At 65.8% G+C, this 55,925-nt stretch carries 57 protein-coding genes (2 of these 57 only partly in view); 43 read left to right on the plus strand and 14 right to left on the minus strand.

The features are described from left to right. Positions 1–141, plus strand: the end of a protein-coding gene (locus tag NFG58_RS02045; protein ID WP_348827497.1) for a DUF1007 family protein. Its footprint begins 504 nt before the window's first position; 141 of the gene's 645 nt are visible here — the last part of the coding sequence; the start codon falls outside the window, past its left edge; the stop codon is at positions 139–141. Next, a complete protein-coding gene (locus NFG58_RS02050) occupies positions 135–1,169 on the plus strand; it encodes a sodium:proton antiporter (RefSeq protein WP_348827498.1) in 1,035 nt (344 codons plus the stop codon). The genes NFG58_RS02045 and NFG58_RS02050 overlap by 7 nt, the downstream gene beginning before the upstream one ends. Before the next feature lie 108 nt (positions 1,170–1,277). Here the strand turns inward: NFG58_RS02050 and NFG58_RS02055 are convergent, their stop codons facing one another. Beyond that, positions 1,278–1,703 (minus strand): HIT domain-containing protein, encoded by a 426-nt coding sequence (locus NFG58_RS02055; protein ID WP_045991397.1) that lies wholly within the window; start codon positions 1,701–1,703, stop codon positions 1,278–1,280. Positions 1,704–1,794: 91 nt separating this feature from the next. Here NFG58_RS02055 and NFG58_RS02060 point away from each other — a divergent pair, with 91 nt between their 5' ends. The 3 genes from NFG58_RS02060 (at position 1,795) to NFG58_RS02070 (ending at position 3,565) form a co-directional block, all read left to right on the plus strand. Next, on the plus strand, positions 1,795–2,541 hold the full coding sequence (locus NFG58_RS02060; protein WP_045991398.1) for a sulfite exporter TauE/SafE family protein: 747 nt from the start codon (positions 1,795–1,797) through the stop codon (positions 2,539–2,541). 221 nt (positions 2,542–2,762) lie between these two features. Beyond that, a complete protein-coding gene (locus NFG58_RS02065) occupies positions 2,763–2,894 on the plus strand; it encodes an entericidin A/B family lipoprotein (RefSeq protein ID WP_045991399.1) in 132 nt (43 codons plus the stop codon). 356 nt (positions 2,895–3,250) lie between these two features. Then, the gene (locus tag NFG58_RS02070; RefSeq protein ID WP_045991400.1) at positions 3,251–3,565 is read left to right on the plus strand and encodes an I78 family peptidase inhibitor; all 315 of its coding nucleotides are present in this window, start codon (positions 3,251–3,253) and stop codon (positions 3,563–3,565) included. Between the two features lie 107 nt (positions 3,566–3,672). Here NFG58_RS02070 and NFG58_RS02075 read toward each other — a convergent pair whose 3' ends face one another. The 3 genes from NFG58_RS02075 to NFG58_RS02085 form a co-directional block, all read right to left on the minus strand. Next, the gene (locus NFG58_RS02075) at positions 3,673–4,176 is read right to left on the minus strand and encodes an acyl-CoA thioesterase (protein ID WP_045991401.1); all 504 of its coding nucleotides are present in this window, start codon (positions 4,174–4,176) and stop codon (positions 3,673–3,675) included. Positions 4,177–4,347: 171 nt separating this feature from the next. Beyond that, on the minus strand, positions 4,348–5,655 hold the full coding sequence (locus NFG58_RS02080) for a TIGR00366 family protein (protein ID WP_045991402.1): 1,308 nt from the start codon (positions 5,653–5,655) through the stop codon (positions 4,348–4,350). Positions 5,656–5,806: 151 nt separating this feature from the next. Continuing rightward, on the minus strand, positions 5,807–7,150 hold the full coding sequence (locus tag NFG58_RS02085; RefSeq protein WP_231498423.1) for an MATE family efflux transporter: 1,344 nt from the start codon (positions 7,148–7,150) through the stop codon (positions 5,807–5,809). A gap of 439 nt (positions 7,151–7,589) precedes the next feature. Between NFG58_RS02085 and NFG58_RS02090 the strand changes: the two genes are divergently transcribed. From NFG58_RS02090 to NFG58_RS02135, 10 genes are all read left to right on the plus strand, one after another. After that, positions 7,590–7,829, plus strand: a complete 240-nt coding sequence (locus NFG58_RS02090) for a Flp family type IVb pilin (RefSeq protein ID WP_253029308.1) — start codon at positions 7,590–7,592, stop codon at positions 7,827–7,829. Positions 7,830–7,951: 122 nt separating this feature from the next. Then, the gene (cpaB, locus tag NFG58_RS02095) at positions 7,952–8,845 is read left to right on the plus strand and encodes a Flp pilus assembly protein CpaB (protein ID WP_348827499.1); all 894 of its coding nucleotides are present in this window, start codon (positions 7,952–7,954) and stop codon (positions 8,843–8,845) included. A 229-nt stretch (positions 8,846–9,074) separates the two neighbouring features. Next, positions 9,075–10,370: a type II and III secretion system protein family protein gene (locus NFG58_RS02100; RefSeq protein WP_348827500.1), complete on the plus strand. Its 1,296-nt coding sequence runs from the start codon at positions 9,075–9,077 to the stop codon at positions 10,368–10,370. Positions 10,371–10,413: 43 nt separating this feature from the next. Beyond that, positions 10,414–11,694, plus strand: coding sequence for a CpaF family protein (locus NFG58_RS02105; protein ID WP_348827501.1), 1,281 nt, complete (start codon positions 10,414–10,416; stop codon positions 11,692–11,694). Beyond that, positions 11,691–12,569, plus strand: a complete 879-nt coding sequence (locus tag NFG58_RS02110) for a type II secretion system F family protein (protein WP_124804983.1) — start codon at positions 11,691–11,693, stop codon at positions 12,567–12,569. Before NFG58_RS02105 ends, NFG58_RS02110 begins: the two co-directional genes overlap by 4 nt. Positions 12,570–12,613: 44 nt before the next feature. Continuing rightward, complete coding sequence (locus NFG58_RS02115) at positions 12,614–13,492, plus strand: type II secretion system F family protein (protein ID WP_222568320.1); 879 nt, start codon at positions 12,614–12,616, stop codon at positions 13,490–13,492. 22 nt (positions 13,493–13,514) lie between these two features. Continuing rightward, positions 13,515–14,324: a hypothetical protein gene (locus tag NFG58_RS02120; protein WP_348827502.1), complete on the plus strand. Its 810-nt coding sequence runs from the start codon at positions 13,515–13,517 to the stop codon at positions 14,322–14,324. Beyond that, a complete protein-coding gene (locus NFG58_RS02125) occupies positions 14,321–14,746 on the plus strand; it encodes a DUF3613 domain-containing protein (RefSeq protein ID WP_348827503.1) in 426 nt (141 codons plus the stop codon). The genes NFG58_RS02120 and NFG58_RS02125 overlap by 4 nt, the downstream gene beginning before the upstream one ends. Positions 14,747–14,900: 154 nt before the next feature. Then, complete coding sequence (locus NFG58_RS02130) at positions 14,901–16,526, plus strand: pilus assembly protein TadG-related protein (protein WP_348827504.1); 1,626 nt, start codon at positions 14,901–14,903, stop codon at positions 16,524–16,526. Between the two features lie 3 nt (positions 16,527–16,529). Continuing rightward, positions 16,530–16,967 carry a TadE family protein gene (locus NFG58_RS02135; protein ID WP_124804980.1) on the plus strand — a complete coding sequence of 146 codons (438 nt, stop codon included), beginning with the start codon at positions 16,530–16,532 and terminating at the stop codon, positions 16,965–16,967. 137 nt (positions 16,968–17,104) lie between these two features. Here NFG58_RS02135 and NFG58_RS02140 read toward each other — a convergent pair whose 3' ends face one another. The 3 genes from NFG58_RS02140 to NFG58_RS02150 all read right to left on the minus strand — a co-directional run bounded on the left by NFG58_RS02140 (position 17,105) and on the right by NFG58_RS02150 (position 19,951). Then, positions 17,105–17,353, minus strand: a complete 249-nt coding sequence (locus NFG58_RS02140; RefSeq protein ID WP_045991409.1) for a YfhL family 4Fe-4S dicluster ferredoxin — start codon at positions 17,351–17,353, stop codon at positions 17,105–17,107. Positions 17,354–17,540: 187 nt separating this feature from the next. After that, on the minus strand, positions 17,541–18,020 hold the full coding sequence (gene coaD / locus NFG58_RS02145; RefSeq protein ID WP_348827505.1) for a pantetheine-phosphate adenylyltransferase: 480 nt from the start codon (positions 18,018–18,020) through the stop codon (positions 17,541–17,543). Beyond that, positions 18,020–19,951, minus strand: coding sequence for a beta-ketoacyl synthase (locus NFG58_RS02150; protein WP_348828113.1), 1,932 nt, complete (start codon positions 19,949–19,951; stop codon positions 18,020–18,022). The genes coaD and NFG58_RS02150 overlap by 1 nt, the downstream gene beginning before the upstream one ends. A gap of 543 nt (positions 19,952–20,494) precedes the next feature. Here NFG58_RS02150 and NFG58_RS02155 point away from each other — a divergent pair. After that, positions 20,495–21,184, plus strand: a complete 690-nt coding sequence (locus tag NFG58_RS02155) for a class I SAM-dependent methyltransferase (RefSeq protein ID WP_045991412.1) — start codon at positions 20,495–20,497, stop codon at positions 21,182–21,184. A 59-nt stretch (positions 21,185–21,243) separates the two neighbouring features. On the opposite strand, the gene NFG58_RS02160 is transcribed toward NFG58_RS02155, so the two are convergent. Continuing rightward, the gene (locus NFG58_RS02160; protein ID WP_348827506.1) at positions 21,244–22,149 is read right to left on the minus strand and encodes a LysR family transcriptional regulator; all 906 of its coding nucleotides are present in this window, start codon (positions 22,147–22,149) and stop codon (positions 21,244–21,246) included. 113 nt (positions 22,150–22,262) lie between these two features. Here NFG58_RS02160 and NFG58_RS02165 point away from each other — a divergent pair, with 113 nt between their 5' ends. Both NFG58_RS02165 and NFG58_RS02170 read left to right on the plus strand, forming a co-directional pair. Further along, positions 22,263–22,679 (plus strand): PACE efflux transporter, encoded by a 417-nt coding sequence (locus NFG58_RS02165; RefSeq protein ID WP_124804978.1) that lies wholly within the window; start codon positions 22,263–22,265, stop codon positions 22,677–22,679. Next, positions 22,574–23,005: a multidrug efflux SMR transporter gene (locus NFG58_RS02170; protein WP_083970209.1), complete on the plus strand. Its 432-nt coding sequence runs from the start codon at positions 22,574–22,576 to the stop codon at positions 23,003–23,005. Before NFG58_RS02165 ends, NFG58_RS02170 begins: the two co-directional genes overlap by 106 nt. Here the strand turns inward: NFG58_RS02170 and NFG58_RS02175 are convergent. After that, positions 22,999–24,423, minus strand: a complete 1,425-nt coding sequence (locus tag NFG58_RS02175) for a mechanosensitive ion channel family protein (RefSeq protein ID WP_348827507.1) — start codon at positions 24,421–24,423, stop codon at positions 22,999–23,001. The two genes, NFG58_RS02170 and NFG58_RS02175, sit on opposite strands and share 7 nt — an antisense overlap. A 315-nt stretch (positions 24,424–24,738) precedes the next feature. On the opposite strand from NFG58_RS02175, the gene dacB reads away from it, so the two are divergent. The 3 genes from dacB to glnE all read left to right on the plus strand — a co-directional run bounded on the left by dacB (position 24,739) and on the right by glnE (position 29,792). Next, positions 24,739–26,217, plus strand: a complete 1,479-nt coding sequence (gene dacB, locus NFG58_RS02180; RefSeq protein WP_348827508.1) for a D-alanyl-D-alanine carboxypeptidase/D-alanyl-D-alanine-endopeptidase — start codon at positions 24,739–24,741, stop codon at positions 26,215–26,217. A gap of 37 nt (positions 26,218–26,254) precedes the next feature. Continuing rightward, positions 26,255–26,629, plus strand: coding sequence for a diacylglycerol kinase (locus NFG58_RS02185; protein ID WP_045991417.1), 375 nt, complete (start codon positions 26,255–26,257; stop codon positions 26,627–26,629). 187 nt (positions 26,630–26,816) lie between these two features. Next, complete coding sequence (gene glnE / locus NFG58_RS02190; protein WP_348827509.1) at positions 26,817–29,792, plus strand: bifunctional [glutamate--ammonia ligase]-adenylyl-L-tyrosine phosphorylase/[glutamate--ammonia-ligase] adenylyltransferase; 2,976 nt, start codon at positions 26,817–26,819, stop codon at positions 29,790–29,792. A 55-nt stretch (positions 29,793–29,847) separates the two neighbouring features. Here glnE and NFG58_RS02195 read toward each other — a convergent pair whose 3' ends face one another. Beyond that, on the minus strand, positions 29,848–30,066 hold the full coding sequence (locus NFG58_RS02195) for a hypothetical protein (protein WP_348827510.1): 219 nt from the start codon (positions 30,064–30,066) through the stop codon (positions 29,848–29,850). Between NFG58_RS02195 and aroQ the strand changes: the two genes are divergently transcribed. Next, positions 30,053–30,493, plus strand: a complete 441-nt coding sequence (aroQ, locus tag NFG58_RS02200; protein WP_108131164.1) for a type II 3-dehydroquinate dehydratase — start codon at positions 30,053–30,055, stop codon at positions 30,491–30,493. The two genes, NFG58_RS02195 and aroQ, sit on opposite strands and share 14 nt — an antisense overlap. Before the next feature lie 7 nt (positions 30,494–30,500). Here aroQ and NFG58_RS02205 read toward each other — a convergent pair whose 3' ends face one another. The 3 genes from NFG58_RS02205 to NFG58_RS02215 form a co-directional block, all read right to left on the minus strand. Beyond that, on the minus strand, positions 30,501–31,424 hold the full coding sequence (locus tag NFG58_RS02205; protein WP_108448540.1) for a DMT family transporter: 924 nt from the start codon (positions 31,422–31,424) through the stop codon (positions 30,501–30,503). Between the two features lie 163 nt (positions 31,425–31,587). Next, positions 31,588–32,559, minus strand: a complete 972-nt coding sequence (locus NFG58_RS02210) for an AEC family transporter (RefSeq protein WP_348827511.1) — start codon at positions 32,557–32,559, stop codon at positions 31,588–31,590. A gap of 68 nt (positions 32,560–32,627) precedes the next feature. Beyond that, a complete protein-coding gene (locus NFG58_RS02215; RefSeq protein ID WP_108448464.1) occupies positions 32,628–33,419 on the minus strand; it encodes an IclR family transcriptional regulator C-terminal domain-containing protein in 792 nt (263 codons plus the stop codon). A gap of 357 nt (positions 33,420–33,776) precedes the next feature. On the opposite strand from NFG58_RS02215, the gene NFG58_RS02220 reads away from it, so the two are divergent. From NFG58_RS02220 to NFG58_RS02270, 11 genes are all read left to right on the plus strand, one after another. Further along, complete coding sequence (locus NFG58_RS02220) at positions 33,777–35,165, plus strand: adenylosuccinate lyase family protein (RefSeq protein WP_348827512.1); 1,389 nt, start codon at positions 33,777–33,779, stop codon at positions 35,163–35,165. A gap of 183 nt (positions 35,166–35,348) precedes the next feature. Continuing rightward, positions 35,349–36,170: a CoA transferase subunit A gene (locus NFG58_RS02225; protein ID WP_348827513.1), complete on the plus strand. Its 822-nt coding sequence runs from the start codon at positions 35,349–35,351 to the stop codon at positions 36,168–36,170. Positions 36,171–36,178: 8 nt separating this feature from the next. Then, a complete protein-coding gene (locus NFG58_RS02230) occupies positions 36,179–36,946 on the plus strand; it encodes a CoA-transferase subunit beta (RefSeq protein WP_348828114.1) in 768 nt (255 codons plus the stop codon). 72 nt (positions 36,947–37,018) lie between these two features. Then, positions 37,019–38,224 carry a 3-oxoadipyl-CoA thiolase gene (pcaF, locus tag NFG58_RS02235; protein ID WP_348827514.1) on the plus strand — a complete coding sequence of 402 codons (1,206 nt, stop codon included), beginning with the start codon at positions 37,019–37,021 and terminating at the stop codon, positions 38,222–38,224. Positions 38,225–38,242: 18 nt separating this feature from the next. Next, positions 38,243–39,421, plus strand: a complete 1,179-nt coding sequence (locus tag NFG58_RS02240) for an alpha/beta fold hydrolase (RefSeq protein WP_348827515.1) — start codon at positions 38,243–38,245, stop codon at positions 39,419–39,421. Positions 39,422–39,791: 370 nt separating this feature from the next. Beyond that, positions 39,792–40,619, plus strand: coding sequence for a 3-keto-5-aminohexanoate cleavage protein (locus NFG58_RS02245; RefSeq protein WP_348827516.1), 828 nt, complete (start codon positions 39,792–39,794; stop codon positions 40,617–40,619). Positions 40,620–41,075: 456 nt separating this feature from the next. Then, on the plus strand, positions 41,076–41,513 hold the full coding sequence (locus NFG58_RS02250) for a hypothetical protein (protein ID WP_045991427.1): 438 nt from the start codon (positions 41,076–41,078) through the stop codon (positions 41,511–41,513). 28 nt (positions 41,514–41,541) lie between these two features. Next, complete coding sequence (pcaQ, locus tag NFG58_RS02255; protein ID WP_348827517.1) at positions 41,542–42,522, plus strand: pca operon transcription factor PcaQ; 981 nt, start codon at positions 41,542–41,544, stop codon at positions 42,520–42,522. 214 nt (positions 42,523–42,736) lie between these two features. Continuing rightward, a complete protein-coding gene (gene pcaH / locus NFG58_RS02260) occupies positions 42,737–43,474 on the plus strand; it encodes a protocatechuate 3,4-dioxygenase subunit beta (RefSeq protein ID WP_045991428.1) in 738 nt (245 codons plus the stop codon). A 62-nt stretch (positions 43,475–43,536) separates the two neighbouring features. Continuing rightward, a complete protein-coding gene (gene pcaG, locus NFG58_RS02265; RefSeq protein ID WP_083970203.1) occupies positions 43,537–44,175 on the plus strand; it encodes a protocatechuate 3,4-dioxygenase subunit alpha in 639 nt (212 codons plus the stop codon). Between the two features lie 130 nt (positions 44,176–44,305). Beyond that, the gene (locus tag NFG58_RS02270) at positions 44,306–44,668 is read left to right on the plus strand and encodes a RidA family protein (protein WP_108131173.1); all 363 of its coding nucleotides are present in this window, start codon (positions 44,306–44,308) and stop codon (positions 44,666–44,668) included. 61 nt (positions 44,669–44,729) lie between these two features. Here NFG58_RS02270 and NFG58_RS02275 read toward each other — a convergent pair whose 3' ends face one another. After that, the gene (locus tag NFG58_RS02275) at positions 44,730–45,632 is read right to left on the minus strand and encodes a LysR family transcriptional regulator (RefSeq protein ID WP_045991431.1); all 903 of its coding nucleotides are present in this window, start codon (positions 45,630–45,632) and stop codon (positions 44,730–44,732) included. 274 nt (positions 45,633–45,906) lie between these two features. Between NFG58_RS02275 and NFG58_RS02280 the strand changes: the two genes are divergently transcribed. From NFG58_RS02280 to NFG58_RS02325, 10 genes are all read left to right on the plus strand, one after another. Continuing rightward, a complete protein-coding gene (locus NFG58_RS02280) occupies positions 45,907–47,025 on the plus strand; it encodes a muconate/chloromuconate family cycloisomerase (protein ID WP_124804967.1) in 1,119 nt (372 codons plus the stop codon). A gap of 75 nt (positions 47,026–47,100) precedes the next feature. After that, entirely contained in the window at positions 47,101–47,391 is a 291-nt protein-coding gene (catC, locus tag NFG58_RS02285) for a muconolactone Delta-isomerase (protein ID WP_045991433.1), read from the plus strand. 105 nt (positions 47,392–47,496) lie between these two features. Beyond that, the gene (gene catA / locus NFG58_RS02290; protein WP_348827518.1) at positions 47,497–48,456 is read left to right on the plus strand and encodes a catechol 1,2-dioxygenase; all 960 of its coding nucleotides are present in this window, start codon (positions 47,497–47,499) and stop codon (positions 48,454–48,456) included. A gap of 227 nt (positions 48,457–48,683) precedes the next feature. Beyond that, complete coding sequence (locus NFG58_RS02295; protein ID WP_108131176.1) at positions 48,684–50,051, plus strand: Rieske 2Fe-2S domain-containing protein; 1,368 nt, start codon at positions 48,684–48,686, stop codon at positions 50,049–50,051. A 20-nt stretch (positions 50,052–50,071) separates the two neighbouring features. After that, on the plus strand, positions 50,072–50,563 hold the full coding sequence (gene benB / locus NFG58_RS02300) for a benzoate 1,2-dioxygenase small subunit (protein ID WP_348828115.1): 492 nt from the start codon (positions 50,072–50,074) through the stop codon (positions 50,561–50,563). A 20-nt stretch (positions 50,564–50,583) separates the two neighbouring features. After that, positions 50,584–51,603: a benzoate 1,2-dioxygenase electron transfer component BenC gene (gene benC / locus NFG58_RS02305; RefSeq protein WP_348827519.1), complete on the plus strand. Its 1,020-nt coding sequence runs from the start codon at positions 50,584–50,586 to the stop codon at positions 51,601–51,603. 159 nt (positions 51,604–51,762) lie between these two features. Next, positions 51,763–53,052 carry an ABC transporter substrate-binding protein gene (locus NFG58_RS02310; RefSeq protein ID WP_348827520.1) on the plus strand — a complete coding sequence of 430 codons (1,290 nt, stop codon included), beginning with the start codon at positions 51,763–51,765 and terminating at the stop codon, positions 53,050–53,052. 90 nt (positions 53,053–53,142) lie between these two features. Next, entirely contained in the window at positions 53,143–54,003 is an 861-nt protein-coding gene (locus NFG58_RS02315; RefSeq protein WP_045991438.1) for a branched-chain amino acid ABC transporter permease, read from the plus strand. 91 nt (positions 54,004–54,094) lie between these two features. Next, complete coding sequence (locus NFG58_RS02320) at positions 54,095–55,189, plus strand: branched-chain amino acid ABC transporter permease (protein WP_108131179.1); 1,095 nt, start codon at positions 54,095–54,097, stop codon at positions 55,187–55,189. Then, positions 55,186–55,925, plus strand: the 5' portion of a protein-coding gene (locus NFG58_RS02325; RefSeq protein ID WP_348827521.1) for an ABC transporter ATP-binding protein. 82 nt of this gene lie beyond the right edge of the window; only the first 740 of its 822 coding nucleotides appear in the window; its start codon is at positions 55,186–55,188; its stop codon lies off the right edge, out of view. Before NFG58_RS02320 ends, NFG58_RS02325 begins: the two co-directional genes overlap by 4 nt.

The following is a 55,925-nucleotide window of genomic DNA, read 5'->3' on the forward strand; positions in this document are numbered from 1 at the left end:
CCGGATGCCTGTCAGGCGTCGATCATCGTCGCCGACCCCGATCCCGAGAAGGTCATGGCGGCGGCCCAGCTCGATGTCGACGATAGCGCCCCCCAGGGGCTCGGTCGCTTCTTTGCCGAGACGGGGCGGGTGTCATGCTGAGCTGGCAACGACCCTGGCTGCAGCTGGCTCTGGCGCTGGGCGTGGTGGCGGTGCTCATCCTGGCGCTCGAGGCCAGCGGAGCGCTGGACGCCCTCGGACACTGGGTCATCGCCATGCAGGCCGACCTGCACCGCCGCTTGACCCAGGCGGTAACGCTGCTCGACCGGACGCCTTCCTCCGACGCCTGGCTGACCTTGATCGGCCTGAGCCTGTTCTACGGTGTCTTCCATGCCGCCGGGCCAGGCCACGGCAAGGCCGTGATCAGTGCCTACCTGGTCTCCCAGGGCGGAGCCTGGCGGCGGGCCCTGGCGCTGTCGGTGGCGGCCGCCCTGCTGCAGGGTGCGGTGGCCATCGTGCTGATCCTGGCGCTGGTGCAGGGGCTTGGCTGGCTGACCCGGGAGGCCCTGGGCAGCGTGGTCTGGGTTGAGCGACTGAGCTTTGCGCTGGTCGCGCTGCTGGGCCTGTGGCTGAGTGCACGGGCGCTTGGACGACTGCTCAAGATCGCGCGATCCTCCTCGGCGGACCCGGCGCCTTCTCATGATGGCCACCATGGCCCTCATGAACCGCACCGCCACCACCAATACCACGGTCACCACGAACACCACGATTGCTGCTCCGGCCATCATCATGTCTCGCCCCACGGGCCGCGTCGGGAGGCCTGGCTTGCGGTGCTGGCGATCGGCGCAAGACCCTGCTCAGGGGCGGTGCTGCTGATGGGGGTGACCAGCCTGCTCGGCCAGCCCTGGATGGGGGTGGCCGCTGTACTGGCGATGTCGCTGGGTACCGCCTTGACGGTATCGACGCTGGGGCTTGCCAGCGTGTTGGCGCGGGACTGGGTCGCCGCCCGTGCCGCACGGACCTCCGCCGCTCGTGGTCGAGTGATGGCGCGGCTGGGTGCGCTGGTAGCGCTGACCGGGGGGCTGTTGATCGCCGGGCTCGGGATCCTGCTGATGTCTCAGGTCGGCGCCAGCGACCCCAGCCTGCCACTGATGTCCCCCGGAGGGCGACCAGGGGGACTGGGAGCCTGAGCCAGGCCGCTTCGACCTGGCTTTCGCGATAGGACCTGGGCTGTAGTCCGCTATCTGGCGGCCCGGGGCCATGCCCGGGGCACTGCCCCGAGCATCACACCGTCTCGTTCAACCCTTGAAGGACAGCCCGCCTGCCAGCGCCAGGATACGGTCCTTGGTGGCGGCAAGGCTGTCCTTGTCGTAGGGCGTCGCCTGGCCCTGACCCCACACCGGGCCAGGCCAGGCGGGGTCGCCCTGGTGGCGAACGATGACGTGGATGTGCAGTTGCGCGACCATATTGCCGAGGCTGGCGATATTGAGCTTGTCGCCGCTGGCATAGGCCTTCAACGCCTTGCCGATGCGGGTGGCCTCTCGCCATAGCTGCTGCTGGTCCTGTTCGGACAGATCGTACACCTCGCTCACCTCGGCGCGGCGCGGGATCAGCACCAGCCAGGGATAGCGGGCGTCGTCCATCAGCCGCAGCTGACACAGTGGCAGTTCGGTGATGGGGTAGCTGTCCGCGACGAGGCGCGGATCGACGACGAAGTCGCTCATGCAAGGCCTCCAGGATGGTGTCCAGCGCCTAGGGTACATCAGAGCGGGTGGGCAGGGTGACAACGCAGATGATTCGAACAGAGGACGACAGATGACGCCAGTCGAGGGAGTGGCCCTGCTGCTTGCGGGTATCGTGGCAGGTTTTATCAATGTGCTGGCGGCCGGGGGCTCGATGCTGACCCTGCCGCTGTTGATGTTTCTGGGCCTGCCGCCGCAGGTGGCCAACGGTACCAACCGGGTGTCGATCACCCTGCAGAGCGTGTCGGCGGTGGCCAACTTCTTCCGCGCCGGTGCCCGTCATATCCGTCTCAGCCTGCGCCTGTCGGTGCCCGCGGTACTGGGCTCGATGCTGGGGGTGTGGCTGGCGCTCAGGGTCAGCGACGCCCTGTTCGAAACCATCTTGATGGTGGTGATGGTGGCCGCGGCGATCATCATGCTGTTGCCCCAGCCGAAGCTCGACACCCGCCCGCTGACCGTCGAGCGACTGACCCCTGGGGTCTATCTGGCGATGTTTGTCATCGGGCTCTATGGCGGCTTTCTGCAGGTGGGTGTCGGCATCCTGTTCATGATCGTGCTCTATCGCATGCTCAAGATCGATCTTGGCCAGGTCAACGCCTTCAAGGTACTGATCATCCTGGTCTACACCCTGCCGGCGCTGGCCATCTTCCTGTGGCACGACCAGGTGCGCTGGAGCTACGGCCTGGTGCTGGCTGCCGGCAGCATGACCGGGGCCTGGCTGGCGGTGAAGGTCAACATGAGCTCCCGTGGCGCCATGGTGGTCAAGTGGCTGACGGTGGCGGTGATTGGCGTGATCATCCTCAAGCTGGCGCTATCATAAGCGGCCACGCGATGGTCATGTCCCAGGTGGCGCTGTCGTGAGTGGCTTGGCACTGACGTGAAGGGGCTTCGCAGTTGCCGGACGGCGTCTGGCGTTGTGCCGTGTGGCGGATTACCTCGTCCGAGCGTTGGCTGGGAGGCTAGCGATGGGCGGTGATCGTGCTAGATTGTCAGAGGATGATGTATTTCGCTTACCTGCCTGGCTGCAAGGAGATAGGAACCATGAAAAGGATGCTGTCGTTGATTCTGGTATCAGTATTCACCCTGGCGCTGTTGAACGGCTGCAACACCGTTCGTGGGGTGGGCGAGGATATCGAGAAGGGTGGAGAGGCGATCCAGAAAAGCTCCAGCTAGCCAGAAAAGCTCGGTCTAGCCGGAAACCTTCCCGCTAGACCGAGCCAGGAAACACAGGGGCAGCGAGAAGAACCACGGCGGTGAGCCGCCTCGTCGTCGCTGTTCTCCCCATGGGTGCTCTTTGTCGCCGTGCCTCTGCTGACTCGCGCTATCTGTTTCTCCGTCGGAACTTTCCCGCCATTGCTGTCTCCAACAGGTTCCATGTTCGTCGTCCCGACCGCCAGGTCTGTCAGTTGGCAACGAGTTGACCACGGCCTGTCCGTCAGGCGCAGCGCCGTGATAGGTTTTGAGGCGCGCTGCAGCGATACGAGGCTGGCGGGCGCTTGCACAAGGATTTCTGGCACTGGAGGCCATCGATGAAACCACTTCTTCCCCTGCTGCTGGTCGCGGCTCTGGCCGGCTGCTCGTCGTCGTCCGGCGGATCCGGCGAACCGGCACCGCTGCCGCCGGAGCGCGCTCCCATGGCCGAGGCCTGCGACGCCGAGGCGGTGCAGGGCCTGGTCGGCCAGAGCTACGACGCCAGCTTCGATGAACGGCTCAAGGCCGAGAGCGGGGCCAAGACGGTGCGGGTGCTGCGTCCCGGCGGGGTTGCCACCATGGACCTGCGGCTGGATCGCCTCAACGTGCGCCTGGATGATGCCGATGTCATCCGTGAGCTGGCCTGCGGCTGAGCGTCACGCTGCCCGCCCGGCAATCGACAAGGCCGCCCTTCGGGGCGGCCTTGTTGTGTGGACTTGTTGTGTGAAGACCTATCGAGCTGTCGGGGGATGGTACACCTTCAGCGCTCGCCCAGTTCCTGGTTCGTTCGCATCTCTTCCTCTTCGGCCTGCTTGCGCAACTTCTTGCGCAGCGCGGCTTTTTCGTAGCGCAGCTTGCGGATCGGCGTGTCCAGGGTCAGCGGAGGCACCGAGGCCGGGCGGCCGTCGGGGTCCACCGCCACCATGGTCAGGTAGCAGCTGTTGGTGTGGCGAATGACCTTCTGGCGGATGTCCTCCGCCACCACCTTGATGCCGATCTCCATGGAAGAGCGGCCCACATGGTTGACGCTGGCCAGAAAGGTCACCAGCTCGCCCACGTGGATCGGTTGCTTGAAGCGCACCTGGTCCACCGACAGGGTCACCACATAATGGCCCGAGTAGCGACTGGCGCAGGCGTAGGCGACCTCGTCGAGCTTCTTGAGGATGGCGCCACCGTGTACCTTGCCACTGAAATTGGCCATGTCGGGGGTCATCAGTACGGTCATGCTCAATTCGTGCTGACCCGGTAGGCTCTGCTCTGCCATCGAAGTTTCCTCGGAATACGGTGCGCGGGGGGGGGCTGTTGGCGTCTGTCTGGCGCTCCACCACAGCATAACGCCTTGCCCCCCGGCAAGGGGACAAGGCGCTCGTTGAAAGTCAGTTGTCGCCTCGGCTGTACAGGCCGCCAGGCGCCCGGCTGACGCTCCGGGAGGCCTCTACAGCCAGGTCAGGCAGACCGAGATGATGATACCGGTGACGAACAACTGGATCAGGCAGAAGCCCATGATGTCCTTGGCCTTTAGCCCGGCGATGCCGAGTACCGGCAGCGCCCAGAAGGGCTGCAGCAGGTTGGTCCAGGCGTCACCCCAGGCCACGGCCATGGCCGCACGGGGAATATCTACGCCAAGCGCCTGGGCGGCAGGAATGACCACCGGGGCCTGAACCGCCCACTGGCCGCCGCCGGAGGGCACGAACATGTTGACGATGCCGGCGCTGAGGAAGGTCCAGAACGGCAGGCTGGTCTCGGTGGCAAAGGAGATCATCGCCTCGGACATGGTCTCGGCCAGTCCCGACTGGATCATGATGGCCATGATGCCGGCGTAGAAGGGGAACTGGATGACGATGCCAGCGCCACCCTTGATGCCCTCGTGCAGGCTGTTGAGCAGGCTCTGGGGGGTGCGGTGGAGGATGATGGCCAAGAACAGGAACATGAAGTTGACCACGTTCAGGTTCAGACCGCCGCCGCCGACGAAGTAGCTGATCAGATAGATCAGACCCGGTACGCCTACCAGCAGCGCCAGAGTCATGCTGTTCTCGAGGCGCTCGGCCGGGCGGGTGATGCGTACCCGACGGTCCTCGTCATCTCCCAGCAGCGCCGGATCGACGTAGACGCTTTCCTTTTCGCCGGGCAGCATCAGCCGGTTGACCAGCGGCACCGCGATGAAAAGAGCTAGCACGATCAACAGGTTGAAGTAGGAGAAGATCGTCTCGCTGGTGCCGATCACGCCGATCTGCTCCACCGAGAAGTGGCCATCGGTGGCGATGGTCAGCGGCACCGAGCCGGCAAGACCACCGTGCCAGACCACGAAGCCGGAGTAGGCGCTGGCCACCAGCAGGCGATAGTCCACCCGAATGACCCGGGCCAGCTCCTTGGCGAACAGGGCGCCGACCACCAGGCCGAAGCCCCAGTTGATCCAGCTGGCCGCCAGCGACACCAGGGTCACCAGCAGGATGGCAGCGCCGGCATTGTTGGCAAGGCCTGCCAGGCTCTGCAGCAGTCGCTTGACCGGCGGTGAGCTTGCCAGCATGAAGCCGGTGACCAGCACCAGCAGCATCTGCATGGAGAAGCTCAGCAGGTTCCAGAAGCCGTCACCCCAATAGGTGAGCACGGCCATGGGCGACTGGCGTTCGATGGCGATGGCTGCTGCGGCGGCGATGATCGTCAGCAACAGGACGAAGATGTAGGGATCTGGCAGATAGCGTTCCACCAGTTTCACGGCGGGTCGTGACAATGCTCTCAGCATGGCGTGTATCGCTTCTTCTGGTTGTGAAAGAGGGCCTTCCCGGGCCACTGGGAGTCAACGGTGCCGCAGCAGGCGCCCGTGAGTCAAAACCACCTGTAAGGCAGATAACGTCTCGGCACATTCACCATCGGTGATCTTCGGCCGGCGCTCCTCAGGCGGTGTCACGCCAGCGCGTGCTGCGATAGCGAAGATAGTAGGTCACAAGTACCGCCGAGCGCACTGCGGTAAAGGTCGTAAAGGCCAGCCACAGGCCGTGGTTGCCGAGACCCTGGGTCAGCCACCACAGCGGTAGATAGACCGCCAGACCGATGAAGATGGAGTTGCGCATTTCGGCAATCGCGGTGGCGCCGATGAAGACCCCATCGAGCAGGTAGCTCCACACCGCGATCAGCGGCATGGCGACCATCCAGGGCAGAAACTGGGCCGCCGTGGCGCGTACCTCCGGCAGGCCGGTAAGCAGCGCGATCAGGGCATTGCCGCCCAGCGCGAAGGCGAGGCTTGCCAGGGCCGCGGTGGCCAGCGAGCACAGCGCCGCCGCGCGCACCGAGAGAGCGAAGTCATCGAAACGACGGCGACCGATGGCGTGACCGGTAAGGGCCTCGGCGGCGTTGGCGAAGCCGTCCAGGCCGTAGGAGGTCAGCATGATGAACTGCAGCAGCACCGCGTTGGCGGCCAGCACGGTGTCGCCCTGGGACGCCCCCTGGGCGGTAAAGAAGGCCTGGGCGAACAGCAGGCCAAGGGTGCGCACGAACAGGTTGGCGTTGACCGAGAACAGCTCCCGGTAGGCGCCAATGGTCAACAGTCGCGCCCGCTCGAAATGTCCGCCCAGTCGGCCCAGGCGTCGACGGCACAGCCACAGCCCCAGGGCGGCGGTGGTGTAGTCGGCGATTACCGTGGCCCAGGCCACGCCGTCGCTGGTCATGTCGAGGCCCACCACGAACAGCACATCGAGCACGATATTGACGCCGTTGTTGGTCAGCAGCAGCAACAGCGTCACCCGACTGTTCTGCTGGCCGAGGAACCAGCCGAGGATGGCGTAATTGGCCAGCACCGCTGGCGCCGACAGCAGACGAATGGCGGCGTAGCTCTCGGCGAGCCCGGTAGCCTCGGGGCTTCCATCCAGTAGCCACAGCCCCAGCGCGATCAGCGGGTCACCCAGCAGGATCAGCGCAAGTCCGATCCCTCCTGCCAACAGCAACGACTGCCCCAGCAGATGGCGCACCTGATCGTCGCGCTCGCGTCCCAGCGCCTGGGAGGTCAGGCCGGTGGTCCCCATGCGCAGAAAGCCAAACCCCCAGTAGAGGAAGCCGAACAGGGTCGCGCCCAGGGTCACTCCGGCCAGGTAGCGTGAGTCGGGCAGGTGGCCGACCACGGCGGTGTCGACGAGGCCCAGCAGCGGCACCGTGATATTGGACAGGATGATCGGCCAGGCCAGGCCGGCGATGCGCGGCAGGCGTTCGAGGGTGGACGAGAAGGTGCTGGTGGAGGTCGACACGATGAAAGGCCTGTTCGGCTGAAGGCAAGGGCGCAACGGGACGGCGGCGAGGTGGGCAAGTGTCCGGTGATGGGGGAAGTGGGTCAAGGCCATGACCCCAAGGCGACGGCCTCAAGGTAATGCCGTCGCCAGGCATGGCGGTCGCGTTGCGGGAAGTGGTTGCTCAGGGCAGGGCCATGTCTGGAGTTGAAATGTCCGATATATCATTCAAGTGTCATCTCGTGTGATGAAACAATCTGTATCTCCTGTTAATCAATAGATACGTTTGGTTTCATTCTAGAGGATGACAAAAATAGTCAGGATGACTACTAATAAAGAGAGGTCGATATTAATAAAAAAGGATTAATAAAAGGCAGGAGGTATAAGAAGAAAACAGGAATCACTCGCGAAAAGCTGACGATATACAAAGAAAAAAACGATTTTACGCAGGAGTGTCAAAATGAAAGTATTCCAGCGCTTTTCCCGGGGCGAGGCGGCCCCTGTGCGCAATATTTCCACCCTGAATCACCCCCGCTACCGTGGACAGCGCGGTGCTACCGCTATCGAGTATGGCGTTATCGTGGCTCTTATAGCCGCCGCGCTTTTTCTGGTTTTCGGTGGCGGTGAAGCCGGGACACTGACAACACTTCTGGACGGCCTTCTGGATGACGTCAAAAGCGCACTTACTACTGAGGGTTGAGATGGTTTTTTAAATAATGACCTTCTTTTCGATTGGCTTCGGGTAAGTGCGTAAGTGGTGGAGACTAGCTGATGGCAAGTTCCGGCGAAAAAGAAAGCCTTAGTCCACGTGTCTTGAGAGCAATGGCAGCAATCCTGGTGATTGTTGCCCTAGGGCTGGCAATTGTTGGCTGGAACCTAGGTTCCAAAGGGGAACCGTCTAAAGGCGCTAACGTCGCGCCAGAGACCATTTCCCCCGAACCTCTGGGCCATCCGGTTCTGGTAGCGGCCAGAGACCTGGCAGCGGGGGAGCGTCCTGCCGATCTCGAAGACGCGTTGCGCCTGGCCTACTTCCCCGAGCCGCCTGCAAGCACCTTCTCTGCTCTCGATCAGTTGCCCGACACGCGCCTGGCACGTCCTCTGGCGGAAGGCGACGTGCTGCGTGAAAGCGGCTTTGTCGGTGGCAGCGCTCTGGCCGAGGTGGTGCCTCCGGGCTTTCGCGCGGTGGGGGTCGGCATCGATGCGGTGATCGGTGGCGGTGGTTTCCTCGCCCCGGGGGATCGCGTCGACGTGCTCTATTTTGCCGAGGCTCAGGGGGAAGGTGGCGAGCGACACCGCCTGGCGCGACGACTGTTTGCCGACGTGTCGGTGCTGGGGGTCGGCGAGCGACTGGTGGGCGTCGACGGTGACGACGAGAAGGGTGGAGAGCGCACCGCGGTGCTGGCGATGCCCGAGACCGAGACCGCCCGGTTGCTGCTGGCCGAGACCACCGGGCGGCTGCGCCTGGCGGTGGTGGGCAGCGAGGAGGCCGCCGGCTTTGGCGAGGGGATCGATGATCTGCGCATGATGGCAGGCGGCGCCAGCTTCCTGCCGGTATCCCTGGGCCAGAGCCTCAGTGAGCCGGGCCAGACCGTCAGCTTCGAGGAGTTGACCGGTGTCGAGCGACCGGCAGCGAAAAGGGCTCCCGCGCCGCCACAGACCGGCTATCGGGTGGTGCAGCACGTCGGCGCCAGTCGCAGCGTGGTCACCCTGCCGTGACGGCGGTGGAGGAAGCAGGCAGACAACCATAACGAGAGGCCGGTAGTCGCCGAGGGAAAGGCGAGATACCGCGCCCGCGCAGGGAACAGGAAGGACCATGACGCGAGACAATGAGATCGTCCCACGCAGATCGGGGCGCGGGGGGACGTGCGCCGGAACGCCGGTTAGCCGTCTGGGGAACGCGGCCCCCTCGGCACCGTGCCTGATGTTCGGCCTTGGGCGTAGCCTGGTGCTTGGCCTTGTAGTCGGTCTGGCACTTATGCTGGCCGGTGTCACGACAAGCAATGGCCAGGCGCTGGCGCAACAGCCGCCGCTGACCCTGGCGGTCGGCGATCAGGAGTGGCTGGGCCAGCCCGGCCGTATCACCCGCACGGCGGTGGGGCGGGGCGACGTGGTCGAGGCCCAGGTTCTGGACCCGCGTTCGCTGCTGGTCACCGCGGTGGGGCCGGGCAGCACCACCCTCAAGGTGTGGACGGCGGGGGCCAGTCAGCCCCGCGAGACGCTCATTCAGGTACGTCCCGCCGGCGGCGAGGGGCTCGAAGGCGAGTATTCGCTGGCCCCCCATTCTTCCAGCGCCGAGATCCGTGGCGTTACGAGGTCGCTGGAACGCCACGATCAGGCGGTGTCACGCTTCGCTACCCCTCCCATCGATGCCAGCCAGCAGCTAGGCCCTGTTCAGGTGCAGACGGATATCCGCGTCGTCGAGGTCAACCGCAGTCGCATGGCCTCGGCTGGCTTCTTCATCGGTCGCAACCAGGCCGGCTCCACCCGCTTCGCGCTGGGGCGCAGCGACGAGACCCTCGACTTCCTTTCTGGCGGTGCGGTGGCACCCAACGCCGGAGACGGTGGCTTCTCGATCATCCAGGTCAACACCAGCGGGGTGCTGTCGGCGATCAGTGCGCTGAGCGCCAACGGCTTCGCCTACACCCTGGCCGAACCCAGCCTGGTCAGCCTGTCGGGCCAGACCGCCAGCTTCCTGGCCGGTGGCGAGTTTCCCTTCCCGGTGCAAAGCGGCGATGACGAGATCAGCGTCGACTTCAAGGAGTTCGGTATTCGCCTGCAGCTTACGCCGACGGTGCTCGATGAGCGTCGGATCATGCTCAAGGTGGCGCCCGAGGTGTCCGAACTCGACTTCTCCCGGGGCGTGCAGACCGCAGGAGTGGCGGTGCCGGCACTCAACGTGCGCAGGACCGACACCACCGTGCAGCTCGGCAACGGCGAGAGCTTCATCATCAGTGGCCTGGTCAGTCGCAACATCATCCAGAGCGTGGACAAGATTCCGGGGCTTGGCGATATCCCGGTGATCGGCAGCTTCTTTCGCTCCACCCGACTGGATCGCGACGAGAAGGAGCTGGTGATGATCGTGACCCCCCACCTGGTGCGGCCACTGGCTGCCGGCGTCGATCTGGGGCCGATGCCTGGGGAGGCTTTCGAGGACTATGACCCCAATTTTCTCGAGCTGATGTTCGATCCCCGTGATGCCCAGGAGATCCAGCGTGTCTCCGAGGTCGGCTTCAGTCCCTGAAAGTTGGCGTTCGACGGCTGGTGTTCGGCGATCAGGAGGATGCATGCACTTTCGTCAAAAGCGAGTCCAGGAAACTGAGCCCCAGTCCGCCCCGGTGGTGGGGCCTGGGCTGGTCAGCGAGTTGCACCAGCTGGTCATCGAGCGCCTCGAGGATGATTCACGGGGACTGCTGGATGATCCGCTGCAGCTACGCCAGCGGGTGCGGGAGCTGATCGAGGAGACCCTCAGACTCAGGGGCTACGCCCGTTCCGACGAGTGTCTCGAGCGGCTGGTCGAAGGTGTCTGCCGCGAGCTCAACGGCTTTGGGCCGCTGGAACCGCTGCTCGCCGATGACGGTATCTCGGACATCCTGATCAACGGCCATTCCCAGGTGTTTATCGAGCGCGGTGGTCGGCTCGAACCCTGCGCGGTCAACTTCCTCGACGACGACCATGTGCTGAGGGTGGTGCGACGCATGCTGGCCCCCCTGGGTAAACGGCTGGACGAGTCGAGCCCCATGGTCGACGCGCGACTGGCCGACGGCTCCCGGGTCAACGCCATCATCGCGCCGCTGTCGCTCAATGGCCCCAGCGTGTCGATTCGCAAGTTTCGCCGCGAGGCGCTGGGTGCCGATGACCTGGTGGCCATGGGCAGTGTGCCGCCCAACCTCATGACCTTTCTGAGCCGGGCGGTGGAAGAGCGCTGCAATGTGCTGATCAGCGGCGGCACCGGTGCCGGCAAGACCACCCTGCTCAACGTCTTGAGTGGGGCGATACCGGCCAGCCAGCGGGTGGTGACCATCGAGGACAGCGCCGAGCTGCAGCTCGCCAGCCATCACGTGGTACGCCTCGAGACCCGGGCGCCAAACATCGAAGGCGAGGGCGAAGTCGGCGCCAGCGCCCTGGTCAAGAACGCCCTGCGCATGCGTCCTGACCGGGTGCTGCTGGGGGAGAGCCGGGGCGACGAGGTGCTCGACATGCTGCAGGCCATGAATACCGGCCACCAGGGCTCCATGAGCACGGTGCACGCCAACTCCGCCGGCGACGCCGTGGTGCGCCTGGAAATGATGGTACGGATGTCACGCTTTCAGGGCACCGACGCCCTGGTACGCCAGATCATCACCACCGCCCTCGATCTGATCGTCCATGTGGAGCGGGGCAGCGACGGCAAGCGTCGGGTGGCCGAGGTACTGCGAGTCGGTGGTCTCCAGCGCGGCGAAGTCCAGCTGGAGCCCTTGTACCGAGCCGTCGGTGGCGCGGAGCCCTCGCTGCAGCCACCGGGCGACGATGACTCACCGATCGGCTGGCGCCGGCTGCTGAGCTCCCTGCAGGAGCCTTCGCCATGACGGTCTGGGGGATGTTCTCGCTGGTAGCCCTGTGCCTGGGGGGCGCCGCCTGGCTGCTGCTGAAGAGCGCCAGTGCGCTTACAGAACGCGCCGCAGGTGGTACACGCACCGCCCGGCGGCGGCTGATGTCCCAGGATTCGTTGATGGAGTGGCTGGTGGAGCGACTCACCGCAGCGGGGCTGCCGGCCTCGCCGGCCGTCGTGGCGCTGTCGGGAGGCTGCCTGCTGGTGCTGGCGATGCTACTGCTGTCGCGGCTGGGGGCGGTGTGGGGCCCCGCCATGGTGCTGGTCATGGTGCTGGCAGCCAACGCCCTGATTCGCTTCAGAGCGGCGAGGCTGCGACGCCGGGCGAGGCGCCAGCTTGGGCCCTTTCTTGGGCATATCACGCGAGGGCTCAGCGCCGGTCAGGGCCTGGAAACCGCCTTCGAACAGGCCATCAAGCGCTCTCGACCGCCGTTGTCGGATGCCCTTTCCCGGGTAAAGCTGCGTCGCCAGCTGGGCCAGGAGCTGGACGAGGGCCTGGCCCGGGAGGGCCAGATACTCAGGCTCGACGAACTGCGGCTGCTGGCCACCGCGATACGCATCAATCAGCGTCACGGCGGCAGCCTTTCCGAGATGCTCGACGCCTTCGCCTCGGCCCTGCATCAACGCGAGCAAAGCGGCCGAGAACTCGCCGCCATGACCGGCGAGACCCGCGTCAGCGCCTGGGTGCTGGGACTGTCGCCGCTGGCGTTGACGCTGTTTATCCACTTCACCCAGCCGGAATTTCTGGCACCGATGCTCGAAAGCGCCGGCGGACGCCAGGCGTTGATGCTGGCGGTGGCGCTGCAGCTCGGCGGCGGCTGGCTGCTGTGGCGAATGCTCAAGTCGGTGTAAACCCGGGCGCGTCGCGACATGACGATAACGAACAGGAGGCGCGGATGTGGAACCTATGGTGGAGCGGGGCGGTGATGGCGTTGGCGCTGGCGGCGTCACTGCTGTTGATCAGCGCCCGCCGGCCGCTGGGCGCCGAGGGCGAGCGACGCCACGACGAATCCCGGCTGCTGCGCGAGGGGCGCGGCCTGTGGCGTAGTCGGTCCCGTCAGCAGGGCATGGCGGCGCGACTGTCGCTGCGTCTGCGCCAGTGTGGGCATGTCGGTGCCAAGGCGCAGCTTGCGGTGTTGCTGGCCTGGGGCGTGCTCGCTGTCGGTGCGGTGATGCTGGGGGGGCTTCTGGCGCTGGCCGGTGGTAGGCCACCGTTGGCGGTGGTCGCCATGGGAGCCGCCTGGGGAGGCTTCGCGCTCGGGCTCGGCTGGCTCGCCATGGAGCGCAAGCGGCGGCGGCGCATTCGGCGACTCGACGAGGATATCGAGCTGGTGCTGCAGGTGACGCGGATGCTGTGGGACACCGGCATGACCCTGGAGAGCCTGCTCAACCGGCTGATCCAGCAGCTTGGTGCGACCACCCCGGACATGGTGCTGGAGCTACGTGTCGTGGCCAATCGTATCGACAGCGGCCAGGACCGGGAACGGGTGCTGGAAGAGGCGGCCGCGGTGCAGGCCAGCGAAGGGGTCGAGCAGTTCTTTCTGCTGTTCGCCCAGATCGCCCGTACCGGCGGGCGAGCCAGGGACAGTCTGGCGACCCTGGTCGATCGCCTCGGGGCGCAGCGGCGTACCCGGCTGCAACAGAAGGTCAGCCAGCTCTCCGGCACCATGTCGCTGGTCATGATGCTGTGCCTGTTTCCCGCCCTGCTGATCGTCATGGCAGGGCCTGCGCTGGTCAACCTGAGCGGCCTGATGGGGTCGCTCGGTGGACCATGACAACGGATCGCTGGAGGCGCCCATGCGCATGACAACAACGCTGAACAAGCGCTCGCCATCACCGAAGATGCGTGCCCTGTGGCTGGTCACCGGTGTGGTGCTGATGACCGGATGCTCGAGTACACCGGATGGCCCGACGTCGATGGCGGCGCTGGGCGCGCTGTCACCGGACATCTCGCGGGCCGCCCCGGAGCAGAGCGTCGGCCCCTGTGGCCGACGCTACGACGCCGAGATCGGCGTCGAGCTGTCGCTGATCCAGCGCATGCTGGACGACGACAAGCCGCGCTCGGCCGCGGCCCATCTAGAGGCCGGCGACTATGGTCTACCGCTGGCCTGGCGGCTTGAGGGCGAGGCGCTACGCGCCGTCGGCGACACTGTCGCCAGCGACCGGGCCTACGAGGCCCTGCTGGGCACCTGCCTGGCCGCGGACGGCTATCGCGGGTTGGCCCGCAATGCCTTCAGTGAGGGACGGCGTGAGCAGGCGCTGGCGCTGATGCGCGAAGCCCGCCAGACACGGCCGATTGATCCACGCATTCGCAACGACCTGGGCTATCTGCTGATGCTGGCGGGGGACAATCGGGCCGCTGCCGAGGAGTTCCGCACCGCGCTCGAGCTGGACCCGGGGCACGAGCAGGCCGCCGCCAATCTGGTGCTGGCGCTGAGCCGCAGCGGACAGCGGCAGCGTGCCGCCGACGCCGCCCGGCACTTCGGCGTGGATGCACGGCTGGTGGGCGTGCGCGATAGCGCTGCAGCCACAGAGCTCTCTGCATCGGGCTCGGCATCGCGGTCGGTATCACGTCCGGGGGCGCAGGCCGAGAGTGAAGAGTCATGAAGCCTCGTCGATCCATCCATCCGTGCAAGGAGCGCCTGTCCATGCTGTCGAACCTGTTGTCGAAAAAGACCTTGCTCGAGCCGCGAACGCTGGTCACCGTCGCCCTTATCTGCCTGCTGGTCAGTCTGGCGCTGGTGTTCTGGCCCGACAGTGCCAGCGCGCAGCAGACGCAGACAGGAACCGCGCAGACCAGCTCCCAGGCCGTTGCCTCGTCGCAGGTCGTGCGCCTGCCGGCCACCCGGGATCCCTTCGGCGAGCGTACCCGCACGCTACTGGCCGTCCAGCGCGACGGGCGCCTGGCGTCACCCTCGCCCCAGGCGCTTTCGGGCAAGGTGCAAGGTCAGATCTACCAGCGCTATGTGGACAGCTTCGGCCACCCGATTCCTGAGCGCTATATCGAGACGGGCTTTGGCGAGGACTAGACGTGTCATGGCGCCATCGCCGCGGGTTGAGCCCTGGCCGAATCACGTAACCGGAAAGGCCAGAACCGGCTGGCCGGTGGGCGATCGTGCTCAGGCGATTGGGCGAGCGAAGGAGCGCAGGTGTGGCCCAGCCTCCCAGCGTGGTGCCATCGGCGTGATGACCGCCTTCTTGCTGGTGGGACTGGTGGTGGTGGTGACGCTGGCACTGGACGCCGGTCGCCTGTACCTCGAGCAGCGCCGACTTCAGCAGGCTGCCGACCTGGCGGCGGTCTCGACAGCAGCAGGCTGCGACGCGCTGTTTCAGGGCGAGGCGTGCCGCTCGGGAGAGCTGCGCCAGGCCGCCATCGCCGCCGCCGCGGCCAACGGAGTCGTCGTGGGCGCCGATAGCGAACAGGGCGAGGCCACTCTGGCGGTGACCCTGGGGGCGCTGGACGATGAAGGTGCTTTTGATGACGAGGCGGGACTGGCCAACGCCGTCAGGGTGGTCCTGAACCGCCAGGTGCCCAGCAGCCTGCTGGCCAACCTGGGAGAGCTGCTCGGGAACGAGGTGGAAGATCTGGTCATGCTCCAGGCCAGCGGTGTGGCGCGGCGAACCGCGGTGGTGACCCTGAGCGCCGGCACCCGCCTGCTTGCGCTCGATACCAGCGAGTCGACGCTGCTCGATGCGCTGCTCGGAAAGCTGATCGGGGGGAGTCTCGATCTCACCGTGCTGGGTGCAGATGACGGCGTGGGCCTGGACGTCAGCCTGGGCGAGGTGCTGGACGTGGACGCGCTGGACGTCGACCTCGATGAGGGCCTTGCTCAGAACTTGGCCCAGACCTTGAACGAGCCCCTGGATCTGCACACGCTGGGCAGTCGACTGGCATCGGTGTTGGATCTGGCGGGTGGCAACCCGGTGCTTGGCGACGCGCCGGGCGAGAGCTTCACCCTGGGCGAGCTGCTGGCGATCGATACCAGCGGCGAAGTGTCGATGACATCCTTGCTCGAGGCACGCGTTCCGGTACGGGATCTGCTCGAAGGGGCGTTGCTGCTGACGACCAGCAAGCAGCAGGATGGCGTCAGCCTCGGCTTGGCCGATCTCTCTCCGCTTGTTGTCGGCCTGGGGCTAGGCCTTGCCGATATCTCGCTTGAACTCGACGTCATCTCGCCGCCGAGCATCGCCGTGGGCCCTCCGGGGCCCTCAGCGGCAAGCCTCGCGAGCGATTGTGCACCTTCCAGTTGCTATCGCAGCGTGGCACGCAATGCCCAGCTCGGGGTGGCGCTGGATGTCGAGCTGAATGTTCTTGGGCTGATCGGTGTGAAGGCGAGCACGCGAGTGACCGGGGCCAGTGGCAAGGCGGCGATCGGTTCACTGGCCCCAGCGGACGATAGCCTCGCGCTGACGCTCGCCGCCAGGCGCGAACTGCTCGAGGTCACCCAGTCGGTGGAGGGTACTGGATTGCTCGGCATCGGCTCGGTTTCGCAGACCGTGCGCTCCGGCGGGACTGGTGATGCCACGCAGCTCATCCGCTGGCCAGCGCAGAAGGGAGCGGAGTTCGATGACCAGGGGGGGGCTCAACTGACCGGTGTGCTCAGCGGCCTGCTATCAGACCTGGGGCTCTCGGCGCTGTTGTCCGGGACCCTCACGGACGTCAATACGATACTGCTCGAGCCGCTGCTCGAGGGGTTGGGCATCGGTATCAACACCCTGGAGGTGCGGGTGCTGGCGGTGGACGCCGGAGGCGTCGAGTCGTTGACTGCCTGCGAGGCAACCCAGGCCGGCTGTCGAGGAGGAACCTAGACCATGCATAGAGGCAAGGGCACGCGGGCGTGCCGCCAGGGCGGAGCAGTGGCCATCGAGTTTGCCATCGTGCTGCCGATCTTCCTGCTGTTGCTGTACGCCCTGGTCAGCTATTCGGTGGCCATGGTGCAGCAGCACCAGTTGACCCAGGTGACCAGCGAGGCGGCCAGGTCTGCCGCGGTGGTGGCGAGCGCCCCCTGGCTCGCCGACGAGGATATGCTGGCCGAGGCCACCCAGCGAGTGCTGGACAGCATCGAGGCCATGGGCTGGCTCGCCGACGATACCCCTGGCTGCATCGAAGGTGCCAGGGTGGCGATCGAGGACGACACCCTCACGGTGTGTCTTGAGCGCTCGCTTTCGATAAAGACCTTGAGCGTGGCGGGCATCAGCGTCCCCGATCTGCCCGACGCCTTGAGTGGGCGGGCGGTGATCAAGCTCTAGCCGGCGTGCCGCCCCTGGCCTTGAAACGACACGAGCCGCCCCTGTGCGGCTCGTTGAGATTTGCGGGTCGTGGCTTGCGAGAGGTGGTGTGCGGGTCGTGGCTTGCGTCGTCGAGCAGGCTTGGCTCGTTGCCGGACTCAGGCAGCGGTGATGATGTGGTACTTCTCCATCAGCTGATCATGGCTCTCGACCCGCTCCGGGTCCAGCGGAATGCAGTCCACCGGACATACCTGCTGGCACTGGGGCTCGTCATAGTGGCCCACGCATTCGGTGCACAGGTTGGGGTCGATGACGTAGATCTCCTCGCCGGGAGAAATGGCGCCATTGGGGCATTCCGGTTCGCAGACGTCGCAGTTGATGCACTCGTCGGTGATCATCAGTGACATTGGGGGTCCTCGCGCAGAGTCGTGGCCACAGGGCCAAGGCAGCGTGCCGCCGGAATCTCGCCGTCGCGAGGGGGCCGGGCAGGCTGCACGGGGGCTCGGCATGGCCGATAGCCACCCTGGAGTTCGGGATCAATGGGAAGACCACGGCCTGGTCGCAGCGCGCCGAGGTCAATTCCCAGTGTGATGGTCAAGTATTGTAATGGCTACGCAGGGTTTGTGCGACCTTGGGGTGCACATGCTTCGATATGTCGCCGCCCAGCCGAGAGATCTCCCGCACCAGGGTGGAGGAAATGTAGGAGTTCTCCACCTCCGGGGTCAGGAACACGGTCTCCAGGTCCGGCATCTGGGCGCGGTTCATGTTGGCCAATTGCAGCTCGTACTCGAAGTCGGAGACGGCGCGCAGGCCTCTCAGCAGCACCCGGGCGTTCTGCCCTTTCATGAACTCCGTCATCAGGCCGGAAAAGCCCACCACCTCGACGTTGCCAAGGGAGGCAACCACCTCGCGGGTCAGCGCCAGGCGGGTGTCCAGGTCCAGCGTCGGGCCCTTGCCAGGGCTCGAGGCGATGGCCACCACCACCTTGCCGAACAGCCGCGAGGCGCGCTCGATCAGGTCATAGTGGCCATTGGTGATGGGATCGAAGGTGCCAGGATAGATGGCGGTGGTCATCACCTCTTCTCCTGTCTCTCGTCAGCGAGCGGCGTGTCCAGCTCGTCGCCGGCTTCGTCGAGCCGGCCGAAGGGATTGTCCACGCTCAGCGACACGGGCTGCTGGTAGCCGGGGATGTGGATGCTGTCGGCACCGACCTCAAGCTCAGGGCCTTCCAGCACGCCTTCACCGAAACGATAGCGCACGGCGAAGTGTCCCGCATCGGCCTGTTGGTGGTAGACGGCGGCCTGGGCCCGGGTCGCCTCGCGACGCTCGCGCCAGGCGGCCATGGCATCGGCGCCGTGGCGCTTGGCCAGCAGCCGTTCGGTGGCCTCGGGGGAGATCAGCACCCCGGTGGCGTTGTTGCCGCCAAAGCCCTTGGCGTTGATCAGGCTGGCGTCGGCCTTGAACGCCTGGGTGTCCTTGAACAGTCGCAGGCGCTCGGCGTGGACGTCGTCGGCGACCCGGTCGAGGGTACAGATGCCCGGCAGCAGGCCGTAGGCGAAGCTGCCCAGGGCGTTGGTGAGCTGGTCGCCGGCGGCGCTGCCCTGGGAGTGGCCAAGGTAGGCCTTGATCGCCACCACCGGCCAGTCGGTGATGCCGTGGGCCTTGGCCACGGCGTCGAACACATGGGACTCGGTGGTGCGGTTCTTCGGCGTCGAGGTGCCGTGGGCGTGGATATAGCTGCGTTCTCGCAGGCTGGTCTCGCCGAGCATGTCGCGAATCAGCGAGCAGGCCTTGCCCAGGGTCACGTAGTTGCCGATGCCGGGGGCCGAGATCGAACGCTTCCAGCCGTCGGCGTTGACGAACACCTCCGGTGCGGCGGCCAGGATATCGGCACCCACTTCCAGCGCCAGGCTGTCGTCCATCAGCATCACGAACTGGCTGGACTCCCCCATGGTAAAGCCGCAGTTACGGGCGAAGGGACGGCTGGCGCGCTGGTAGTCGGCGTCGGTCAGAAGCTCCAGGGCGTCCAGCGCCTTGAGGCTGTCGTCGTCGGCCAGCGCCCCCATGGTGCGAAAGCCCTCGATGATCTCGGGGGTGATCGGGGCGTCCGAGGTGCCGACCATGACGATGCGGCGGCGGCCGCTTCTGATGTCGTCGATGCCCAGGCGCAGGTTGTAGAGGAAGCTGGCGCAGGCGCCCAGAGCGGCGCCGGTGGCACCGACGCTACCCAGCACATAGGCATTGAGGAAGTCAGCGGGCATCTGGCCGTAGCCCAGCGGCATCTGCTTGGAGGTGGCGCGCTTGCCCGAGACGAAGCTCTTGAGCAGGCCTCCCCAGCCCTCGTCGTCGAGCTGACCGATGGAGTTGCCGGCATAGACGGCGATGGCGTCCGGGTCCAGGCGGTCGCGCAGCGAGTCCCAGTCGAGTCCACTGTCACCGAGGCAGTCGCTGGCGGCGAATACCGCCATGGAAAGCCCGCGCGGGTGGTGCACGCTACGGTAGAGCTGACTCGGGTCGAAGCCGCTGGGCAACTGGCCGGCGGCGCGGACCTGGGCCTGGCGGGTCTCTGGCAGCATCACGTCCATCTGGCCGGCGGGTACCGTGACTTCCAGATGGTGGCGATCGACCTCACGCACCTGCCAGGTGGGCGGCAGGTTGTCCGGTAGCTGCCTGCGGCGCAGGCGAAAGGTCAACGGCGATTCCAGCGCCAGGTTGGCGCGGCGATTGGCGGGCAGCCCCTCGTCATTGAAACGGGGGTCCTCGATGCGACGAATCAGGGTGTGACTGAGCACCTGGTCGCGGGTCTCCAGCGCCAGCTGGGCGGCATCGAGCACCTGCCCCTGGGCGTTGTGCCAGCGCTGGTCGGCGTCGCAGTGCGCCAGGCGCATCATCGCCGCCAGGCCGAGCAGGGTGGAGGTCTGCTCGGCCTCGGGAAGGGCGTCGAGCACGGTGCGACGGAAGGCCTGGTGGCCCGAGGTACGGCCGGCCGGGTTGACGCCGCCCATGCCCACGATCACCGGTAAGTGTGACAAGCCGGAGTCCTCGTATTGAAGCGGGTGAAAGGCTCGCTCTCGGAGCGGAGAAACGACATTGAAGGGCGCTGCGACAGACCCGGACAGCCTGGCTGTCCGTGAACGAGGTAAAGACGGCTCGACTCTCGTGTTGCCTTGCAGCGATGGCGTGACGATCGCCTGCAAGCGTCGGTCGAGAGGAGCCTGAACCTCACCATTCTGGCGGCGAGGAGTCGTGCCTCGCGCGATGCCGCGTGCGCCCCAAGCAAAACGCCGTTCGATATTGCCATGGGAGAGGGATTCAGGCCAGCGATGTTAGCACTTGGTCTTGCCTCAGTCATGCGCGTTTCGGTGAAGCCAAGGGGGAGAAAGGCTTGGCGCCGGGGCTCGCGCCTGGTCTCGCTCGACAACGTGAATGGTGAAGGCGGGACGAGTCCTGCGGTGTAAGCCCCTGCTTACGCGTGAGGCACTTGATACACTGCACGCCAGGGCAAGACCAGGTCTTCGCCTCGCCGTTTCCACTGCCCGAGATCGCCCATGTCCGACGCCCCCCGCATCGTCACCTCGAACCAGACCGGCCCCCACGAGGACCTGCCGCGTCGGGTCAGTCGCGGTCTGTCCCATGTCTGGCGCAAGCCGCTGGCCGAGCACACCCGTGAAGCCTTCGCCGAGGCCGAGACCTGGCGCAGGGCTCAGGGTGAGCGAGGGCTTATTCTCGACGCCTGCTGTGGGGTCGGGCTGTCGACCCGCAAGCTGGCCGAGCGGTTTCCCGAGCACTGCGTGATCGGCGTCGATCGCAGCGCCGATCGACTGTCGCGGGACCACGGCCGGCTGCCGGACAACGCCCTGCTGGTGCGCGCCGACCTGGTCGACTTCTGGCGGCTGGCGCTGGCCGAAGGCTGGCGACCGGAGCGCCACTACCTGCTGTACCCCAACCCCTATCCCAAGTCGGTGCAGCTCAAGCTGCGCTGGCACGGGCATCCGGTATTTCCCGCCATCGTCGGCCTGGGCGGACGTCTCGAGGTGCGCTCCAACTGGCGTCTGTACATCGAGGAGTTCGCCATCGCCGTGTCCCGGGCCACCGGCGTCACCACACCGCTGGGCCCCTTCGATCCCGGCGATGACCCGCTCACCCACTTCGAGCGCAAGTACCACGAGCACCACCAGCCGCTGTGGCACCTGGTCGTCAACCTTGACCATCGCCCGGGGCTGATGCCCGGCATGTAAGCGGCCACTCGCCGACTCCCAGGCCGGCACTCTATCAGGGGGGGGGCACGGCAAATGGCTCACCGGGACGAACTGTGCTCCAGCGCGCGGAAGCTTTCGCCCAGGTTCCGGGCGAGCCAGCTGGCGATGGGGCCACGGGCGGCGTCGCGGCGGGCCACCGTTTCCACCTCGATGGTGGGGGGCTCGCCGAGTCCCGGTCCGGTCAGCTCGACCAGCTGGCGACGGAAAGGCGGATAGTGCGCGATGTGCTCCGGCACCAGCGACCAGCCAAGCCCGCGGGCGGTCAACTCGGCCATGGAGTAGAAGCTGTTGAGTCGCCAGTGCTGGGGGCTCAACGGTTGTTCGGCCTGACGGTCTGGCTGGCGCGAGGCGATCATCAGCTGGCGATGATGGGCCAGTTCGCTACGGGTTACCGAGTGGACGCTGGCCAGGGGGTGGTCGCTACCCGCCACCCAGCGCTGGCGCAGGTGGGCGATACGCCGACCCTCCAGCGGGCCGGCGGCGTGGGCCTGGCTCAACAGGATGCCGAGATGGGCGGTGCCCTGTTCGACCCAGTCGGCGACGTCGCCCTGGGCGCCGTAGAGCAGGGTCAGCGACAGCGCCGGGTAGTGTTGCGCCAGTGCCTCCAGAGTGGCATCCACCGGCGGCATCTCGACCAGCGCCTCGTGGATCGCCACCACCAGCTGGGCCTCTTCGCCCTGGGACAGGGTCGCGGCTCGCGCGTTCAGGCGCTCGCACTGGGCCAGTACCGCCCTGGCTTCCGGCAGCAGCGCCTGACCCGCCGGGGTCAGGGTTGGCGAGCGCGAACTGCGGTCGAACAACTCACAGGCCAGATCGAGCTCGAGATGGGCGATGGCGGTGCTCACTGCCGACTGGGCGCGGCCAAGGTGGCGCGCCGCGGCGGAGAAGGAGCCGCGCTCGGCGCAGGCAATGAACAGGCGCAGCTGATCCAGGGTCCAGTGCATGGGGCGGGTCTCACCTATCGTAAAACCTGATAGTAGCTACCTGGCAACCATCGTCCAAGTCACTAGAATAGCGATCCATCGATAGTCATCATGCCGTCGGCGGGGGTAGTCAAATGCGGTCGCTCAAGGAACGCCTGGTCCATATGGTGTCGTTTGAACTCGGCGGGCTGGTGATCGTCACCCCGTTGGCCAGCGTGCTGACAGGCCACGGTCTGGGTGAGATGGGCGCGCTGGCGGCGGGGCTGGCCACCGCCGCCATGCTCTGGAACCTGGTCTGGAACTGGCTGTTCGATCGCTGGCTGCCGACCCGTCGGCGCACCCTGTCCCAGCGTTTCGCCCAGGCCATGGGCTTCGAGACCGGGCTTCTGATCATGACCCTGCCGGCGGTGGCCTGGTGGATGGAGATCGGCCTGGTCGAGGCATTCTGGCTCGACGCCGGCTTCATGCTGTTCTTTCTGGTCTATGCCATGGTCTTCAATTCCCTGTTCGACCGCATCGTCGAACGTCGACTCCACGGAGCAAACGGATGAGCTACTTGTACCTGGCGCTCGCCATCGTGGCCGAGGTCATCGCCACCTCGGCGCTCAAGGCCTCCAATGAGTTCACCCGGCTGTGGCCAAGCGTGGTGGTGGTGGTCGGCTACCTGGCGGCCTTCTATCTGTTGTCACTGGTGCTGCGCAGCGTGCCGGTAGGCATCGCCTACGCCTTCTGGGCGGGGCTTGGCATCGTGCTGGTGACCCTGGTGGGTATCGTGGTCTACGGCGAGAAGCCAGACCTTCCCGCGGTGATCGGATTGGCCATGATCGTGGGAGGTGTCGCTGTCATTCAGCTGTTTTCCTCGGTGTCCTCTCACTGATGGGGTGGTTCGTCGTGTGACCGGGTTGAGTCGTTGCCGCCCAGCAGGTCGGTGCGGCCTTCCGGCGGCGTCGTAGTGCCGATGGACTGCTCGATGGCCCGGCGTTCGGTCTCGAGGCCGCCTTCGGCACTGGTGACGTCGGCATTGTCGCTGGCCGGGACGACGTTGCTCGGTGCTGTCGTGGCTGGTGTCGCGACTCCCTGAGGCGGCTCGACGGCGGAGACTTCTGATGGGGAAACGACGGGTACACCCTGGGGAAAGATGATTTCCCGGGCCTCGTCCGGCATCGAGATACCGGCTTCGGTCAAGGTGTTCTTGATCTGGCGCAGTACTGCCGAGCGCAGCTTGACGCCGGCGATGGTCTGGCCGTCAAACCAGAAGTAGGCCTTGAGATTGACCGTGGATGCGCCAAGGGCATCGACCAGTACCATGGGTTCGGGGTGCGCGATGATCGCTTCGTGCGCGGTCAGAACCTGATGGATCAGCGTCTGGGCATGGGTGACAGAGTCATCGTAGCCGATGCCGATATCGACGCTGGTCCTGAGGCCTGGTGAGGTGGAGTAGTTGATGACGATCGTCTTGAAGATCGTGGCATTGGGAATCTGAATATGATTGCCCTCGGCAGACAGCAGCACCGTCGAGCGGGCGTTCATGCTTTGCACGATTCCGCTGTGCTCTGCGACGGTGATCCAGTCGCCGCGACGAAAGGGCTGGCGTATCGACATGATCAGCGTGGCCAGGAAGTTCTCGGCGATGTCGCGAAAGGCAAAGGATACGACAATGCCGATCATGCCGGCGCCGCCGACCACGGAGAACGCCAGGCCGGTCAACCCGGCGACCTGCAGGATGAGATAGATGCCGAGCAGCAACACAGGAAGGGCGATGGCACGGGCCAGCACCTGGCGTAGAAAGGGCGAGGCGACACGCTTGCGCAACAGACGCCTGGCCAGCGCCGAGACCAGGCGTGCAAGCAGCCAGGCCAGCGGCAGCACCAGCAACGCCAGCAAGGCCAGCGGTACATAGGTCAACGCCTCGCGGCCAAAGCGCCCAAGTTCGTCGATGACCGGCGTCAGTGACAGCGTGAATTCGGGCTGCACCTCGATGCGATTGACGACGGCAACAACGCCCTCGGTCTTGGCGGCCAGGGAACCGGCCCAGTCGCGGTGGTTCCCCGAGGCCGTCGCACCGTCCAGGTAGACGATGCCTTCCTTGACCTCGACGTCGAGACCACGATACCAGCCGGCCGAGGCCAGAATGCCGGTCAATCGACGTTCGATATCGGCATCCTCGGTGCGCTCGGAGACCGCGATCGTCTGGGTGCCCTCGACGCTCGGCGCCTCCTGGGCACGTGCGCTGCTGTCGAGTACGACGTTGCCAAGCATGGTGCCAAGGATCAGTACGTACAGGATCCCGCGCATGGCCTTTCTCCACGAATGCAAGTCGCTTCTCAGCATGCTGGTATTTTCCTGGCTTAGCCACTGCAGGCTGTGCTTGGCTGGCGCTGTTTCTGCTCGTCGATACGCGCGGTCGTGCGTCGGGTGACGTCGGTCGAATTAGGCGGGTGGTTCTCCGAGGATTGTGAGAATCGTCACCAATCCGCCGCCGCCCCGGTGGCGTAGAGCGCGGCGTGGTCATGTCATCAAGCTATAGTCGAATCCTTGGACGCCAGGCGGTAGACTCGGCCCTCGTTGCGCCGCATGGGCGCAACGCCCGTTCATCGCAGGGAAGTCTTCATGTCGCCTCGCTCGCCATTCGCCTGGCCCGTTCTCCTCGTTTCCGCCCTGGTGGCGTTGTGCCTCACGCTGTTGTCCGCCGCCTCGGCGCAGGCCGCCGGCTTCGGCAATCTGGCCGAATTATCCAAGCAGGGCTTTCTGATCAGTGCCGAGGCACGTCTGCTCGGCACCGGTGATGCGCCCGGCGAGACCCTCGGCAGCCTGACCCCGGAGCGCCAGCTCACCCCGGCCTCGGTGACCAAGGTCTACACCGCGGCAGCGGCGCTGGATGCCTGGGGCCCGCAGCATCGCTTCACCACCGAGTTCGTCAGCACCGCGCGCCCGGGAAGCGACGGTACCCTGGCCGGCGATCTGGTGATGGTGGGGGGAGGCGATCCCAGCCTGACCAGCGAGGACCTGTGGCGCCTTGCCCAGCGTCTGCACCAGGCCGGGGTGCGCCGGGTGACCGGACGGCTGGTGGTCAGTCAATGGCGCTTCGGTCCGGTGACCTGCCGGACCATCGATCGCTGCACCGCCCGCGAGCGCTCCGACAACGCCTACAGCGCGCTGCTGACGTCGGCCGGGGTCAACTACGGTAGCTGGTGCGTGCAGGTGGCGCCTGGCGCCGTCGGCGGCCCGGCGCGTATCACCGGCTGCAACAGCCAGGCGCCGCTGTTCGCGGTCAACAACAGGGTCACCACCCAGGGCGCCAACGCCGGCACCAGCCTGCAGGCGACCCGGGTCAATGGCGCCGAAGGCGAGACCCTGACGGTCAGCGGCCAGATTTCGTCCAACGCCCTGCCGCGCGAGGTCTACCGCGCCAGCGCCGATCCGGCGGCCCAGACGGCGGCGACCCTCAACGCCATGCTGGCGCGCTCCGGCATCCTCGTCGAAGGCGGCGTGGCCACCAGCAGCGAGGCGCCCCCCAGCGGCGCCCGTCGCCTGGCAGCGGTGGACGGCAAGCCGCTGCAGGAGATCCTGCTGCGCATGCTCAACTACTCCAACAACTACATGGCCGATGTGCTGGCGCTGGATCTGGTGGAGGGGCCGCGGGTCGAACTCGATCAGGCCGGTGCGGCGCTGGAGGCCTTCGTCGCCCGGGTGCCCGGCCACGGCGAGGTGATCCTGGAAAGCGGCAGCGGCCTGACCACCGGTAACAAGATTTCGGCCCGGGGCGGCAACGCCCTGCTCGAGTACATGTTCGGGCAGGCGGACCTGTTCCCGGTGTTCAACGCCGGCCTGCAGGCCCCGACCAACGGCCCCATGCGCTTTATCCGGCGCGGCTCGCCGACCTTCCAGAGCCACGTGACGCTCAAGACCGGCACCCTCAATCAGCCGGTGGCGGTACGCGCGGTGACCGGCTACTTCCGCACCGCCAGCCACCGCTTCGGCGTTTTCACCGTGCTGGTCAACGGCACCGCCAACACCCCTTACATCAGCTGGGCCAGGGTCCTTGACTTGGTATCCCTGGATCTCGACCGCATGATTGCCAACCACTGAGGGGCCGGGAGCGCCCCTTTCGCCACGAGGAACCCTCATGAAGCCCGGACACACCGGCTGGCGCCACCTGATTCACTCGACGCGTTACTCGCTCAAGGGCCTGCGGGCCGCCTTTCGTCACGAATCTGCCTTCCGTCAGGAGCTCGCGCTGTGCCTGGTGCTGGTACCGCTGGCCTGGTGGATCGGTGACACCCCGGTGGAGTGGATCCTGCTGGTCGGTAGCTGCTTCATGGTGCTGATCGTGGAACTGCTCAACAGTGCCATCGAGAGCGTGGTCGATCGCATCGGCCCCGAGCGCCATGTGCTGTCCGGTCGGGCCAAGGACATCGGCTCGGCGGCGGTGATGCTGTCGCTGGCGATGGCGGGGCTGACCTGGGGACTGCTGGCCGTGGAGAAGTTCCTGATGGCATAAGCGGCCGTGCTCACACGACGGGGCTTGCCTGATGGCCCAAGGGACCGTGCTCACATGCCCGGGCTTGCCCGATGGCCCAAGGGACCGTGCTCACACGCCCGGGCTTGAGTATGCTCAGGGGAGGAGCACAGGCCCAGGCCCGCCGTGATCTGCGCACGGGGGCGACGAGTGAACAAGGAGAGCCGCCATGCAGCTGAGCCAGGATTTCTTGCCCCGAGACGACATCCCCACCGCCCTTGTCGGCGCCCTGGATGCCGCCTGGGAGCGCCTTGCCTCGCGGCTCGAACAGGCAGACAACGTCGCCGAAATGAGCGGCAATGAGCCCCCCGGCGAACTTTATCAGGCGCTGGAGCCCCATCGTCAGGTCGAGCTCGCCCGGGTGCTGGCGATCTCCGAGTTCGCCTGCGAGACCCTGTGTCGCCATCCCCAGTGGCTGGGTTGCCTGGACTCCAGCGGTGAGCTGGATCGTGCCTTGACGCCCGAGGCGCTCAGGCAGCTGCTCGACGAGGGCCTCGAGGCCGCCGAGGATGAAGCCGCCATGCAGGCGGCGATTCGGCGCTTTCGTGCCGCGCGCATGCTGGCCATCGTATGGCGCGACATCAACCGTCCCGAGGGCGTCGACGCCTGGGCCACCGGTGCCGCGGTGTCGCGCCTGGCCGAGGTCTGCCTGGAAGGGGCGCTTGGCTGGCTCGAGCGCTTTGTCGAGGCCCGCTGGGGGCGTCCGGCCCCGCGCGAGGACGGCAGCGAACAGCGCCTGGTGGTGCTCGGCATGGGCAAGCTGGGCGCCGGCGAGCTGAACCTGTCGTCCGACATCGATCTGATCTTCGCCTACCCCGAGAAGGGCGAGACCCAGGGTGGGCGCAAGTCGCTGGACCACGTCGAGTACTTCACCAAACTCGGGCAGAAGCTGATCTCGGCGCTGGACCCGGTGACCGCCGACGGCTTCGTCTTTCGCGTCGACATGCGCCTGCGCCCGCTGGGTGACGGTGGGCCCCTGGTTGGCAGCTTTTCTTCGCTGGCGGGCTACTACCAGGATCAGGGCCGCGAGTGGGAGCGCTACGCCATGCTCAAGGCGCGCCCGGTGGCCGGCGACATCGACGCCGGTTACGAGCTGCTGTCTAGCATCCGTCCCTTCGTCTACCGCAAGTACCTGGACTTCGGCGCCATCGAGTCGCTGCGCGAGCTCAAGGCGATGATCAATCGCGAGGTCCGTCGCAAGGGCATGCAGGGCAATATCAAGCTGGGGCCCGGCGGCATCCGCGAGGTGGAGTTCATCGTTCAGGCGTTTCAGCTGATCCGCGGCGGGCGCGATACGGAATTGCAGGTGACCTCGCTGAAGACCGCCATGCAGCGGCTGCCGGAGTTGGGCCTGCTGCCCCAGGAAGTGATCGACGAACTGCTGCCGGACTACGCCTTTCTGCGCGACCTGGAGCACGCCATCCAGGCCCTCGAGGACCGCCAGACCCAGGCGCTGCCCGACGACGACCTCGACCGCGAGCGGGTGGCGCTGGCCATGAACGCCCAGGGCTGGCCGGCGCTGATGGCGCGTCTGGATGAGGTGCGTGGGCGGGTGCGCAAGCACTTCGACGCGGTCATCAGCGACCCCGAGGACGAGGTCGAGGAAGACGGCGTCGACGAGGGCGCCAGTCTCGATACCTGGCGCCAGCTATGGCGCGGTGAGCCGGACGACGACGAGGCCCAGGCGACACTGCAGGACGCCGGCTTCGACGATGCCGCCACCGCACTCAAGCGAATCAAGGGACTGGCCGGGTCACGCCAGGTTCAGGCCATGCAGCGGGTGGGCTACGAGCGCCTCGATGCACTGATGCCGCTGCTGCTGGACGCGGTGGCCGAGAGCGAGGCCCCGGATGCGGCGCTCGAACGGGTGCTGCCGCTGATCGAGGCGGTGCTCAGGCGTACCGCCTACCTGGCGCTGTTGCGCGAGAACCCCGACGCCCTGGGCCACCTGATGAAGCTGTGCGGCGCAAGTCCCTGGATCGCCGAACAGATCGCCCGCTACCCGATCCTGCTCGACGAGCTGCTGACTCCGGATACCCTCTACACCCCGGCGGACAAGGAACGCCTGGCCGACGAGCTGCGCCAGACCCTGGCGCGGATTCCCGAGGACGACGAGGAAGCCCAGCTCGAGGCGCTGCGGGTGTTCAAGCACGCCCAGGTGCTGCACGTGGCGGCCTCGGACATCGCCGGCACCCGCCATCTGATGAAGGTCAGCGACTACCTCACCTACATCGCCGAAGTGATCCTCGATGCTGTGCTGGCCATGGCCTGGAAGACCCTGACCCGCAAGCACGGCTATCCGCTGGGCAAGGACGGCGAGCGTGCCGGTAAAGCACCGGAGTTTCTGATCGTCGGTTACGGCAAGCTTGGCGGCATCGAGCTTGGCTACGGCTCGGATCTCGACCTGGTGTTCCTGCACGACTGCGCCTCCCAGGGCGAGACCGACGGCAAGCGGGTCATCGACAACACCGTCTTCTTCACCCGGCTGGGCCAGCGCATCATCCACCTGTTGTCGGCGGTGACGCCGGCCGGTTCGCTCTACGAGGTCGACATGCGGCTACGCCCCTCGGGCAACTCCGGCCTGCTGGTCAGCCCGCTCAAGGCCTTCGCCGAGTACCAGCGCGAGCAGGCCTGGACCTGGGAGCACCAGGCGCTGGTGCGCTCCCGGGTGGTGGCCGGCGACGCGACCCTGGCCGAAGGCTTCGAAGAGGTGCGCCGGGAGATCCTCGGCCGCGAGCGCGATCGCGAGGCGCTGCGCGAGGAGGTGGTCAAGATGCGCCACAAGATGCGCGATCACCTGGGCTCGAAGGGCTCCGACGATACCTTCGACCTCAAGCACGACCCCGGCGGCATGGTCGACATCGAGTTCCTGTGTCAGTACGCGGTGCTGGCGCTGTCTCACCAGACACCGGAGCTGATGCGCTTCAGCGACAACATGCGCATCCTCGAGACCCTGGAGGAGACCGACCATCTCGAGGCCGGCGAGGCCCAGGCGCTGCGCGACGCCTACCTGGCCGCGCGCAGCGCCAACCACCGCGCCGCCCTGACGCGGGAAAGCGCCCGCGGCGACGTCGAGGCGTTCAAGGACCACCGCCGAGCCATCATCGACGCCTGGAAAGCCTGGCTCGAGCCTGAACAGGGGTGATTGACGGCGGGGCCCAGCCCCGCTCGAGTGGTACATCGCAAGAGGGCGAGGCACGTCAGGGCAACAGGGCAAACACCTGATGAAGCGACATGCCTGAGGGTTCAAGCGTCGCAACTCGCTGCCGGTTCGCGCCAGCCGGTTCGTGGTCCTGGGCGTGGACGCCTTCAGGCACTTCTGTGAGGATGAGCGAAAGCGTGCCGCCGACGAGCAGGCCGTCTCTCTTTTGCCCACCACCGGCATGAACTGTTGAAGGAGAATCCTTGATGAGTGGCAAGGTACTGGTCCTGCATGGCCCCAACCTCAATCTGCTGGGCACACGCGAGCCCGAGATCTACGGCCACGAGACCCTGGCCGATATCGACAACGCGCTGCGCGAGCACGCCGTGCTCGAGGGGTGGGAGCTCGCCAGTCGCCAGAGCAATCACGAAGGTGAGCTGATCGACGCCATCCATGCCGCGCGTCTCGATGGCACCGTCGCCATCATCATCAACCCTGCAGCCTATACCCACACCTCGGTGGCGATCCTCGATGCCCTGAACGCCTTCGACGGCACGGTGATCGAGGTGCACCTGTCCAACGTGCACAAGCGCGAGAGCTTCCGCCACCACTCCTACGTCTCGCTGCGTGCCGATGGCGTCATCGCCGGGCTCGGCAGTCAGGGCTATCACGCCGCCCTGGATGCAGTGATCAGAAAGGGCTGACGCCGGATCAGCGATCGCGCCCCCGAGTCAGCGCCAGGGTGATGCCGGCGGCGCTGATCAGCGCCGCGCCGATCCAGGTCTCCGGGCGTGGCACGTCGCCGAAAAAGATGAAGCCGAACAGCGCCGCCCAGACGATCTGCAGGTACAGAAAGGGCGAGACCAGCGAGGCCGGCGCGTAGCGCATGGCCAGGATCAGCGTGAGCTGACTGGCGGCGCCCATCAGGCCGACAAAGACAAACAGCGGCAGATCCCCCAATGCCACCGGGGTCCAGAAGGCCGGGACCACCGCCGAGCTGACCAGGGCGCCGGCAAGGCCCGCGTAGAACAGCGAAGTGAGGGGATGGTCCTCGCGCCCGAAACGTCGGGTAGACAGCTGGTAGAGCGCGAAACAGGCGGTCAGGCCGAAGGGCAGCAGAATCGCCGGGTTGGCGCGCCAGTCCACCGGGCCCACGCAGATCACCACCCCACCGAAGCCCACCAGGATCGCCAGCCACTGGCGCCAGCCGACCCGCTCCTTGAGCAGCGGAATCGCCAGCAGGGTCACCAGCAGCGGCGAGCTGAAGTTGATGACGTAGACCTGCAGGATCGGCAGGGTGCGAAAGGCCAGGTAGGCGAAGGTGCTGGCCCCCAGCAGCAGCAGGCCACGAACGAACTGGCCGCCCAGGGATGACGTCTTCAGCATGGCCATGCCCGGGCCGCGTCCCAGGTAGACCAGGTAGCCGGTCAGCACCAGCATATGGCCAACGTAGCGCGCCCATACCACCTGCACCGGCGAATAGTCCTGGGCCAGGGTCTTGACCCCGGTGTCGAGCATGCAGAACAAGAGCCCCGCCGCCAGCATGAAGGCGATGCCCTTCATCGGCCGGTCGCGGTTGAGGGCCTGTGGCGGCGTCAGGGGCGTAGTGTCTGGTGTCGATGAAGGTGTGGACATGGCGGGCCGTTGGCGGTCGAAGCGGGACGGCGACATTCTGCGCCGACAAAAAAGTAGCAAGCTAAATGATGCCTTTCATGGTACGTGAGCCAGCAGTCGGTCGCCAGCGAGTCAGCCAGGGTTGGGCATCAGGCCTCAGTCAGTTGTCGGCACCGCGGGAGGTTCAGCCAAGCAGCGGCATCAGGCCGGTGTGTGACAGCGCCCACAGGACGATGCTAAGGGTCACGAAGCTCGATAGCGTGCTTGCCATCAGGGCGGCGGCACCCACGCCCTCCATGCCGAAGCGCTGGGCGATCAGCGGGTAGATGCTGATCATCGGGCAGGCGGCAAAGATCATGGCGCCGGCGAAGATCAGGGGGGGCAAGGGCGCCAGGACGGCCTGGAACGCCAGCAGCATGCCCAGCACCAGCAGCGGGTGGAGGACCAGCTTGCCGAGCATGATCTGGCCCATGTCCTTGACCATGCCGCGGATCTTGAGGCCGTACAGGGTGCCGCCGATGACGAACAGCGCAGCGGGCCCGGCGGCGCCGGCCAGCAGCTCGATGGTGCGATCCAGCGTCGCCGGCAGGCGTATTCCCAGTGCCGCCAGTGCCAGCCCCAGGCTCAGCGAGATCAGGATCGGGTTGCGGACAAGCCTGGTCAGGGTCTGGCGCAGGGCATCACCGGCGCGGGTGTCGCGCTGCTGACCGACCTCGGCCAGCACAAGGGCGCCGGGAATCACCAGCAGGATTTCGACCATCATGGTGTGGACCATGATGATACCCGCAGCCGCCTGACCCAGCGCCAGGGCAGCGATCGGGTAGGCGACAAAGCCGCTGTTGGAGGCGGACATGCCAAGGGCCTGGATGGCCCGCTCGGTGGGGGACTTCTTTTGGCGATTGCGCGGCAGCCACAGGCAGGCGACGAAGGTGGCCACGGAACCCAGGGCGTAGGCTGCCAGCAGCGGTAGACTGATCACCTCGCCAAGGGAGTTGCGGGTCAGGGCGCCGAGGATCAGTGCCGGCAGCGCGGCATACAGCACGAAGTTGGCGACACCGGAGAGCTGCACCGGCGACACCAGGTTCCAGCGCCGGGCCAGAAAGCCGACGCCGATCAGCAGAAAGATCGGTGTGGTGATGGAGAGTATTGCTAGCATTCAGGCCTCCCTGCCATTGTCATACTTCCCCATATGCGCCTGTCCCCGGTGCGCTCAGACAAGGACGATCAGCTCACGTTGGCACGAATCTGGCGAGCCTTGCCCTGGAGCAGCGGCAGGTAGCGCTCAAGCAGGGTGTCGTGGTCGATTCTGGCGGCGTTGGTGCTGATATTGATCGCGCCGATCAGCTCGCCGTTGGCGTCGAAGGCGGGTACTGCCAACGAACGCAGCCCAGAATCCAGCTCCTGATCGACGATGGCATAGCCCTGCTGACGAGCCTGGAGGATGGCGCGCTTGAGCTCAGCCTTGTCGGTGATCGTCTTGTCGGTGAAGCGCTCGAGGGTGGTGCGTTCGATAAAGGCATCCAGTTCGTCGTCGGTCTTCTGTGCCAGCAGCATGCGCCCCATCGAGGTGTAGGCGGCGGGCAGCCGCGTGCCCACCGACAGGGTGATGGCCATCAGCCGCTGGCGCGACGCCGAGCGCGCCACATAGGTGACCTCATCGCCGTCGAGTACGCCAAGAGAAGAGGATTCGCCGCTTTCTGTGGTGATGTCCTCGAGCACCTGCTGGATCAGGTGCTGATAATTGTTGGCGGACAGGAAGGCGTAGCCGAGCTTGAGCACTCGCGGCGCCAGCTCGAAGTGGCGGTGGTCCTTGCGCACATAGCCCAGGGCATGCAGCGTCAGCAGAAAGCGTCTGGCGCGAGCACGGTTCATGCCGGTGCGCGTCGCCACCTCACTCAAGGTCATCCGAGGGTGGGCCTCATCGAAGGCCAGAATGACGTCGAGGCCGCTGGCGAGGGCAGTGACGAAGTCGCGGTCATCCGGGCTCAGGGCGGCGTCGGCCGGTGCCGTATCCATCGAGGTGTCCTTTTTTCAGATTCGAGTGTCACTAAGATCTAGTGTTGCAGTGATCGAGCGCCACGACGTGAGAGCGTTGTACAGCCCGAGCGACGATGATAGCAGGGCAGCGTCCGGATACGGCCCCCGATGTCATGGCGGCGAGAAGACATTCGTCTTCTGTGAGCGACGGTTTGCTCCCGTGTTGTCGATAATCTAGCATGCTTGTTCGAGGTGCGAACACCTGTGCGACTATTGGTGGAGCGGCCATGCTGTCGCCATCGCGTGTCCTTGTCGTTGCCTCCTCGCTGCTATCCCCTTGAACTCGCCCCGGTCGATACGCCCCATTCGCTCCCCCAGAAGAAGAGGAACCTTGCCATGTCCGACGCCCTGCTGAGCCATCCATTCATGAGCCAGAGTGCCCTGGAAGCCTGTCGCGACGATGACCTGGTGGCCTCGATGCTGGCCTTCGAACTCGCCCTGGCGCGCGTCCAGGAAGGTGTCGGCGCACTGCCAGCGGGCAGCGCCGGGCGCATGGCGGCGGCGCTTGAGCATCATAACTTTGACACCGCGGCCATCGCCCGGGGTATCGCCAGCGGCGGCAACGCGGCGATCCCCTTCGTCAAGGCCGGGCGAGCGGCGTTGCCGGACGAGCTCAAGGCGTGCTGGCACCAGGGGGCGACCAGCCAGGATGTGGTGGATTCGGCGCTGATGCACCTGCTGACGCCGCGCCTGGCGAGCCTGGATGGCCTGCTCGAGCGCTGTCGCAACGCGGTTCTCGCGCTGATGCGTGACCACGAGCAGACGCCCATGGTCGGCCGTACCCTGATGCAGCAAGCGCTGCCGATGACCTTTGGGGTCAAGGCGGCCCAGTGGGGCATCGGGCTCGAGCGCGCGCGACGCCGGCTTGGGGATATCGCCGCCGAAGGATTGCCGGTGCAGTTCGGCGGTGCAGTGGGGGTGCACTCGGGCTGGGGGGAACAGGGGCTCGAGCTGATGCAGGCCTTGGCCGAGGAGCTTGGCCTGTCCTGCCCGGTACTGCCCTGGCATACCGACCGCCAGCCGATCCATGCCTTGCAGACCGCCCTGGACGCCGTCGCCGGGGCGCTGGAGAGCCTGGCGCTGGACGTCGCCCTGCTGACCCAGACCGAGGTTGGCGAAGTCAGCGAGCCGAGCGCCCCTGGCATGGGCGAATCGTCGTCGATGCCGCACAAGCGCAATCCGGTACGCTGCGCCCTGATTCGCGGCGCGTCGCGTCGGGTGCACGGCCACACCACGGTGATCATCGGTGCCGTGGCTCAGCCGCTGGAACGGGGCCTCGGCGAGTGGCACGCCGAGTGGGCACCGCTCAGCGAATCGGTGCTGCTGGTGGAAGGGGCGCTGGAGCAGGCGGCAACCCTGCTGGAAGGACTCGAAGTACATCCTGAGCGCATGGCCGCCAACCTGGCGTTGACCGGCGGCGCGATCATGGCCGAGCCGGTGGCGCGCCTGCTGACACCCCACCTCGGCAGCGACAGGGCCAAGGCGCTGGCGGCCGAGGCTGCCGAAACCGCGCGCCGTCAGGGGCGTCCTTATCACGAGGTCTTGCACGGAGTGCTGAAGGCGGAGGCGGGCGAGCCATCCACCGCAGAGCAGAGCAGTGAGGCTCCCCGGCTGCCCCCCGATATCAGTGTCGAGCAGCTCAAGGCCGCCACCGATCCGGCGTTATACATTGGTAGCAGCCGACAACAGGTCAGCAAGGCCAGGGAGTGGCTGGAGCAACGCTAACACGTTGATTGATCGGTAGAAGAACGAGAAGGGGCGGGAGCGGCGTATGCCGTTCCCGCCCTTTTTGCGTTTGACGGCTCTGACGATCGGCAGTAACTTGTTCGTATAACAAACCTACGTTCACATAGCGAACAAGGCTGTTCTGTCCACCGCATTGGTTCATCGTTAACAGAGGCAACCCACATGGCCGAGATCCTGAGTCTTGACGAAGCGGTAAGGCGCTACGTCCATGACGGCGCCACCGTCGCCATGGAAGGCTTTACCCACCTGATTCCTTTCGCCGCCGGGCATGAGGTCATTCGCCAGCGTAGGCGCGACCTCACCCTGATCCGGATGACCCCGGACCTGGTCTACGACCAGTTGATCGGTGCCGGCTGCGTGAAGAAGGTGATCTTTTCCTGGGGGGGCAACCCTGGCGTCGGCTCGCTCCATCGCCTGCGTGATGCGGTGGAAAAAGGCTGGCCCCACAAGGTCGAGATTCTCGAGCACAGCCACGCCGCCATGGCCTGCGCCTTCGAGGCCGGCGCCGCCGGATTGCCGCTGGCGGTGCTGCGCGGCTACGTCGGCAGCGAGCTGCCCAACGTCAATGACCAGATCAAGTTCATCGAGTGCCCCTTCACCGGCGAGCGCCTGGCGGCGGTACCCTCGGTGCGCCCGGACGTCTCCATTGTTCACGCCCAGAAGGCCGATCGTGCCGGCAATGTGCTGGTCGAGGGGATCATCGGGGTGCAGAAGGAAGCGGTGCTGGCAGCCAGCCGCGCCATCGTCACCGTCGAGGAGATCGTCGATGACCTGGACACCCACCCCAACGCCTGCGTGATCCCAGGCTGGGCCATCGACGCCATCGCCATGGCCGAAAAGGGCTCGCTGCCGTCCTACGCCCACGGCTACTACCCGCGTGACAACCGCTTCTACAAGGAGTGGGACGCCATTGCCCGCGACCGTGACGCCTTCACCCGCTGGATCGACGACAACATCATGAACACCGCGGAGGACGCCCGATGAGCACCGCAATCGACTACAGCGCCAGCGAGATGATGACGGTCACCGCCGCCCGGGCGCTGGAAAACGGCATGACCTGTTTCGTCGGTATCGGCCTGCCGTCCGAGGCCGCCAACCTGGCGCGACTGACCCATGCCCCTGAGGTGGTGCTGATCTACGAATCCGGCACCCTGCAGACCAGGCCGGACGTGTTGCCGCTGTCGATCGGCGATGGCGAGCTGTGCGAGTCGGCGCTGACCACGGTGTCGGTGCCGGAGATGTTTCGCTACTGGCTGCAGGGCGGCAAGGTCAGTGTGGGCTTTCTGGGAACCGCCCAGATCGATCGCTACGCCAACCTCAACACCACCCTGATCGGCGACTACACCGCACCCAAGGTTCGCTTGCCCGGTGGCGGCGGCGCCCCGGAGATCGCCACCAACGCAGGTGAAGTGTTCATCACCCTGAAGCACTCGCCGCGGGCCTTCGTGCGTGACGTCGATTTCATCACCACCCTGGGCTTTGGTCGCGACGGCAAGGGACGCGACGGTGTACCCAATATCGGCAAGGGGCCGACTCGCGTGATCAGTGACCTGTGCGTGATGAAGCCGGACCCGGAGGATCGTGAACTGACGGTGGTCTCGCTGCATCCCGGCGTGACGCGCGAGCAGGTCCAGGAGGCCACCGGCTGGGATATTCGTTTCGCCGCCGAACTCGAGACCACGCCGGTCCCCAGCGACCATGAACTCGAGGTGCTGCGTGAGCTGAAGGCACGCACCGATCGTGCCCACAGCGGCCAGTAACCCGCCCTCCCGCATCTTCCCCCTTCCCCGACACACCCTGCGCCAGTGCGCGGGGTGCTCAAGGAGTCCGACATGACCGACGTCTTTCTCTGTCATCCCCGTCGCAGCGCCATCGGGCGCTTCGGTGGCACCCTGGCAAGCGTGCGTCCCGACGACCTGGCCGCCGACATCTTCAAGGCGGTGCTGGCCCAGGCGCCAGAGCTTGATCCCGGCGCCATCGAAGAGGTCTTCATGGGCTGTGCCAACCAGGCCGGCGAGGACAACCGCAACGTGGCGCGCATGTCGGCGCTGCTGGCGGGCCTGCCGACCTCGGTGCCCGGTACTACCATGAATCGTCTGTGCGGTTCCGGCATGGATGCGGTAGGCACCGCCATGCGCGCGATCAAGGCCGGCGAGATGGATCTGGCCCTGGCCGGCGGTGTGGAGTCGATGTCCCGGGCGCCTTACGTCATGGGCAAGGCGGAAGGCGCCTTTTCACGGGGGCAGCAGATCGAGGACACCACCATCGGCTGGCGCTTCGTCAACCCGCTGATGAAGAAGCTTCACGATACCCACTCGATGCCCGAGACCGCCGAGAACGTGGCCGAACAGTTCGGTATCTCCCGCGCCGATCAGGACGCCTTTGCCGTGCGCTCCCAGCAAAAGGCTGCCCAGGCCCAGCAGGAAGGTCGCTTCGCCGAGGAAATCACCCCCATCGAGATCCCCCGGCGCAAGCAGCAGCCGCTGGTGTTCGACATCGACGAGCATCCTCGCGCCGGCACCACCCTGGAGAAGCTGGCCGCCCTGCCGACCCCCTTCAAGGACAATGGCAGTGTCACCGCCGGCAACGCCTCCGGGGTCAACGACGGCGCCTGTGCCATGCTGGTCGCGAGCCAGGCGGCGGTGGAGCGCCATGGCCTGGTGCCGATGGCGCGTATCGTCGGCATGGCCACCGGCGGGGTGGAACCGCGCATCATGGGCTATGGCCCGGTCCCGGCGGTGCGCCGGCTGCTCGAGCGCAGCGGCGTTACGATCGACGAGATCGACGTGATCGAGCTCAACGAAGCCTTCGCCGCCCAGGCCCTGGCCTGTCTGCGCGACCTCGGCGTCGCCGACGATGACCCCCGGGTCAACCCCAACGGCGGGGCCATCGCCCTGGGCCATCCGCTCGGCATGTCCGGGGCGCGCCTGTTGATGACCGCCGCCCACGAGCTCAACAGGAGCGGCAAACGCTACGCCTTGAGCACCATGTGTGTAGGCGTGGGGCAGGGCATCGCCACCCTGATCGAACGGGTATAGAGGAACAGGAGAGAGGTCATGGCATTTCTGAATATCGAAGGACGCAGTGTCGCGTATCGCCTGCTCGGCGCCGAGGCCAATCCTCTGGTAGTGCTGGCGCATCCGCTGGGCATGAGCCAGGCGGTGTGGGACGACGTCCTGCCGGCGCTGCTGCCACGCTACCGGGTGTTGACCTGGGACCTGCCCGGTCACGGCGCCAGCCAGGCCTGGGGCGACGGGCCGATCACTCCGGCCGAACTGGCGAAGGAAGCCATCGCCCTGGCCGACCACGCCGGCGCCGGCCGCTTCCACTTTGTCGGTACCTCCATCGGTGGCGTGGTGGGGCAGCAGCTGATCAGCGAGCACGGCGAGCGCCTGCTCTCCGCCGCCCTGACCAACACCGGGGCGGTGATCGGCACCAGCGAGCTATGGACCACCAGGGCCGAGCGTGTGCGGCGCGAGGGCCTGGCGGCGATGTCCGGCGAGATCGTGCCGCGCTGGTTCGCTGCCGCCTGCTTCGACGCCGAGCCGGCCCTAAAGGCGGGCTGGTGCACCCAGATGGGGCGCGGTGACGACGAGTCCTACGCGCTGCTCTGCGAAATGCTGGGGCGAGATACCTTCACCGGCAAGCTCTCCGGCAAGGGCGTCAAGGTGCAGCTGTTCGGTGGCAGCGAGGACCTGGCGACGCCACCGGCCACCCTGGAGGCCCTGGCGGCCGAGTGCGACGGCGCCCCGCTCGAGGTGCTCGAGGGCGTCGGTCACGTGCCTTCGGTAGAGGCGCCAAGCCGATTCGCCGAGAAGCTGCTGGCGGTGATGGCGGTGGACCTGGGCGATGTGGGCGCGGAGGGCGTCGATTATTCCACTGGCCTTGCGACCCGCAAGCAGGTGCTGGGCGAGGAACACGTGGCCCGCTCCACCCACAATGCCAACAGCCTGGACACTCCGTTTCAGCAGATGATCACACGGCTGGCCTGGGGCGAGCTGTGGTCCAACGACGACCTGACGAGACGCGAGCGCAGCATGATCACCACCGGCATTCTCGCCGCCCTGGGGCGCGAGGAGCTGACCCTGCACCTGAAGACCGCCCAGCGTATCGGCCTCAGCGAGGCGGAGCTGCGTCAGGTGCTGATGCACGTGGCCATCTATGCCGGCGTGCCGGCGGCCAATCATGCCTTTGCCCTGGCCAAGGAACTGGGTTGGGGGACGGTGGAGCCCTGAAGGTTCGTCGTCATACGTTTGATGGTAGCCACTGAATGAAGGTGACGGGGAGCCCCATGTCTGGTGATGTCGGCCTGTGTCTGGCGGCTCCTTGTTCCTGCGTCAGCATCCCCGGCGCGAGCGTGCCTGATGCCGTCGTGAAACGGTGCGGACGTCAGTTCGCCGGCCCGCATCGGCAGACCTATCGTCAGTAGGACCCCGGTACCTGGCATCGCCTTCGAGCCTGCCTCTGTTCGCCTGCGGCATCTCGCTCCACTTGCAGGCCCACCGTTACTTCAAGGATGAGCTCGGGACCAATGTCGCCTGCCCGTCGTGGGGCTGCTCGTCTTGGTTTTCCCTATCTTAGCGTTTCGATAACAAGAGAGGACTCATGTCTACTCCCTGCATCATCTGTGTCGCCATCACTGGCAGCGTGGGCCGCAAGGAACATAATCCGGCCATTCCCGTGACCATCGAAGAGCAAGTCGAAAGCACCCAGGCGGCCTTCGAGGCGGGAGCCGCCATCGCCCATTGTCATGTGCGTAACGACGATCAGTCGCCCACGTCGGATCCGGAGAAGTTTGCCAGGCTGATGGAAGGCCTGAAGACCCATTGCCCGGGCATGATCATCCAGCTTTCCACCGGCGGTCGCTCCGGGGCCGGAGAGGCGCGCGGCGGCATGCTACGCCTCAAGCCCGACATGGCAAGCCTCTCGGTGGGCTCCAATAACTTCCCCAACCGCGTCTACGAGAATCCGCCCCAGCTGGTGGAGTGGCTCGCCGACGAAATGCTCAAGTACGACGTCAAGCCCGAGATCGAAGCGTTCGACCTGTCGCATATCCATCAGGCGGTGGCTCTGTCGAAACAAGGCAAGCTCAAGGGGCCGCTTTACGTCCAGTTCGTCATGGGCGTCAAGAACGCCATGCCGGTGGACAAGCCCACCCTCGACTTCTACGTCGAAACGCTGAATCGGCTCGCACCGGACGCCCAGTGGTGCGGCGCCGGGATCGGGCCCAACCAGGCCCTGCTCAACGAGTGGTCGATCGCTGCGGGCGGGCATACCCGCGCCGGGCTCGAGGATAACGTGCGCCTCGATCGTCATACCCTGGCTCCCTCCAATGCGGCCCTGGTCGAGCGCGTCGTGACCCTGTGCGAGAAGTACGAGCGGCCGGTGGCCACCTGGCAGCAGGCCCGCCGGATGCTCGACCTGACTGAATGATCGGGAGGCATCTTCAGCCTATGGAAGGCTGGCTCTCGGGCTGGAACATCCGCCATAGCTGGCGATGGCCGTCTGGGCTGCTTCCCCATCGGTTCGTCTGCTGCTGATCGAGAAGCGCCTGTATCGGGGGCTCAGGCTCCCTGAAGGGCATGCGCCGGCCCTTGCCAAGGAGCTGGGCTGGGGAAGCGGCGAATCATCGGCATGAGGGACATGGTTTGCCGCTTGGGGTAAAAGAGTGGTAAATAGCTGACTCACGGAGCACAGAATCCTCCAGGCAGGCAGCAAGGCTTCCTGGCCGTTGGTGACTTGCCATGCCATAGGTGGCAGGGCAACCCTGCTGCTCCATTCGTGGATCCTCGGTCAGTTGCTAGACTTGGCAAAAGGAGAAGGAGAGGATTCCGTCAGGCAGGGAGTGCCCGATGCATGCCCGTTTCGGCAGCAAGAGGTCAACTATTGATGTGGTTCAAGACGTTTGTGGCGATACTGCTCGGCACCCTGATGGCGAATACGGCGTCGGCAGAGTGGCGCTACACCCAGGCCCACCAGATGTTCGGCGACGCCCCGGCGGCGCGAGTCGATGATGGCAGCGGTCATTCTCTGGCACTGGTGTGCTGGAACGGTGTGCCCATGGTATCGGTGGCCGGTTATGCCTCCCAGATGGGCGCCGATCGGCGCAAGCCGCTGGAGGTGCTGGTGGACGGCATCGGGTATCGCCTGGAGTCACGCCACTCCCCCCACGACGGCGTGTGGTTCGCCCCGTCTCCCCTCGGTTTGACCAAGACCCTGCAAGGCGGCAACGTGGCGGTGGTCACACCCCAGGATACCCGTCCCTCACGCTTCCCGCTGAGTGGCGCCGACGAGCCCATCGAGCGCGTGCTGGCAGCCTGTCGCTAGCGCTGTCGGCGTGGTGGAGGCTGACGAGGTGCCACGCCACGGCGCCACGCTGGACCCCCGTCACGTCGCCAGATCGCAGGCCACCATGCTCAATCATCGTATCAAGCTGCGCCATCTCAACGCCTTCATCGAGGTGTCGCGCAGCCGCAGCTTCGCCCGTGCCGCCGACGCCCTGGCGATCACCCAGCCGGGCATCTCCAAGGCCATCCGTGAACTCGAGGAGATCGTTGGCGCCAGCCTGTTCGAGCGTAGCGCCCAGGGCGTCAGTCTGACCCAGGCGGGACTCACCCTGTTGCGACACGCGGGGCCTGCGCTGCGCGCCCTGGAAGAGGGCGTGGTGGCGCTGGCGGACGGCCATGGTGGGCAGCGTTGGCTCAGGGTCGGGGCGCTGTCGACGGTGGAATCGCGGCTGCTGCCGGCGGCGATTCAGCACTTCCAGGCCTCGCCGCTGGGCCAGGAGACCAGCGTGACCGTGACCACCGGCGCCAGCGCCTTTCTGCTGTCGCGGCTGGCGCTGGGTGAGCTCGACGTGGTGGTGGGGCGTATGACCGAAGCCCGCGAGATTCGTGACCTGGCCTTCGAACATCTCTACTACGAGTCGCTGCGGCTGGTGGTGCGCCGGGGGCATCCGCTGGCCACCGTCTCGCCCTGTCCTCCCGAGGTCCTGAGCGACTACCCCTGGGCCGTGCCTCCCCCTCAGACCACCTTGCGTCAGCGGGTCGACAGCTTCTGTGTGCGTCACGCCATCAGTTTGCCCGCGCCCTGTCTGGAGACCCTGTCGCTGCCGGTCAGCCGGCGCTTCACACTGGACACCGATGCCATCTGGGTGGCGCCCTTCGAGGCGGTGGCCGAGGATCTGGAAAGCGGCCAGCTGGTCGAGCTGGCACTGTCCTTCGAGCACCAGGGTGGCTCGGTAGGGCTGTGTACCAACACCTCTTTGAGCCCCAGCCTGGCGCTGGAAGGCTTCGCCGAGTCGCTGCGCCAGGCCGCCGCGGCAAGACCCCAGTAGCGGCGCCGAAATATCCGGAGGCGAAGCAGCAGGCCAGGACGTACTCGTTCCTGCGGTCCGACGCCCCGCCATCCGGTCATCATAACCCCTGGGTTATGACGACCGGCCAAGGTCTCAATTGGCAGCCCGGGTGTGGCTGGTCACACTGCAATCATCGCCTCTTGTCTCGAGGCGCGTGTGAACAACCAACAATCACGCCAGGACCTCTTCCCCCATGACCCTCAATCGGAACCTCAATCGTCGCTTCGTCGAGCGGGATCGCCAGTGGCACCCCGCCGCCTACACCCCCGGCTACAAGACCTCGGTGCCGCGCTCGCCCTCCCAGGCGCTGGTCAGCCTGCAGACCCCCAGCGTGTCGGAACTCACCGGCCCCGAGTTTAGCCGCCTGCGCATGGGACCCCATGACAACGACCTGCTGTTGAACTTCCGCGATGCCGATAGCCCCGGTCTGCCGGTGGGGGAGCGGGTGATCATGTTCGGCCGGGTCGTCGACCAGTTCGGCAAGCCGGTGCCGCAGACTCTGGTGGAGATGTGGCAGGCCAATGCCGGTGGCCGCTATCGCCACAAGAAGGACAGCTATCTGGCCCCGCTGGACCCCAACTTCGGCGGCGTCGGGCGCTGTCTCACCGACGACGATGGCTGGTACCACTTCCGCACCATCAAACCCGGTCCCTATCCCTGGCCCAATGGCATCAACACCTGGCGCCCGGCGCACATTCATGTGAGCGTCATGGGCCCGGCCATCTCCACCCGGCTGATCACCCAGATGTACTTCGAGGGGGACCCGCTGATTCCGATCTGCCCCATCGTCCAGACCCTGAAGGACGAGGAGGCCGTGGGCACCATGATCGGTCGACTCGACATGGCCCGCTCGCGTCCCATGGACGCCCTGGCCTACCGCTTCGACCTGGTGGTGCGTGGCGAACTGCAGACCTATTTCGAGAATCAGTGAACAAGAACAGGAACAACAGGTGCCGTGGTGCCCGAGTCGGCCCACGGCAGCGAGGAGACCTCATGCAACAGCCAAACCTTACCCCCACCGCGAACCTGATGCTGCGCGAGACCGCGTCCCAGACCGCCGGCCCCTACGTGCACATCGGCCTGGCGCTGGCCGTCGCCGGCCTGCCCGAGCGCGACGAGGAGATCTGGAACGAACTGGCCAAGGATAACGCCGAAGGCGAGCGTATCGAGGTGGCGGGACGGGTCATCGACGGTAACGGCGACCTGGTCCGCGACGCCCTGCTGGAGGCCTGGCAGGCCGACGCCAACGGTGACTATCAGACGGCGTTCGACCTCAAGGCGCCGTTCAACAGCTTCGGGCGTACCGCGACCACCGCCGAGGGCAACAGCGAGTGGCGCTTTGTCACCGTCAAGCCCGGCGCCATCGCTCGGCCCGACGGTCGCACCATGGCCCCGCACATCAACCTCACGATCTTCGCCCGGGGCGTGAACCTGCATCTGCAGACCCGGCTCTACTTCGATGACGAGCACAAAGCCAATGCCGGCTGCCCGGTGTTGGGTGCGATCGAGTCGCCGGCCCGGCGCCAGACGCTGATCGCCCGGCGTGAAGAGGGCGGGGAAGGCGGCCTGCCACGCTATCGTCTGGATATCGTGCTGCAGGGTGAGGGAGAGACGGTGTTCTTCGACTTCTGATCGCGTTCGCCTGACCACACGGACGTCGCGGCGTGAACCGCGACGTCCGTGTCGCTATTTGCCCGCGTTTGCACCGACGCTTCCATGGCCTATGCTAGCGGTCTTTCCCGCCCTGGCTTCGAGGCCCCCCATGGATATCCACCGCATCAACCCCACCCCCCGCTGGTCCGACATCACCGTGTTCAACGGCATGGCCCACTTCGTCGAAGTCGCCGAGGCGGACACCCGCGCCGATATCACCGGCCAGGTGGAGCAGATCTTCGAACAGGCCGAGGAGTCGCTGGCCAAGGTGGCCAGCGACAAGACACGGATCATCTCGGTGACCATCTACCTGACCGACTTTGCCCACTTCGATGCCCTGAACGTCGCCTGGGAGGCCTGGTTCGAGCCCGGCACCGCTCCCAGCCGCGCCTGCGTCAAGGCCGAGCTTGCCAACCCCGAACTGCTGGTCGAGATGGCCTTCGTGGCCGCGGCGGGGGAAGAGTTTCGCTAACACCGCAGCGCTATCAACGCGCCGCAGGCAGGGCCCTGGCCCTGCCGCCCCTCGATATGTTTCACGGGTACTTGCCCGTCCGACGATTCTCCACCAGCACCTCAAGGATGGCGTTGGCCGCCTGCATGGTCGCGCTGGGCGTCTCTCCCCGGCGCCGGCTGCAGACGATCGGTGAAGTTATGTGCTTCTCCGCCAGGTACAGGTAGCGAATGCCATCGCGGTTCTGTCGCTTGACCTGCTCCGGCACCAAGGTGATGCCGAAGTCCGACACCACCAGGCCCAGCGCCGTCTGCATCTCGTTGGCCTCCTGCACCACCGTGACCTTGAGCCCCCGGCGGCGAAACAGCCCCAGCACCAGGTCGGCAAGGCTCGGGCGCGGGCTCGCCGGATACAGCACCAGCGGGTAGCGGGCGAGCTCCTCCATGGTCGGGGTGGTGCCCACCAGCGGGTGGCCCTCCGGCACCGCCGCCATCATCGGTTCCTCGAACAGCACCTCCTGTTCCACGTCGGGATCGTCGATCCTCAGGCGTCCGAAGCCGATATCGATACGTCCTGCCTTGAGCGCCTGCACCTGCTCCACCGTGGTCAATTCGGCCAGGGTCAGCTCCACCTCGTCCTTTTGTCGCAACTCGCGCACCAGCAGCGGCAGCTGGCCGTAAAACAGCGAGGGCACAAAGCCGATACCGAACATTTCCTTGTGGCTTCGAGACATACGGCGTACCGCCGCCACCGTGGTATCGAGCTTCTCGAGCATCTGCAGGGCATGCTCATGGAAGAACTTGCCGGTGGGCGTCAGGGTCAGCCCTCGGGGACCACGAATGAATAGCTGGGCCCCCAATTCTTCCTCCAACTGATTGATCTGCCGGGTCAAAGGGGGCTGCGCCATATGCAGCCTGGCGGCCGCCCGGGTGATGTTCAGCTCTTCCGCTGCGGCACAGAAATAGCGCAGGTGTCGAAGCTCCATGATACCTCCAGGGTATTGCGATCTACCCAGACCATATTGGTTGTGCCCCTCAAAGACAATCACACTGCACTCAATCGCCGGATCAAGCGCCTTTCCGCCGTAGGTCTCTTCCGATGTCGATGGCAGTGGTGCTTCGCAGCGTAAGAGAAATCTTACCAAGGTATGGCTTGATCGCTTACGAGTCGCCGAGGCTTACAGCGCTTGCGGCTTTCCTCATCACCCAGATCGCCAGCCCGTGGATGACAACGAGCTGATGGTAATTGCCGGAGCCGCCATGACCGCCCTGATCGAAAGCGTCGAGACCCTGCTGGTCGACCTGCCCACCATCCGACCGCACAAGCTGTCGATGGCCACCATGGCCACCCAGACGCTGGTGATCGTACGCCTCAAGTGCGCAGACGGTATCGAAGGCATCGGCGAGGCCACCACCATCGGCGGCCTGGCCTATGGCCCGGAAAGTCCGGAGAGCATGAAGGTCAACATCGATACCTACCTGGCGCCGGCGCTGGTCGGCCTGGCGGCGGACAACGTCAACCTCGCCATGGCCCGGCTCGACAAGCTGGCCAAGGGCAACGTCATCGCCAAGTCGGCGCTCGAGACCGCGCTGCTGGATGCCCAGGGCAAGCGTCTCGGGGTGCCCCTGGCGACACTGCTGGGCGGCGCCCGCCACGATCACCTGCCGGTGCTGTGGACGCTGGCCAGTGGCGATACCGACAAGGATATCGAGGAGGCCAGAAAGCGGCTGGAGCAGCGTCGCCATCGTGACTTCAAGCTCAAGATCGGCGCCAACGAGGTGGATCACGACGTGCGCCACGTTGCCGCCATCAAGGCCGCACTGGGGGATCGCGCCAGCGTCAGGGTCGACGTCAACCAGGCCTGGGACGAGGCCACCGCGGTGCGCGCCATCGCCGCCCTCGAGGAGGCCGGGGTCGACCTGATCGAGCAACCCATTCCGGCCCACGAGCGGGCTGGGCTTGCACGACTGGCCAATCGCTTCGAGGTCACCATGCTGGCCGACGAAGGTGTCCAGGACCTGCGCTGCGGGCTGGCACTGATCGAGTCCGGCTTCAGCGGCGCCTTCGCCCTGAAGATCGCCAAGAGCGCCGGGCCGCGCGGCGCGCTGCGCCTGGCCCACCTGGCCGACGCCGGGGGCATTGGCCTCTACGGCGGCACCATGCTCGAGGGCACCATCGGTACCGCCGCTTCGCTGCACGCCTGGGCGACCCTGCCCGAGATGGCCTGGGGCACCGAGATGTTCGGCCCCTTGCTGTTGACCGATGACATCGTCACCACCCCCCTGCGCTACGACGACTTTGGCGTGGCGCTGCCGCAAGGCCCGGGACTCGGGCTCGAACTGGATCACGACAAGCTGCGCGAGTACGCACGCAGCTGAGCGACATCGCCATCAGACCGGCCGCGCGAGCCTCCAGGGCTGCATCGACGGCCCCCGATCGAGAGGAGAACGAAGATGCTGTTTCAGGTGGAAATGACCGTCAAGCTGCCGCCGGATATGGCGCCGGAGCGCGCCGCCGAGATCAAGGCCCGCGAGAAGGACTACGCCCAGGAGCTGCAGCGCTCCGGCAAGTGGCGCCATCTGTGGCGGGTGGCCGGCAGCTATTCCAACGTCAGCGTGTTCGACGTGGCCGACAACGCCGAGCTGCAGGAGCTGGTATCGAACCTGCCGCTGTTTCCCTACATGGAGATCCGCGTCAAGCCGCTGTGCCGCCACCCGTCCTCGATTCGCGATGACGACAGCTAGGGGCGGCCCCTGGCCAGCCAGACGTCGGGGCAGAACGCATTGCAGGCCCCGGCCAGTACCGCCAACAACGATAACGACAAGTACGCCACACCTGAGGACCGCCAGATGAACAGTCTCAATCCCACCACCAAGCCAGTTCGCATCTTCGACACCCCGGAAGTCCAGGACTTCCTCAATACCGTCGCCGGCTTCGACAAGACCGAAGGCAACGAGCGGGCCAAGGAAATCCTGCACCGTCTGCTGTCGGACCTGTACAAGCTGATCGACGACTTCGACGTCACCCCGGAGGAATTCTGGCAGGGCGTCAGCGTGCTCAACGCGCTCGGTGCCGAGACCCAGTACGGCCTGCTGGCTCCGGGCCTTGGCTTCGACCACTACCTCGACATGCGCATGGACGCCGAGGACGCCGCCCGCGGCCTTGCCGGGGGTACCCCGCGCACCATCGAGGGGCCTCTGTACGTCGCCGGTGCCCCGGAGTCCGAGGGTGAGGCGCGCCTGGACGACGGCTCGGACACCGACGCCGAGGTGATGTGGCTGACCGGTCAGGTACGCGATACCCAGGGCCAGCCGATCGCAGGGGCCAAGGTCGAGATCTGGCACGCCGACAGCAAGGGCAACTACAGCTTCTTCGACCCGTCCCAGGCCGACTTCCACCTGCGTCGTACCATCTACACCGACGCCGATGGCCGCTATCGCGCGCGCAGCATCATCCCCTCCGGCTACGGTTGCCCCCCGGACAGCCCGACCCAGCAGGTGCTGGACCTGCTCGGTCGTCATGGCCAGCGACCGGCGCATATCCACTTCTTTATCTCGGCGCCCGGGTACAAGCACCTGACCACACAGATCAACCTCGCCGGCGACCCCTACACCTACGACGACTTCGCCTTCGCCACCCGCGAGGAGCTGGTGGTGGACGCCAGGCGCATCGAGGACGCTAGCGAGGCCAGCGATCGTGGCCTCGAGGGGCCCTTCACCGAGGTGGTGTTCGACATCGAGCTTGCCGCCACCAGCGAGACCGAGCTGCAGCAGCGTCACAAGCGCCCCCGCGCCCTCGAGGACGGCTGAGCCGCCTGGACTCGCGACAACCCTGAATCGACCACCGAGTGTCACGGGACTCGCTGTGATGGACAGCCCTGTAGTGGGCAGTCCCGAGGCAAATAGCGCCGCGCCAAGCCAGACCAGGCCTGCCATGCGGGCAGGCCGCCCCAAGGGGCCGGCGGGACGAGCGACTCGAATGAGCTGTCTGTGTGAGCTGCCCGTGTGAGCGGACCGTGATAGAGAGGAGAACAACGATGAGCAACAAACTCGATCAGATCGAAGCCCGCGTGCGTGGTGCCGTCGAGGATGACCCCGAACAGGGCGTCTTTCGCTGCCACCGCAGCATGTTCACCGACCCCGAGTTCTTCGAGCTCGAGATGAAGCACATCTTCGAGGGCAACTGGCTGTTCATGGCCCACGAGAGCCAGATCGCCGAGCCCGGTGACTACTTCACCCTGAACATGGGGCGCCAGCCGGTGGTCATCACTCGCGACAAGGAGGGCGAGCTTCACGCCCTGATCAACGCCTGCGCCCACCGTGGTGCCACCATCTGCCGTCGCAAGCAGGGCAACAAGGGCACCTTCACCTGCCCGTTCCACGGCTGGACCTTCAAGAACGACGGGCGTCTGCTCAAGGCCAAGAACGAGAAGGCCGGCGCCTACCCGGATGCCTTCAAGCAGGACGGCTCCCACGACCTCAAGCGCCTGCCCAAATTCAGCAATTACAAGGGCTTCCTGTTCGGCAGCCTGAGCGACGACGTCATGCCCATCGAGGAGTACCTGGGCGAGACCATGAAGGTCATCGACAACATCGTCGACCAGGCCCCGGAAGGCCTCGAGATTCTGCGCGGCACCTCGTCCTACACCTACACCGGCAACTGGAAGCTGCAGGCCGAGAACGGCGCCGACGGCTACCACGTCAGCACCGTGCACTGGAACTACGCCTCCACCATGGACCGTCGCAACTACGACGAAGGCGGCACCAAGGCGGTGGACGCCGATGGCTGGTCCAAGTCCAAGGGCGGTTTCTACTCCTACGAGAACGGCCACATGATGCTGTGGACCCGGCTGCTCAATCCCGAGGTGCGTCCGGTCTACGAGCACAAGGAGCGCATCGAGAAGGAACTGGGCGAGGCTCGAGCCGACAACATCGTCAACCAGACCCGCAACCTGTGTCTGTACCCCAACGTCTATCTGATGGACCAGTTCTCGACCCAGATTCGGGTGCTGCGTCCGCTGGCGGTGGATCGTACCGAGGTCACCATCTACTGCTTCGCGCCCAAGGGTGAATCGGCGGAGAACCGTCGCGTGCGCATCCGCCAGTACGAGGACTTCTTCAACGTCAGCGGTATGGGCACGCCGGATGACCTGGAGGAATTCCGCGGCTGCCAGAACGGCTACAACGGCGCCCTGGCCGAGTGGAATGACCTGTCGCGTGGCGCCAAGCAATGGATCGATGGTCCCGACGAAGACGCCAGCGCCATCGACATGAAGCCGCTGAAGAGCGGTGCCTCGCCGGAGGACGAAGGCCTTTACGTGCTGCACCACCAGCACTGGGTCGAGGAAATGCTGCGCGCCATCGACAAGGAACGCAGCCAGTTCATCGCCACGGCCTCAGCCTGAATCCTGCGGAAAGGAGACGAATCATGAGCATCAGCTATCACGACATCCAGGCCTTTCTTTATCGCGAAGCACGCCTTCTGGACGAACGCGAGTGGGACGAGTGGCTGACCCTGTACCACAAGAAGGCCGAGTTCTGGATGCCCTGCTGGGACGACGACGACACCCTGACCAGCGACCCGAACAGCGAGATATCGCTGATCTACTACCCCAATCGGGAAGGGCTCGAGGATCGCGTCTATCGGATCAAGACCGAGCGCAGTGGCGCCAGCACGCCGGAGCCGCGCACCACCCACCAGATCACCAATATCGAGGTGATGAAGGGGGAGGGCGACAGCCTGGAGGTGCGCTTCAACTGGCACACCCTGAGCCACCGCTACAAGCAGACCGACAGCTACTTCGGGGTGTCTTTCTACACCCTGGACGTGTCCGGCGACAGCCCGCTTATCACGCGCAAGAAGGTGCAGCTCAATAACGATTATATCCACCAGGTCATCGACGTTTATCACATTTAAGTCGGTGAAGGAGAACGACCATGAGCTTCACCATCGCGCTCAACTTCGAAGACGGGGTGTCGCGCTTTATCGACTGCAACGAGGGCGAGACCGTCCTCGATGCGGCCTACCGCAACAAGGTCAATCTGCCGATGGACTGCTCCGACGGCGTCTGCGGCACCTGCAAGTGCCACTGCGACCAGGGCGAGTTCGAGCTGGGTGACGAGTACATCGATGAGGCGTTGTCCGACGAGGAGCTGCACGAGGGGCAGGTGCTGACCTGCCAGATGGTGCCGTCCTCGGACTGCGTGCTGTCGGTGCCGGTGGCCTCGACCGTATGCAAGACCGAGGTCGACAGCCGTGCCTCCACGGTGGTCCACGTCGAGCCCTTGTCCGAGGACTCCATCGAGCTTGCCATCGATATCGAAGGCGAGCCGCTGAACTTCCTGCCGGGGCAGTACGTGCACCTGGAGGTACCGGGCTGTGGTGAACACAGAAGCTACTCGTTCAGCTCGCTGCCGGGGGAGTCCCGCGCCAGTTTTCTGATCCGCAATGTGCCGGACGGACTGATGAGCGGCTATCTGGCGGACAAGGCCAAGGCCGGTGACGCCATGGCGGTGACCGGTCCCATGGGCAGCTTCTACCTGCGCGCCATCCAGCGCCCGATCCTGATGCTGGCCGGTGGCACCGGGCTTGCTCCCTTCCTGTCGATGCTCAAGCAGCTTGCTGCGCTCGAGACCCAGGGCGAGGGCGCAGGCCAGCCGATCCACATGATCTATGGCGTGACCAAGGACGATCATCTGGTCAAGTGCGAAGAACTCGACGCGGCGGTCGAGGCGCTGCCCGACTTCGATTACGTGACGGTGGTCGCCGACGAGGACAGCAGCCACGAACGCAAGGGCTACGTCACCCATCACATGGACCCGCAGAAGCTGCATGACGGCGACGTCGACGTCTACCTGTGCGGTCCCCCGCCGATGGTGGACGCGGTGCTCAAGCACTTCGACCAGCAGGGCATCAAGCCGGCGAGCTTTCACTACGAAAAGTTCACGCCCAACTGACGCGTCCTGCCCGGAACCAGATTCGGCGAGGGAGACCTTTCGCCCTTGCCGACAAGAGACAGCCGTCAGCCGACAACAGACAGCCGCAGGCCGGGGCTCCCTGTCCAGCGAGAGCCCCGCAATCTCATAACGATAATCACAACCTGACGAGACATGATCATGGCCAAGCTCACTATCGATGAAAACCTCAATACCGATAACACGCCCAGCACCGATAACACGCCCACCACCGATAACACGTACAGCCGCCGCCAGGCTTCCCTGTCATCCCGGCGCCACAGCCCGCTTGCACGTTCGCTGCAGGCCGCGACCCTGGCGCTGGCCGGCGCCGCCCTGTCCACCCAGGCCCTGGCCGAGCACGACGTCAAGCTCGGGCTGATGCTGCCGTACTCCGGCACCTACGCCGCACTGGGCGAGTCCATCACCAATGGGCTGAAGCTCGCCATCGAGCAGGAGGGCGGCAGCCTCGGTGGTCATGGCGTCGAGTACGTGACCCTGGACTCCGAGGCCAACCCCTCCAAGGCGCCCCAGAACATGAGCCGCCTGGTCAAGGGTGATGGCGTCGACGTGGTCATCGGTCCGGTCCACTCCGGCGTCGCCATGGGCATGCTGCGGGTGGCCAAGCAGACCGGCGCCATCACCATCATTCCCAACGCCGGACTCGAGGCGGCCACCAACCAGCTGTGCATGCCCAACGTCTTTCGCACCTCGTTCAGCATGTGGCAGAACAGCTATCCCATGGGGCAGGTGGCCTATGATCAGGGCCATCGCAAGATCGTCACCATCACCTGGGACTACGCCGGCGGCAAGGAAGACCTGGCCGGCTTCGAGCAGGCCTTCACCGATGCCGGTGGCGAGATCGTCGAGCAGATCTTGGTGCCGTTTCCGAGCACCGAGTTCCAGACCTACCTGGCGCAGATCGCCAGCATCGCCCCTGACGCCGTCTACACTTTCTTCGCCGGTGGCGGCGGGGTCGGCTTCGTGCGGGACTACGCCGCCGCCGGACTCAACGACAGCATCCCGCTTTACGGCTCGGGCTTCCTGACCGACGGTAATCTGGGGGCACTGGGTGAGGCCGCCAACGGCGTGCAGACCACCATGCACTACGCCGAAACCCTGGATACCCCCCAGAACCAGGCCTTCGTCGCGGCCTACCAGGAGGCCTACGGCGAGGCCCCGGACACCTACGCGGTGCAGGGCTACGACGCCGGCAAGCTGCTGGCCCAGGCCTACGCCTCGATTGACGGCGAGCCCGACCGCGAGGCGCTGATCGCGGCGCTGGAAGCGGTCGAGCTCGACAGCCCGCGCGGCCCGGTGAGCTTCTCGGCCTCCCACCACCCGATCCAGAACGTCTACCTGCGCGAGGTCAGGGACGGCGAGCACCACGTCACCTCGATCGCCAGCGAGCAGCTGGAAGTTCCCGACAGCGCCTGCCCGATGAAGAGCTGAGGCGACCTTCGTTCACCGCGTCAATGACCTCGCCGAGGCGCCCGCGAATACCGGGCGCTCTCGGGCGGGCCAACGCCAAAGGAGTTCTTCATGGACCTTGCCTTCTTCGGGGTGCAGCTGCTCAACGGCTTTCAGTACGGCCTGCTGCTGTTCCTTATCGCCAGCGGCCTGACGCTGATCTTCGGCATCATGGGCATTATCAACCTGGCCCACGGCGCCATGTACATGATCGGCGCCTACCTGGCCTTCGACCTGACCCAGCGCCTCGGCAACTTCTGGCTGGCGATCCTGATCGCGGTGCCCATCGCGGTACTGCTGGGGCTGGTCATCGAGCGGCTGTTTCTCGACACCCTGTACAAGCGTGACCACCTCTACCAGGTACTTTTGACCTTCGGCCTGATCCTGGTGCTCAACGAGGCCCAGCGCATCATCTGGGGCGGCGACGTCCACTCGGTGGCGCTGCCGGAGCCCTTTACCGGCGCCATCGCCCTGACCGACAACCTGCAGTACCCGGTCTATCGGCTGTTCGTGGCGGCGGTATGCCTGGTGCTGGCGGGGGCCATCTACTGGATCATCCGCCACACCCGGCTCGGTATTGTGATCCGCGCCGGCGCCGTCAATCGCGAGATGGTCGAAGGGCTCGGCATCAATATCCGCACCCTGTTCACCCTGATCTTCAGCGTCGGCGTGGCACTGGCGGCCTTCGCCGGGATGATGGCGGCGCCGCTGTCGTCGATCACGCCGGGCATGGGGGACTCGATCTTGATCACCTGCTTTGTGGTGGTGGTCATCGGCGGCATCGGCTCGATCAAGGGAGCCTTCTTCGGCGCGCTGTTGATCGGCATGGCCGAGACCTTCGGTCCGGTGCTGATCCCGAGTCTCGCCAGCATGCTGATCTACCTGATCATGGCGCTGGTGCTGTTGATCAAGCCGCGCGGCCTGTTCGCCTGAGACCCGACGACAATCACCCTCCGCTCGGGCATCCCTTGCCGCCTGATCGGACCCCTTTGCAGACGGGATACTCGTCTGGAGGAGAAACACCATGTTGCATCGATATCCCAAGCGCGTGACGGTACTGCTGCTGGCGGGCCTGGCGCTGCTGATCGCCTATCCGGCCTGGGGGCCGGCGGTATTCGGGGAGTCCAGCGCCTTCTTCATGGAGAAGCTGACCCTGATGCTGATCTTCGCCCTGTTCGCCGTCAGTCTCGACCTGCTGGTCGGTATCCTTGGCCTGGTCAGCCTGGGCCATGCGCTGTTCTTCGGCCTGGGGGCCTACACCCTGGCGATGGCCAGCCCCGACTTCAGCGCCGCCTCGCTGTGGTGGATGCTGCCGCTGGTGATGCTGGTCTCCGGCCTGGTCGCCGCCATCGTCGGCCTGCTGGTGCTGCGCACCAAGGGCATCTTCTTCATCATGACCACCCTGGCCTTCGGCCAGATGCTGTTCTACACCGTCAGCACCTCCAGCATGACCGGCGGTACCGACGGCGTCTTCATCATGTTCCGCCCGAGCCTTGCCATGGGCGAGACACCGCTGATCGACCTCGACAACCCGCTGACGTTCTTCTACTTCTGCCTGGCGCTCCTGGTAGCGGTCTACCTTATCCTGCGCGCCCTGACCCGTTCCCACTTCGGCCAGGTGCTCGACGGCATCCACGACAACGAGCACCGCATGCAGGCGCTGGGCTACGCCACCACCGGCTACAAGCTGATCGCCTTCGTGGTGTCGGCGATGATCGCCGGCGTCGCCGGCATGCTGGCGGCCATGCAGTACGGCTTCGCCAACCCGGCCCAGCTTGGCTGGCACCACTCCGGCGAGGTGCTGATGATGGTCATCCTCGGCGGCATGGGCACCATCTTCGGGCCGATCCTCGGCGCCTTCGCCTACGAACTGCTGCTGTACTTCTACGAGCACCTGACCAACCACTGGCCGATCCTGATGGGCCTGACCATCATTGTCGCGGTGCTGGTGCTGCCCAAGGGCATCGCTGGGCTACTGCTCGACCCGCCGGGGCGCCAGGCCTCGCTGCTGGGGCGGCTTGGCGGTGGCAAGGACAACTTGGCGAAGGGCAGACAGACTTCCGCCTCCGACAGCGACGGTAAAAGCGTCGGCAAAAGCGCCGGGGAGGTGTCCTCATGAGCAGCATGCTCAAGACCCGCGGGCTGACCCGCAGCTTCGGTGGCCTGCTGGCGGTCAATGACGTCGACTTCGAGGTCGAGCAGGGCGAGATCCACGCCATCCTCGGCCCCAACGGTGCCGGCAAGAGCACCCTGATCAATCTGCTGTCCGGCGAGATCCCGCCGACCCGCGGCGAGATCGAGTATCGAGGTAGCGCGATCCAGGGCAAGAAGGCCCACCAGGTCGCCCGACTCGGTATCGGTCGCAGCCACCAGAAGACCAACATCTTTCCGCGCCTGAGCTGTCTGCAGAACTGCCAGCTGGCCGCGCGTATCCACCACGGTGGCGTTATCGGCAGCTGGCGCTCGCGCCGGCGGGCCCGCGAAGTCGATGAGCGGGCGCTGGCCGCGCTGGACACCTGTGGTCTGGTGACCCGGGCCCATACGGTGTCCTCCGGCATGAGCTACGGCGAGCAGCGCCAGCTGCAGATCGCCATGGTGCTGGCGACCCAGCCTCAGTTGATGCTGCTGGACGAGCCGATGGCCGGCATGGGCCGGGAGGAGACCGACCAGGTCGCCGACCTGCTCAAGCGGTTGTCTCGCGACTACACCATCGTGCTGATCGAACACGACATGGACTCGGTATTCCGCCTGGCCGATCGCATCACCGTGATGGTCGACGGTTGCGTGCTGGAAAGCGGCGATACCGAGAGCATTCGTGCAAGTGAAACGGTGCGTGACGTCTATCTGGGACGTCA

The organism is Halomonas sp. RT37 (assembly GCF_040070525.1).
GTDB classification, from domain to species: domain Bacteria; phylum Pseudomonadota; class Gammaproteobacteria; order Pseudomonadales; family Halomonadaceae; genus Halomonas; species Halomonas litopenaei.

Bases quoted from the DNA above. Each gene is read 5' to 3' on its own strand.
- NFG58_RS02050 (WP_348827498.1), top strand. From the start codon at position 135: ATGCTGAGCTGGCAACGACCCTGGCTGCAGCTGGCTCTGGCGCTGGGC.
- NFG58_RS02055 (WP_045991397.1), bottom strand. From the start codon at position 1,703: ATGAGCGACTTCGTCGTCGATCCGCGCCTCGTCGCGGACAGCTACCCC.
- NFG58_RS02060 (WP_045991398.1), top strand. From the start codon at position 1,795: ATGACGCCAGTCGAGGGAGTGGCCCTGCTGCTTGCGGGTATCGTGGCA.
- NFG58_RS02065 (WP_045991399.1), top strand. From the start codon at position 2,763: ATGAAAAGGATGCTGTCGTTGATTCTGGTATCAGTATTCACCCTGGCG.
- NFG58_RS02070 (WP_045991400.1), top strand. From the start codon at position 3,251: ATGAAACCACTTCTTCCCCTGCTGCTGGTCGCGGCTCTGGCCGGCTGC.
- NFG58_RS02075 (WP_045991401.1), bottom strand. From the start codon at position 4,176: ATGGCAGAGCAGAGCCTACCGGGTCAGCACGAATTGAGCATGACCGTA.
- NFG58_RS02080 (WP_045991402.1), bottom strand. From the start codon at position 5,655: ATGCTGAGAGCATTGTCACGACCCGCCGTGAAACTGGTGGAACGCTAT.
- NFG58_RS02090 (WP_253029308.1), top strand. From the start codon at position 7,590: ATGAAAGTATTCCAGCGCTTTTCCCGGGGCGAGGCGGCCCCTGTGCGC.
- cpaB (WP_348827499.1), top strand. From the start codon at position 7,952: ATGGCAGCAATCCTGGTGATTGTTGCCCTAGGGCTGGCAATTGTTGGC.
- NFG58_RS02105 (WP_348827501.1), top strand. From the start codon at position 10,414: ATGCACTTTCGTCAAAAGCGAGTCCAGGAAACTGAGCCCCAGTCCGCC.
- NFG58_RS02110 (WP_124804983.1), top strand. From the start codon at position 11,691: ATGACGGTCTGGGGGATGTTCTCGCTGGTAGCCCTGTGCCTGGGGGGC.
- NFG58_RS02115 (WP_222568320.1), top strand. From the start codon at position 12,614: ATGTGGAACCTATGGTGGAGCGGGGCGGTGATGGCGTTGGCGCTGGCG.
- NFG58_RS02120 (WP_348827502.1), top strand. From the start codon at position 13,515: ATGCGCATGACAACAACGCTGAACAAGCGCTCGCCATCACCGAAGATG.
- NFG58_RS02125 (WP_348827503.1), top strand. From the start codon at position 14,321: ATGAAGCCTCGTCGATCCATCCATCCGTGCAAGGAGCGCCTGTCCATG.
- NFG58_RS02135 (WP_124804980.1), top strand. From the start codon at position 16,530: ATGCATAGAGGCAAGGGCACGCGGGCGTGCCGCCAGGGCGGAGCAGTG.
- NFG58_RS02140 (WP_045991409.1), bottom strand. From the start codon at position 17,353: ATGTCACTGATGATCACCGACGAGTGCATCAACTGCGACGTCTGCGAA.
- coaD (WP_348827505.1), bottom strand. From the start codon at position 18,020: ATGACCACCGCCATCTATCCTGGCACCTTCGATCCCATCACCAATGGC.
- NFG58_RS02150 (WP_348828113.1), bottom strand. From the start codon at position 19,951: ATGGGCGGCGTCAACCCGGCCGGCCGTACCTCGGGCCACCAGGCCTTC.
- NFG58_RS02155 (WP_045991412.1), top strand. From the start codon at position 20,495: ATGTCCGACGCCCCCCGCATCGTCACCTCGAACCAGACCGGCCCCCAC.
- NFG58_RS02160 (WP_348827506.1), bottom strand. From the start codon at position 22,149: ATGCACTGGACCCTGGATCAGCTGCGCCTGTTCATTGCCTGCGCCGAG.
- NFG58_RS02165 (WP_124804978.1), top strand. From the start codon at position 22,263: ATGCGGTCGCTCAAGGAACGCCTGGTCCATATGGTGTCGTTTGAACTC.
- NFG58_RS02175 (WP_348827507.1), bottom strand. From the start codon at position 24,423: ATGCGCGGGATCCTGTACGTACTGATCCTTGGCACCATGCTTGGCAAC.
- dacB (WP_348827508.1), top strand. From the start codon at position 24,739: ATGTCGCCTCGCTCGCCATTCGCCTGGCCCGTTCTCCTCGTTTCCGCC.
- NFG58_RS02185 (WP_045991417.1), top strand. From the start codon at position 26,255: ATGAAGCCCGGACACACCGGCTGGCGCCACCTGATTCACTCGACGCGT.
- glnE (WP_348827509.1), top strand. From the start codon at position 26,817: ATGCAGCTGAGCCAGGATTTCTTGCCCCGAGACGACATCCCCACCGCC.
- NFG58_RS02205 (WP_108448540.1), bottom strand. From the start codon at position 31,424: ATGTCCACACCTTCATCGACACCAGACACTACGCCCCTGACGCCGCCA.
- NFG58_RS02210 (WP_348827511.1), bottom strand. From the start codon at position 32,559: ATGCTAGCAATACTCTCCATCACCACACCGATCTTTCTGCTGATCGGC.
- NFG58_RS02215 (WP_108448464.1), bottom strand. From the start codon at position 33,419: ATGGATACGGCACCGGCCGACGCCGCCCTGAGCCCGGATGACCGCGAC.
- NFG58_RS02220 (WP_348827512.1), top strand. From the start codon at position 33,777: ATGTCCGACGCCCTGCTGAGCCATCCATTCATGAGCCAGAGTGCCCTG.
- NFG58_RS02225 (WP_348827513.1), top strand. From the start codon at position 35,349: ATGGCCGAGATCCTGAGTCTTGACGAAGCGGTAAGGCGCTACGTCCAT.
- pcaF (WP_348827514.1), top strand. From the start codon at position 37,019: ATGACCGACGTCTTTCTCTGTCATCCCCGTCGCAGCGCCATCGGGCGC.
- NFG58_RS02240 (WP_348827515.1), top strand. From the start codon at position 38,243: ATGGCATTTCTGAATATCGAAGGACGCAGTGTCGCGTATCGCCTGCTC.
- NFG58_RS02245 (WP_348827516.1), top strand. From the start codon at position 39,792: ATGTCTACTCCCTGCATCATCTGTGTCGCCATCACTGGCAGCGTGGGC.
- NFG58_RS02250 (WP_045991427.1), top strand. From the start codon at position 41,076: ATGTGGTTCAAGACGTTTGTGGCGATACTGCTCGGCACCCTGATGGCG.
- pcaH (WP_045991428.1), top strand. From the start codon at position 42,737: ATGACCCTCAATCGGAACCTCAATCGTCGCTTCGTCGAGCGGGATCGC.
- pcaG (WP_083970203.1), top strand. From the start codon at position 43,537: ATGCAACAGCCAAACCTTACCCCCACCGCGAACCTGATGCTGCGCGAG.
- NFG58_RS02270 (WP_108131173.1), top strand. From the start codon at position 44,306: ATGGATATCCACCGCATCAACCCCACCCCCCGCTGGTCCGACATCACC.
- NFG58_RS02275 (WP_045991431.1), bottom strand. From the start codon at position 45,632: ATGGAGCTTCGACACCTGCGCTATTTCTGTGCCGCAGCGGAAGAGCTG.
- NFG58_RS02280 (WP_124804967.1), top strand. From the start codon at position 45,907: ATGACCGCCCTGATCGAAAGCGTCGAGACCCTGCTGGTCGACCTGCCC.
- catC (WP_045991433.1), top strand. From the start codon at position 47,101: ATGCTGTTTCAGGTGGAAATGACCGTCAAGCTGCCGCCGGATATGGCG.
- catA (WP_348827518.1), top strand. From the start codon at position 47,497: ATGAACAGTCTCAATCCCACCACCAAGCCAGTTCGCATCTTCGACACC.
- NFG58_RS02295 (WP_108131176.1), top strand. From the start codon at position 48,684: ATGAGCAACAAACTCGATCAGATCGAAGCCCGCGTGCGTGGTGCCGTC.
- benC (WP_348827519.1), top strand. From the start codon at position 50,584: ATGAGCTTCACCATCGCGCTCAACTTCGAAGACGGGGTGTCGCGCTTT.
- NFG58_RS02310 (WP_348827520.1), top strand. From the start codon at position 51,763: ATGGCCAAGCTCACTATCGATGAAAACCTCAATACCGATAACACGCCC.
- NFG58_RS02315 (WP_045991438.1), top strand. From the start codon at position 53,143: ATGGACCTTGCCTTCTTCGGGGTGCAGCTGCTCAACGGCTTTCAGTAC.
- NFG58_RS02320 (WP_108131179.1), top strand. From the start codon at position 54,095: ATGTTGCATCGATATCCCAAGCGCGTGACGGTACTGCTGCTGGCGGGC.